The organism is Paenibacillus sp. L3-i20, from assembly GCF_022180385.2.
Classification (GTDB): domain Bacteria; phylum Bacillota; class Bacilli; order Paenibacillales; family Paenibacillaceae; genus Pristimantibacillus.
Genome location: NZ_BQME02000001.1, coordinates 1,417,989 through 1,475,659, shown reverse-complemented (window position 1 = coordinate 1,475,659; position 57,671 = coordinate 1,417,989). Strand labels below are relative to the sequence as shown.

The following is a 57,671-nucleotide window of genomic DNA, read 5'->3' as shown; positions in this document are numbered from 1 at the left end:
CAAGCCCGAATAAAATCGTGCTAATTCTCTTTTTCAATTGGTGAAACTCCTTCCAGTGCCGACGAGGTTAGCTGAGGGGTTCGGTTGAAGGTTCCCTATGATTTCTTTGGCGCCCATCTAGCCAGACGTCGAAATCAATTCACCCAAAGTGGTTCCCCCGTTTCCCGTTAGGGAATTAGGCGGTTCTATTTGTGTTTTCATTAATGACTATAATAAATGGAAATTGTTGCTTCGTGTTGAATGTGAGAAGATTTTAATAATGAAAAATGCAACTTTTTCGGAGATAGCATTTTTAGAAATACACGGTGAATAAGCGAATATCCGTATTTCATTAAGACAGATACTCCCTTTCCGAGTGTATTTTCATTGATTATTGTGTATTATATAGGGATAAATATTTTCTCGTGGGAAAGGTTGGTCGCGATGGAGAACGCAACAGAGAATAAGGCATCATCCTCAAACTTTATTAAAAATATTGTCGTAGAAGATTTGAAGAGCGGCCGTACGCAGCAACTTATTACGAGGTTCCCGCCGGAGCCTAATGGATACTTGCATATCGGTCATGCTAAATCGATCTGTCTGAACTTTGAACTTGCGAAGGAGTTTAGTGGCAAAACAAATCTACGTTTCGATGATACGAATCCTGCTAAAGAGGACACTGAATTCGTAGACGCGATTCAAGACGACATTCGCTGGCTTGGCTTTGAGTGGGATGGACTTCATTTCGCTTCTGATTATTTCGAAGAGCTGTATGATCGTGCTGTTCTTCTCATTAAAAAAGGCAAAGCCTATGTATGTGATTTGAGTGCTGAGCAGACCAGAGAGATGAGAGGAACTTTGACGCAACCGGGCAAAGAGAGCCCATATCGTGATCGCAGCGTTGAAGAGAATCTTGATCTATTCGCGCGTATGCGTGCTGGAGAGTTCCCAGACGGAGAACGTGTTCTACGTGCGAAGATCGATATGGCTTCACCTAATATTACTTTGCGTGATCCTATCCTCTATCGAATTTCGCATACACATCATCATCGTACAGGTGATGACTGGTGTATCTATCCGATGTATGACTACGCACATCCAATCAGCGATGCAATAGAAGGTATTACGCACTCAATCTGTACGCTGGAGTTTGAGGATCATCGTCCACTCTATGACTGGGCAATCGCTGAATGTGAGATGGCTGCTGTACCTCGCCAATATGAATTTGCTCGTCTTAATGTGACGAATACGATTATGAGTAAACGTTACTTAAAGCAATTGGTTGACGAGGGTGTTGTTGATGGCTGGGACGATCCTCGTATGCCAACTATTAGTGGAATGCGCCGTCGTGGATTTACAGCGGAAGCGATTCGCACATTCTGTCGTGAGATAGGTGTATCGAAGAGTAACAGCTTGGTTGACGAGCGCAACTTAGAACATTTTATCCGCGAAGACTTGAAGATGAAAGCACTTCGTACAATGGCAGTACTGCGTCCGCTTAAAGTGATCATTACGAACTACCCTGAAGGACAAACGGAGCTTCTTGATGCAGAAAACAATGCAGAGAACGAGGAAATGGGCACGCGTCAAATTCCGTTCTCACGTGAGATCTACATTGAAAGCGACGATTTCATGGAGAACCCGCCGAATAAGTATTTCCGCTTGTTCCCTGGCAATGAAGTAAGACTGAAGCATGCTTATTTCATTACTTGCCAAGAAGTGATCAAGGATGAGAACGGTGAAGTTATTGCCCTTCATTGTACGTACGATCCGAAGACAAAAAGCGGCAGCGGCTTTAATGAACGCAAAGTAAAAGGAACGATCCACTGGGTTGAAGCGTCACAAGCGATCCCTGCAGACTTCCGTTTATTCGAGCCACTTTTATTGGATGAGTCCAAAGAAGAAGATAAGTCCTTCTTGGATCGTATTAATCCTAGTTCATTACAAGTAGAGCAAGGCTTTGTGGAGCCTAATATGAAAGATGCGGTTGGTGGAGACAAGTTCCAATTTTTCCGTCACGGCTACTTCAATGTTGATCCGAAGGATTCGGCAGCGGAGAAATTTGTATTTAACCGTATCGTTTCTTTAAAGAGTTCCTTTGACCCTTCCAAAGCTTAATAATAGCTTCGGCAGCAGCCTGTCAAGCTTTCCGCTTGGCGGGCTGTTCTTTTGTTAGAAGATGGGGTGATCAAATGTATGAGAAGACGTTCCATAGCTTGATTATTGCGGGTGGATTGAGTAGTCGTATGGGAAGAGATAAGGCGTTGCTTCCTATTGAGGGCGAATCTTTACTTACCCGACTTGCAAAGCGACTACTTGATCTGTCGATATCTGTCACGGTTGCAGCGGGTACAGAGGAGCGAATGAAGCAATATTGCGCTCAATTAGGAGTGCTGTCGGAACAACTGCAATTTGTTGTCGACAACTACCCGGGAAGCGGACCGCTTGCTGGTCTACACGCAGGATTGTCAGCTATGCCAGATGGCTATACGTTTGTCATCGCTTGTGACATGCCCGACATCTCTGGAAAGCTGATTGATCAGCTTGTAAGGGAGCAAGTCAGCGGAGCGGACGTTATTCATTTGAAGGGCCAGCCCTTCCATGCATTCTATCATACGAGGGTAGCTAGACAAGTTGAGCTTGCACTTAAGCGGAAGCACTTCAGAGTCATGTCACTACTCGACGAATTAAATTCGAAGAGTTTGATGCAGGATCGGGTAGAAGCGGGCTATTTATTACTAAACTTAAATACGCCCGAAGATTACCGTAATTATATAGCGAGTAAGCGGAGAGGTGCGATTATGAACAATCAGTCCTTTGAAATTTTTGATGCTTTGCCGTCTGATCTAGTACATATCGTTGAGATTTATAACTCTACCATCGCTAGTCGAATGGTTACTGCTGATGTAGATCCAGTAACGGTTGAGAGCAAGCGTGCTTGGTTCGACGCTCATTCCTCTGAGAAACATCCTATCTGGGTTGTTCGCATGGAGGATGGGGAGATTGGAGCATGGCTGAGCTTCCAATCGTTCTACGGCAGACCTGCTTATCTGGCAACAGCTGAAATTAGTATCTATATCGCAGAAAAGTATCGTTCACAAGGACTTGGTTCTCTGCTTATCGAGAGAGCCATTGCGGAGTGTCCAAGGCTTGGGCTAACGACATTGTTAGGTTTTGTATTTGGTCATAACGAACCGAGTCTCGCTTTGCTCCATAAGTTCGGCTTTGAGCAATGGGGGTTATTGCCCAAAGTGGCTGTACTAGACGGCGAGGAACGTGATCTCGTAATTTCAGGCAAACGAGTAAGTTGCTAGAATCGGTAGTCGGAAGGTGAGGTGATAGAGGTTAACATGTTTCGAAAAGCGTATAGCAAACATCTCGGCTTTAATGTGATGGTTTCGATATTAGCAATACTGTACGGGCTTATTATGTTTAATCTTCTATTCCTTCGGGATCGCGACTTTTTGGACGGATACGCCTATAATTTTGTTCCGTTTGATACGATTTGGCGCTATATCGAGCACCGTGACCATTTCAATTTCGATATCTGGTTCAAAAACTTGTTCGGTAATTTGATCCTATTTATTCCGATAGGCATGTTTCTACCTCTGCTTAATAGAAAGTTTAAACGCAGTTTTTCTATGATCGTATCGTGCATTTTTCTAATCGCTATAGTAGAGGTATCACAAATGCTTTTTAAAGTAGGCAGTTTTGATGTTGACGATATCATTCTAAATACGACCGGCGCATGGTTAGGACTTTTATTAATCAAGCGGTTTATGAAGAGGGGAAGATCGAGCAATGAGTAAGTATTGGAGTCCGCTAACCGCATCACTAGTACCGTATGTACCAGGGGATCAGCCTAAAGACAAATCGTATATCAAATTAAATACAAACGAGAATCCGTACCCGCCATCATCAAAAGTGCTCACGGCAATCGCTGAGGCTGCAAATAGTGATCTGCGACTTTATCCCGATCCTACCTGTGATACCCTTGTACAAGAAGCTGCTCGCTACTATGGCTTATCACCTAAACAAACATTCGTAGGGAATGGCTCTGATGAAATATTGGCGTTTGCTTTCGCTGCTTTCTTCGACCCGGCGAAGCCCGTCTTATTCGCAGATATCACTTACAGCTTCTATAAAGTATATGCCCAAATGTATAGTCTGCGGCCGAAATTAATTCCACTTGATGAAGATTTTAATATTCCACTCCATCAATTCGAAGGCGATCATGGCGGTATCATTATTCCGAATCCCAATGCACCTACAGCTAAGTTATTGCCTCTTAGTGATATTGTGACTTTGTTGGAGCGCAATCAGGAGCGGGTTGTTATTATCGACGAAGCTTATATTGACTTCGGCGGTGAATCCGCTGTGAAGCTAATCGACCAATATCCGAACTTGCTTGTCGTTCAGACATTATCCAAGTCGAGGTCACTTGCGGGTCTTCGTGTGGGCTTTGCGTTTGGCTCCGAGGAACTAATTCAGGGACTAGATCGCATCAAAAACTCCTTCAATTCCTATACAATGGACAGACTTGCGCTACCGGGTGCTGTAGCTGCGCTTCAGGATGAAGAGCATTTCCAAGCGATTACCGAGAAGGTAATTCGTACGAGAGATCGAGTAACTGATCAACTGCTCGAATTAGGATTTAAGGTTACGGACTCTAAAGCTAATTTTGTGTTCATTACGCATCAAACTCTAGCTGCCAAGGAGATGTTCCTTCTGCTGCGTGAGAAGGGTGTGCTCGTACGTTATTTTGCTTCGCCTCGAATCGATAACTATTTGCGTGTTAGCATTGGCACGGATGAAGAAATGGACGTATTCATCGCTGCATTAAAAGAAGTTATTTGTGAGCTGACGAAATAACACTTTTTAAGTAGTCATTAAGTAATAAACTTGTAATTTGTTAGAACAAAAAGGGTGCGATTCGGTCAGTGTAGCTGACTAGTTCGCACCCTTTTTCTGTTTAAGCTTGCTGATGACTATGAATTTTACTTATCGACTAATCCTTATTTATTCGTAAACAACACCAACGTAGTACTCAATTAGATCACGAATAATCATAAAAAATTCCCCATTTGTAATAGCCGCTTGATCTGTAATAGCAGCTAAAGTTTCCGCTGTTATCCAGCCACGAGTTATCATTTCTTCACGGGTAAGAGATTCGGCCTCGGTATTGCTAATGGTATGGGCAATTGTTTTAACCGCTTGATCTACTGACAGCTGCTGTTCTCCAGGGTTTGCAATATCAGCGATAGCTACACTAGGATCACCCTTGAAAAATGCTTTATGTTGCTTCGCCACTCGATTCATACTGTAGACAACACGTTGCATATTGGACTTTCCATCCAAATCGAACAACTTATTTTCATCGCCACCACTAGTGATCAACATGCTTGTTGCAGCAACAAGGCCCTTGTAAGACTTATGCTCTTTATAATAAGGTGTTGCGAAAGTATTCATCTTCAGATCCATACCTTGTTCAGTAAGGTGCTCTCGAAGCTTGCTGATCAGCTCTTTCGACTTGGAAAGCTCTCTAAAGGTTATTCCATTGTCTGTTGTAAACTTAGCGGCAACACCTGCTGCTTCTGCTGTTGCCATGCCTAACGGCATTACCCTTGCACTCCCGTGTGGCAGAGAGTCGAAGCTGGAGGCTCTCCCGACGACGAGCAAGCCATCCACTTTAAGTGGGACAAGTGTGCGGAATGGAACACCATACTGCCTAGGATCATATAACACATACCCGGTGTCCGTTTTGCTTGCAGCCTGAATATCTACATCGTAAGAACCGTATGCAATGGCGTCCCAGAAGTCGCGGTTATCCATTAAATCAGCCATTGTCAGGCGGTATTCCCCTGTGAAATGCCTTGATTCTCTTACATACAATTCATCAAACGTATAATCAAACTCTAAATCTTTAAATTCTTTGAAAGTACTCGTTAAATAATCTACAATACGAGGCGCTTCTGCACGTCCGATCTCAAGGGCTTCCGCTAAACTAGCGGGATCAAGTGGATCGACGTTGAAAATATGCATCGCGTTGATGAGCATAGTGTCATCATTTTGCCGACCGATGTTAAGTCCACGCATCTTCACACGATCTGGATTACTAGATTCATAGTTTTTAGCATCTGAAAAGCCCCACGCACTCATTGTGTCAAAACCGGCTAAACCGGCATCGTCAAAAGATTCCCATACAGCTTGCGTAACACCTTTCATCGCGAATACGAGTGTAACAGCCATTTGTGCATCTGCATCACCGATATCCTCTCTTCCAAGTGTGTAAGGAGCACCAGCAATAGCTGCAATGTCCCCGTCTTGTGTAGCATCGATGAGGGAAGGGGATGTTACCTCAATAGCTGCTCCATCTTGTTTAACAATACGCAAGCCAGTTACTGTAACATGACCATCGTTTCCAGCTACTACAAGAGGCTCCATCGATTGTACTTTCATTAATAGGTCAATACGCGGCTCCGCTTCGACCATACGATAGAAAGCATTTGCTGCTGAGTTTGTATCAAAGGAAGTGCCTTCAATTTGATCGTACCATTGTTGGAATATTCCTTTATTCAAAAAGTTATGTTTGCCAGGTATCAATGATTTTTTAGGCGAGTAATTGAGATCAAGTGAATTGAGGCCAGCTACAGTCATTAACCCACCCAAGATTTCACGATTTCTGCCGTCTACGAGTAGAACGTTAAGCCCGTTGCGAGCTGCTGATATAGCTGCAGTTACGCCTTCAGGATCAGTTCCAGCGACGATAACATCGTACTGACTTTTCACCTCAGCAGCAGACTCTACCGCAAGCAACTCCTGTCTGTTGCTTGTATTTACTGTGTCCTCAGAACGAAGGTAAACGCCAGCAATACCAGCGAAGATGATAAGGAGCACTGCACTAGCAGATAGTATGATTTTGGACTTAGCAGATGTTGTTGATTTAGGTAGTTGTTCCTTAGAAAGCCCCTGTTTCGGCACATTACCGAACAGTATCCATGCAAATGGAATGAATCGCGAGAAAAGTGCGACCGTTACCCATGAAGCACCTAACATAACGACCCAACTGCCAAAGTAGGTTAAATGCTCAAGCCAAGCCGTTCCGAAGCTAGGCATGTTTTTTTCGTAAATAAGTAAAAATAACAGATGGACCAAGTAAATGCCGAATGATAATTGACCTAGTCGATATAGAAACCGAGATAACATGGAAGGCAGATGTCGGTAAATAAAGAAAGCTGCTCCGATAGCTACCAGTGCTGAGAAAAAGGTTTGAAAGTTCCACAAAAACTCATAAAGAAGAGGGTCATACAGCTTGTTGTACACGCGAGCGTTGAAATAAACAGTTACATTCGCAACTGCAAGTGCGAGCCAGCCTGCAATAAGAAAGACCCAGAACATACCACGAGTAAGGGATGCATTTTCCCGTGTCATGGCAAGCCAACCTCTTATTTTTGGGAAATAGATACCGAGAAACGCACCTGTGAAGAAGAAGGATAAGTAGGTGAGTGACCAGCTTCCTTTGTTAAGTTCCCATTCATAGTGCAGATTGGATATTACGAATATCCACTGGAGGACGAAGCCGATCGGGATGAACCAATAGGTGATTTTCGGCCAACGTTTTGATATCCATAAAATAATAGGAAACAAAAGATAGAATTGAATGCTTATAAATACGAAATAGAGATGGGAATAAACTTCACCGTTTATGAGCCTAGTCAGAAATTGCTGTAACGCTTCAGCTGTGAAGGCTGGTAAGTTGTTAGATACCTTTAAATATAAAAAATATATAATAGAGAACAAAATATAAGGGATTACAATATATAGAAGTCTCTTTTTGTAAAAGTTTGCGATCAACTTGCTGTCCAACGGACGAGTATAGTAGCTGTAAAATAAAACAAAACTGCTTAATAGAATGAAAGTGGGCGTTCCAAACCGCATAAAGATATTCAAAAAATTATAAAAGAAAAAGTACGCCGATTCCTTCATGTATACGGTTGCAGCGGCACTCGCATGAACAGTTAGTACACCGATAATCGCAATCGCACGAACGAGCTGAAGTTCTGGGATATGATCCTTCTTAGTTATGGAATGAGTTTTCATAATCCAACCTTTCTACTAACGATATTGGAATAGATTTGGTATAAATGGTAACATTACTGATAAGGGTTTGCAAGAAATGAGAGAGTCATAAGATGTATAAAAATGTAATAAAATCACTTCATTTGTAAGAAAAAGGCTAAGGGATTAATAGTGATGCCGGAACGATGAAAGGAAACTACGCTCAGTGGCGCTGAGAAAATTAGTTTCTAATGCAAGAGAGTTCATGCGAAAAGAACCTTTGCTTGGTTTCCTGTTTCTATCTATTCTAATTTGTTTACTAGTTATAATAACCTATCAATCGGGTTATCAGTTTGGACGAGTTATTGCGTGTCTTTCTAATGAATAAGATGGTGGGTAATGTCGACGCATAAGAGCCTGCCCAGCTCCATAACCTAAGTGGCGATGAACCTTCCCGATACTTGACAATATTAACTGTAACTGATAATATTACAGTATAACGCAGGGAGGCCCGCTTACAGTGAATAGTGAATTTACGATTGCCGTACACAGTCTCGTATATTTAGCTTATTTGCCTGAGAAAATGGCGAGCAGCGACATGATTGCCGACAATGTTGGTACACATTCAGCACGGGTTCGAAAAGTGATGAGTGGTTTACGCCGCAGCAGCTTCGTGGAGACACGAGAAGGATCAGGTGGTGGTTATCGATTAACTATCGATCCTGAATCTGTTACGCTTGCTGACATTTATCGCGTCATGGCACAGGGCTCACTTATTCCAAGTTGGTGCTCTGGCAACCCAAGCATGGATTGTTTAGTTGGGTCGAATATGAACCAAGTCATGTCTGGTATTTTTTGCACAGCGGAGAAGAAACTCGAGGAGCATCTGAGCGGAATAACGATTCAAGATGTACTGAAGCAAATTCACGCTTGTGAGTGATGATTAGTCAGCGGTGAGACGGGGTATCCCTATATCATACACATTGGATTCGAAAGGATGATTTATGATGGCAGTAGCATTGACGAAAGAAAACTTTGCACAAAGCATTGAGAACGGCGTATCCTTGGTTGATTTCTGGGCACCATGGTGCGGACCTTGCAAAATGCAACTTCCAATCGTGGAAGAGCTATCAACTGAGCTTGCAGGTCAAGCAACAATTGCAAAAATCAATGTGGATGAAGAGCCTGAACTTGCTTCGCAATTCGGCGTAATGAGCATTCCTACATTGATCTTGTTCAAAGACGGTCAACCAGTAGACAAAATGGTTGGTCTACAATCAAAAGATGCTCTTAAAGCAAAAATTTCGAACCAAATTTAATGATCAAGCGGCGCTTGCGCCGCAAGGTAACGAACCGTAGAATGTGCTGCTGCTTTAGCAGACAGATTCTACGGTTTTTTTGCGTGTAACGATATGGGCAAGTATATTTATTTCTTACCGCTTGATGCCGCAACCAAACAATTGCTACACTCGTCTAAAAAGTGAATATATTACCATTTTTTGAGGAGTGTGCTGAAGTGGGTAAAATAAAGCCAAACAAATTAGCACTTCTACTGGCAATCGCTATGTTGTCGAGTGCATTATCTGTGTCGGTTTCAGCTGATGATTCGAACAAATCACATCAGGAGATTCGCAGCAATTTAAAGGCAGAGCCAACTGCCTCAAGTTCACCGTCTAGCCCACTTACTAAAGAGGGTGAGGAAGCAAAGCAAGAGGTCAGCAAAGAAGATATTCCCAAAGAAGATGCAGAACGATTGTTTAGGCAATACGTTAGTATTCCGAAGGAATATGTGCTCCGAAGCGCAAGTTACGGATCATATAGACTAGTTGATGGTGTTCAGAATACATGGGGAATGGAATTCGTAAAAGTGGTTAATAACAAGCATGCTGGAAGTATTTCTGTAACAATGAACGCTTCTACAGGCCAGCTGCTTCGTTATTATTCTTATACAGATAACGCTAATGCAAAGCCATCCTACCCACTCAAGGTAGATCGGACAGAGGCACAGAAAATAGCAATAGCTTTCATTGATGAAGTTGCGAAAGAATATAGAGGGAGCGTTCAATATAACGAAAAAGTGGGTGCTGAGATACTTCCGCCTCTGAGTGGTGAGGTGAGGCATCGGCTTCGCTATGACCGGGTTGTAAATGGAATCCCATACTTAGATAATTACATTCAATTTGAAGTGAATAGTGAAGGTCATGTATTGAACTTCGAACTCATTTGGGATGATACAATTAAATTTCCTGTAGTAAGCGGTAAGTTAACATTAGATGAGGCTAAGCGGAAGATAGCTGAAATTGCGTCACCGGAGCTGAGATATATCGTTCCACACAACACACAAGATAAGAAATTAGAATTAAGTTACGATTTAAGTCCATTTGTTATTGAAGCTGTAACGGGTGAGAAGTTGACTGACCCGATGTACGGTTATGGTGTGAAGGTATCAGATAAGCCACTTACAGAGAAACCTCTGGGGGCAGAGCCGAAGGAAACTAAAATAACTGAAGCGCAAGCTCGCAAAATTGTTGAAGAGGTAATGTCCCTCCCCACGAATAAACATTTTAATGGCTCAAGCTTTAATGAGCACCGCGACGAAACAACAGGAAAGTTAACTTCCTATTGGTTATTAGACTGGGTTGTAAAAAAGGATGGCAAGGACTTTGGGAGTATAGCAGCGAGTGTCAACGGTTCAACGGGTGTGATTCAAAATTTCTACCAATACTATAATAATAGTGAAGACGTACCAGTGGGAAATCCGATTAGTGTAGACAAAGCGGTGGAGAAAGCAATTGGAATTGTGAAGAAGCAGTTGCCATGGCTTACTGGAGAGCTATATTTAATCAAACCGGACAAGGAAAATGATGAAAAAGTAAATCAAAATGAATCAAAGGAATATGGAATAGGGTTTTTGCATAAGGTTCATGGAGCAACCGTGGATTTTAATTATATTAAAATGTCCATTAATGCTACAAGCGGGGAAGTAAGACATTCCGATGCATCGGTATCGGGTCACATTTTCCCAGAGACAAAGCCTGTAACGATTGATAAGGAAGCAGCGATTAAGCAATGGATGTCATTCTATGACACAGAGCTAACATATCGTGTGATGAGTCAATATGAGTGGAAGGGTAAACCTGCTTCAAAAGAGATGTACGAAACACTCATGGCAACCGGTGAAGCAACGGAAGCGGACTTTGTTAATAAATCTGAGATAAAACTTGTATATCAATTAATTGCTAAGCCTAGAAATGAAGCAGTATTTCTTGATGCTATGACAGGTATTTGGCGAAATGGAGAAACGGGAGAAGTTACCCAACTAGCAATACCTGCGGCAAAGGATATTGCTGGCCACTGGGCGGAGCAATCACTTCAATTAATGGTAGCGTATCGAGCATTGGATCTTGAACATGGCAACGTTCTTCCTAATCAAGGTATTACACGCGGCGAAATTATAAAGATGCTTGTATTAGCAAGAGCTGGCGGCAGTCATTATGGCTATGAGCAACTTTCAGGAAGGGCTTTTGCAAAGCTTAATTCTTCTTTTAGCGATGTAGCTGCTGATTCCTCATACTTCGCGTACATCGAAAGTGCATTGGAACAAAACCTTATAGATTTGGGTGATGGTAAGTTCAATCCTGAAGGGAAAGTAACAAGGGATGAGTTGTCGGAGCTAATTGTAAGGGCGCTCGGATACAATACGCTTGCTGACTACGATCATATCTTTAAAGCAAATTTCAAAGATTCCGCACAAATTGAAAATAAAGGCCAGTCATCCATCGTTGTAGGGCTCAAAATTATGAGTTTATCCGATGGTAAGTTTCTTCCGAAAAAGCAAATTACACGCGCAGAAGCATCTGTAGCATTTCTCCGTTACTTGCAGAAACGGTCCGAGTTACAGGAGGCGCCATTACGAATGTAGGGGATTAGAAATTTATCCCTAATTTCAGAGAAAATTACCCCTCAATGTGATAGGAATATACCCCCTGAAATTAGAGGAATATCCCCCCGAAAAAGGCCTAAAGCCGTTGACGCAGCCTATGCTCATGCCATAACATTTTGAGTGTAGCATGATATCAGGACAGGGTCATGCGGTCATGCGCAATTATAAAAATTTTAAGGGGGATTTACAAAGTGAAGAAATCTGCATTTACTTTTCTAAGCTTGATACTTGTAATGTCGATGTTCCTTGCTGCTTGCGGCAACGGCGGCAACAAACCTGCAGCTTCTCCATCACCATCACCAAGTTCTGAAGCATCAAAAGCTCCAGAAGAATCAAAAGCTCCTGAAAACGTTAAACTTCGCGTATTCTCGACTTTTGGCGGTACTGACGCAGCTCGTGAGGCATTCCAAGCTACTCTTGATGCATTCACAAAAACTCATCCTCATGTAACAATCGAAAATGATACAATGTCTGCAAACGATGACAGCTTCAGAACTAAAGTTAACACTGATATGACATCTGGCAATGAGCCAGACTTGTTGTTCTACTTCGTTGGTTCTGACGCTAACGAAATTATTAGCTCCGGCAAAGTAGCTGCTTTGGATGATATCCTTGCAGCTGATCCAGAGTGGAAAAACGGCTTTATGCCAGCAGCGCTTGGTTTCACTAAGCACTCTGACGGCAAAACGTACGCTCTTCCTTTGACTGGTTTCTACGAAGGTCTATTCGTCAACAAACAACTATTTGCTGAGAATAACCTAGAACTTCCAACTGACTGGGAGAAATTGAAAACTGCAGTAGCAGCATTCAAAGCTAAAGGAATCATTCCTTTGTCCGGTCCATTTGACCAATCTCACTACCTAATTGAGCACTTTGTACTAAGTGCTGCTGGTCCTGAAGGTCAAGCTAAAGGTTTGGCTAACGGCATCGATCCTAACTGGGAAAAAGGTTTTGCAGCTGTGAAGGAACTTGCTGATCTTGGCGCATTCCCTACAGATGCAGGTACAATCGATCTTGGTATGGCGAGCAACTACTACTCACAAGGTAAAGCAGCTATGATCCTTGAAGGTAGCTGGGCTGTTGGCGGCTTTGTAAACACAGAAACTAAAGATGCTACAGTTCAAGACAACACAACTGTACTTCCTTTCCCTGCAATCCCTGGTGGTGCAGGAACTGGTAAAAACCTAGTTGGTGGTTTCGGAACTGGTTTCTACTTGGCTCAATCGACTTTTGAAGATGCAGCTAAAAAAGATGCAGCAGTAGCATTGCTTAAACATTTGACAACTGCTGAATCCGTTAAAACAATTGCAACAGCTAACGGCGGTATCCCAGCAGTTGCTGGCTTGGAAATTGACGGCTTGAAACAAGCTCAAAAAGACGGTCTTGCAATGATGGAAACAGCTGATTCTGTAACTAGTCCAGTTGACAGCAAAGTTTCTCCTGAAACGTTCTCTGAGCTTCGTGCTAACTTTAAAGATGTAGCATCTGGCAAAGTTTCGGCAGCTGACGCTCTGAAAAAAGCAGAAAAAGTTGAACTTGAGAACCAATAATAATCTAATTCCAAACGCATAATTCATTATGCATAACAGGAGTGATGGACGCCGCCCCTTAAATCGTTAGGGCGGCGTCATCATTTCAAATGCATATCATTGAAAATAAACATCAAAGGTGATAATGATGAAGGGTGATCGTAAGTATATCTTGATGTTTTTACTGCCGGCGGCAGCATTTATGTCCATTTTCTTGTATTATCCGTTCTTAAAAAGCTTGTACCTCAGCTTCTATCGAACCAAAGGATTCTTGAGTAAAAAGTTTGTTGGATTCGATAACTATGTAAGATTGTTTTCGGATGAAAAGCTTGGCGCTGCTACGCTTAATACACTTGAAATTATGTTTTTTGTCGTCGTATTTCAAGTTGGTATTGCATTGTTCCTTGCGGTTCTTGTAGACAACATTAAATGGGGTAAAGGCTTTTTCCGAATGGTATTCTTCTTCCCGGTCGTTATATCGGGTACAGCAATTTCATTATTGTTCGTTTTGTTATACAACTACGAATTTGGTTTGCTAAACAGCCTAATAGGTAATCTTGGTCTTGAGAAGATTTATTGGTTGAGTGAAAGTATGGCACTGAAGGCAGTAGCCATTCCTACTGTTTGGCACTATGTTGGATTCTATTTTGTACTATTTTTGACTGCAATGTCTAAGATTCCTTCAGACTTCTATGAAGCAGCGAAGCTCGAAGGTATTACAGGCGTTAAAAAAACGTTCTTACTTACAATTCCACTCATTATGAGCGACATTAAAGTTGTTATCACTCTAGCTATTACGGGTACACTTAAAGTGTTTGAGTTTGTATACGTATTGACGAGAGGCCAGAATGATACGGAAGTACTTGGAACGTATATGTTTAAAAAAGCTATTGTGGATCAGAACTTCGGCTATGGTTCAACCATTGCGTTGTACATCGTAGTGTTTGGCGTTATATTGGCTGTTCTTGCTAATCGCCTTCTGAAAAAGGAAGAAATCACATACTAAGCTGGTATTAGGGGTGTACGTATATGCAACAACTTGTTAAAGGAGAGCGTCAAGTCCAACCATCACAGAATATTTTCAGCAAAATTAAGATTAGCACTATTCTTATGTATACTGTGTTATTCTCATGGTCCTTGACGACGATCTATGCCCTGTTCTGGATTGTAAATAACTCGTTTAAGGGTTCTCAATCCGTTATGAACAATTCATTCAAAGTGGCATTAGAGCCTATATTTACGAACTATACGAATGCTTTCGATCGTATTAATATCGGAAGAGGATATGCGAATAGTTTGATCATGTCAGGCAGCGTTGTGTTTCTTGTGCTCTTGCTTGGCGGATTAGCAGCTTATGTGCTTTCTCGTTTCAACTTCAAAGGAAGAAAAGTAATTTATTCAATTCTATATGCGACATTGCTTATCCCTACGTTCGCTACAGTTGTACCGGTTTATGAACTGTTGATCGAATGGAAGTTTGCTAATAAGCATATTGGATTGATCTTCCCGCAAACTGCTGGTAACTTAACTTTTGCTATATTGGTATTGGCCGGCTATATGTCGACTATACCTAAAGAGCTTGAAGAAGCAGCGTTTATTGACGGTTGTAACCGTTGGACATTGTTTGTGAAAATATTGTTCCCGGTATCTAGACCTGCGTTTGCATCAGCGAGTATCTTTGTATTCCTATGGTCGTACAATGACTTGTTCTCAGCACTTATCTTCGTAAGTAAAGATAGTGTGCGTCCAATCGTGTCCCTACTGAGCGAAATAAGCTCCCAGTACGGTACAGATTACGGATTAATGGCAGCTGCGATATCATTAACCGTCGTACCTGTTTTAATTGTGTACTTGTTTGTACAGAAGTTTATTGAAAAAGGCTTGACGGAAGGTGCAGTTAAGGGTTAATTGCAGCCCTTGCTTCACTTGCCTAAACTTTATTTCTACTTATTTAACTCTACAGCCACGTTTTAATCGGTGTAAGCCGATTAAGCGTGGCTGTAGCGGTTTATAGCTGAGTAGAGTAATGGGAGCTAGTCCGTTTTTTTGTTGTTTGTTGAGAAGTTAGTTACAGATTTGGCATCTTCAACATTATCGTTGACGAATGCCATATCCTGATTTTTAGCTTTCATGTTTGTTGTGCCCTTGTAATTGCCCTTATGAGACTTATTTTCCATCTGCGAAATCACCCCCTGGTCTAAGTAGTATTTCCAGAGCCCGTAAGAGCATTCTACTTATGGCATATTGAGAAGCAGAAGGATGTAATTCCCGGAGAGGCGATTGAGCATAGTACTTTCATTGTCTATGCGGCTAGGGTATAATGACGAGAGTTGTTTACTATCGGAAAATAAGGAGTGTCTCATACATGGCTTTGAAGGCTGGTATCGTAGGATTGCCGAACGTTGGTAAGTCCACATTGTTTAATGCTATTACGCAAGCGGGTGCGGAATCTGCTAACTATCCATTCTGTACAATTGATCCAAACGTAGGTGTTGTTGAAGTTCCGGATGAGCGCCTTAATAAGCTTGTTGAACTGGTTGTACCAAAAAGCATCGTTCCAACAGCATTTGAATTTGTTGATATTGCTGGTCTTGTTGCAGGAGCAAGTAAAGGCGAAGGACTTGGCAACAAGTTTCTAGCCCACATCCGTGAAGTTGATGCGATTGTTCACGTTGTTCGCTGTTTCCAAGATGAGAACATTACGCATGTATCGGGTAAAGTAGATCCAATTAGCGACATTACGACAATTAATCTTGAGTTGATTCTCGCTGATGCAGATTCGGTTGAGAAGAAAATTGAGCGTTCCCGCAAAAACCTTAAGGGCGGAGACAAAAAGGTTGCCCAAGAAGTCGAATTGCTTGAGCGTATAAAGGAATCTCTATACAATGATATGCCTGTTCGAAGCATGGATCTAACGGATGATGAGAAGCTGCTAGTCCGTGACCTTCATCTTCTTACAATGAAGCCTGTTTTGTATGCTACAAACGTGAGTGAAGCAGAAGTTGCAAACTCAGACGGCAACGAGTACGTACAGCTAGTTCGTAAATTCGCTGCTGAGCAAGGCGCTGAAGTTGTTCCAATTAGTGCAAAAGTGGAATCCGAAATTGCTGAGCTTGAAGGCGAAGACAAAGAAATGTTCTTGCAAGAGCTAGGTATGACTGAGTCCGGATTGAACCGTTTGATCAATTCCGCATACAAGCTGCTTGGTCTTTACACCTACTTTACTGCTGGTGTACAAGAGGTTCGTGCGTGGACGATTCGTCAAGGTACAAAAGCTCCTCAAGCGGCAGGTGTTATTCACACTGATTTCGAACGCGGATTTATTCGTGCAGAAGTAGTATCCTTTAATGATCTAGCGGCTGGTGGTTCAATGGCAGCTGTTCGTGAAAAAGGTCAGCTTCGTCTAGAGGGTAAAGAATATGTTGTGCGTGACGGCGACGTTATGCATTTCCGATTCAACGTATAGATGTTTTGTATAAGGAGCGTTTGGAGTGATCCCCATGTTGTGGATGAGCTCTATAACGCTCCTTTTTTTGGAGTAAAAATGGATGATAAATCCGCTTTATTAGCATGTTGTGGACAAGATGTGCACAGCCTGTGGATGAATTTGTGGATAACTTTATCTCTATCTGTTAAAAAGCACATATCGATACAAAGTTCACGTTGTGATATACTATTGAATATCCTAAAGGAATAAAACAGAGGTGAATATTAGTGTTTGATCGATTACAAGCACTCGCCGACCGGTACGAAAAGCTAAGTGAGCTATTATGCGATCCGGACGTGTCCAGTGATCCAAAAAGGCTTAGAGAGCTATCTAAGGAACAGTCGGATTTACAAGACTCATTTGATGCTTATACGGAATATAAACAAGTGTCCGAGCAATTGGATGACGCTAAGCTCATGCAAGCTGAGAAGCTTGATGATGAAATGCGCGAAATGGTGAAGATGGAAATAGATGAGCTATCTACGCGCAAGAGCGAGCTTGACGAGAAAATTCGTGTCTTATTGCTTCCGAAAGATCCAAACGATAATAAAAACGTTATCGTTGAGATCCGTGGAGCAGCTGGCGGTGACGAAGCGGCGTTGTTCGCTTATGAGTTATACCGCATGTACACGAAGTTTGCAGATTCGCAAGGCTGGCGTGTAGAGCTGATGGACTTCAGCGAAAATGATGTTGGCGGGTTCAAAGAGGTTATTTTCATGGTAAATGGAAAAGGTGCATACAGCAAACTGAAATACGAGAGCGGAGCTCACCGTGTTCAGCGTATCCCAGTAACTGAATCTGGTGGACGTATTCATACGTCAACATCAACAGTTGCCGTTATGCCAGAGGTTGAAGACGTTGAAGTCGAGATTTTGGATAAAGATATTCGGATCGATACATTCTGCTCCAGTGGTGCAGGCGGTCAATCGGTTAATACAACAAAGTCCGCTGTACGGGTGCTTCATGTACCAACTGGTATTATGGCAACGTGTCAGGACGGCAAGTCACAGAATGAAAATAAAGCAAAAGCTTTGCAAGTACTTCGTGCACGTATCTCAGATATTCGCCGTCAAGAAGAAGAGGCTAAATATGCTGGCGAGCGGAAGAGTAAAGTCGGTACGGGTGATCGCAGTGAGCGTATTCGTACGTATAATTTCCCGCAAAGTCGTGTAACGGATCATCGTATTAACTTAACGCTTCATAAGCTTGATTCTGTTATGAACGGAGACATCGCGGAAATTGTTTCGTCGCTTACTATAGCGGAACAAGCTGACTTGATGGATCGTGAGATGATGGGTAATTCGTAAGATTACTCACCATTGAGGAGTTAAATAAGTAAGAACCGGATGTGACAACCTTTTGTCGCAACTGTTGTTTTGGGGATGCCGGATTGCCGCGCGTTTGCTTCTATAGAAACGTAATGGCAAGCCGGCTCTTTTCATTCGCTCGGCAATGGACAAGGATGGTGAGATTTTAGTGGTGATGAAGCAGAACGACGAGCAAGAGTCATGGTTTCAAATGCCGCTAACGTTGAGAGAGGCGCGCAAAAGAGCTGCCGACTGGCTGGAGGCGCAGTCGGTGGAGGAATCTAGCAGCAATGCGGAGCTTCTGCTCATGCATGTGCTGGACATCGACCGAGCGGCGCTGCTGATGGCTTGGAACGACCTCTTCCCTGAAGATAAGGGAGAGGAGTGGCAAGAACTGGTGCGGCGCAAGGCGCTTGGTGAGCCGATTCAATATATGATCGGCGAGCAATGGTTTTATGGCCGGCCATTCCTTGTGTCGCCGGCTGTTCTTATCCCGCGCCCCGAGACGGAGCTACTTGTCGAGGAGGTGCTCGCCGCTGTTGATCGGCTATGGCCGGCAGCGGGGGGAAGCGCAGATGCGTCGATGCAGGGAGCGAATGCGGAGCACGGGAGTACTGTCGTCCCGACGATAGTAGATGTCGGGACTGGCAGCGGCGCGATCGCCGTGACGCTTGCAGCGCAGCGTCCACGCTTATGCGTGTGCGCGTCCGATCTATCGCCGGACGCGCTTGAAGTCGCCCGCGCGAATGCGGCCCGCCAAGGGGTGGCGGCCCGAATTCGCTTCGCGCAGGGCGATCTGCTCGCGCCCTTCATAGCTTCAGGGCGCGGTGGATCTGCCATCGACGGCGGTACGCCCGTTGATGTGCTAGTATCCAATCCGCCGTATATACCGGCGGCGGATATGCTAGAGCTGCAGCGCGAAGTGCGCGATTATGAACCGCATCTCGCGCTTGCTGGCGGGGCGGACGGACTTGACCCGTACCGCCGCATGTTAGAGCAGCTTCCGCTGCTCCCTTCTATGCCTCGCATCGTCGCTTTCGAGCTCGGCATAGGTCAGCCTCGTATCGTTGCTGAACTTATGCGGCAGGCAGGCGCATGGGATGATATTCGTATCATTACTGATTACAACGGTATAGATCGCCACATCCTTGCAGTGAGAACGATTGAACAGTGAGATTGATTTGTTGTGATAGACATTTATGCTCCACTTTTAAGCGATTATAAGATTATTTGAAATGAAGCTGGCACGATCTATTACGTGTATAGAACATTTCTATGGCATAACCAAAGGAGGTCGGAGCAGATTAAATCTGCAACCGACCTCCTTTTTTGAAATATAAGAACATATAAGTTGCAGTTCTTATAATGGCTTGCTTCTATTCCTCCACAGCATGCTTGCTTAAGCTCCAACGAAAGGCATCTACCGTTTACACTTCAGCACCTTTACTCTGGCATTAACCCCGTTGATATTGCAAGGCGATTCCAACTATTAATTGTAATGATCGCTATGATCAATTCACCGAGTGCTTTCGTTTCGAAATGATTAGCGGCTTCATCATAGATGCTGTCAGGAACATGATTTTGTGAAATGAGCGTTATCGCTTCAGTAAGCGCAAGGGCAGCCATTTCTTTGTTTGTGAAATACGGCGTATCTCTCCATGCGCTTAACGCATAAATGCGCTTTTCTGTCTCCCCGTTTTTTCGTGCGTCCGCCGTATGCATATTAATGCAGTAAGCACAGCCGTTTATTTGAGAAGCGCGAATTTTGACGAGTTCAACTAAGCTTTTGTCTAAACTTGAAGCAACGACGAATTTCTCCATTCCCGCCATGGCCTCATAGCCTTTAGGGAGTTCCTTGTTTAATACCATTCTTGTTTTCATCTCTGAACAACTCCTTCTATATAATTGCTGCCGATGCTTGCTGCTACGGCTATATAGTTAAGACAAAATAGAGTTGCCGTTTGTGACATGATTTAGCTTATCGGGATTCATAATGAGAAAAATTTGTTCAATTCGTTCACCGCTGTTATCCCACTGGAAGGTCATCACTTTTCGTGGCTTGTCATCTTGCATGAGTAGTAACCCCGATTGTCCACTTACGTTAGCGGTTAGATAACCTTTACCAAGTGTGCCTTTCCGTGATAATCCAACAAAAAACGCAATAATTCGATCGCGGCCCAAAATGGGGTTTATTGCTGCCCTTACTTTGCCTCCGCCATCGGAGGACAAAATAGCATCTTCCGCTAGAAGATCGATAAGAATGGCAGTGTTTCCGGTTTCTGCTCCGTGAATAAAGGCTTGAGCAAGCTGGCTTGCCTTCTCACTATTAAAGGAAGGTGTGGTCAACGCATCACCAAGCTTGTCTTTTGCTCGGCTCATAATTTTGCGGCAATTTGCCTCTGACTTATTAACGATCAAGGCGATTTCAGCATAGTCGAACGCTAGTGATTCTCTTAATAGAACAATGGCCCGTTCAATACCGTTCAAACGCTCCAGCATAACGAGCATGGCGTAAGTGACGTTTTCATACCTCATCAATTGTTTTTCTGGATCATCATTTGTGAATAAGTCATATGTAACTACAGGTTCTGGGAGCCAGATTCCGACGTAAGCTTCCCGTCTCTTGAGCGCTGAGCCTTGCAGATTCAGGCATCGATTCGTTACCATTCGTGCGAGATAAGCTTTTTCATGCAAAATAGAATGGGATTCCAACTGATAGTAGTCCAAGAATACATCCTGAATGATATCCTCGGCATCGCTAACTGAGCCTAACATGCGATAAGCCAAACTAAATAGCAAGGGGCGGTAAGTTTCATAGGTCTGCGATATAGTCATTGTATTCAACTCCACTCAGAAATTTTATTTTGAACATTGCTAGTTTGATAGGTTTATAGAGAGGGTATGCCGGGCATAATGACGGATAGAGACGTTCCGGAACGCAAGCAGACACACCGGCGGGTGTGCGAGAGGAGCTTGTGTGTATGTCCCATTATCCTTCATCCTATTATTCCGCTCGACCTTATCGTTTCCCTTATCGTAAATCATATGGCTTTATTTTTATGGCACTTATTGTTCTTATAATGAGCTGGGAATCATCACAAATTGATGCTGCTGTTGTACAAAGTGATATACCTGAAGAAGCGATTCGTCTTCGTATTTTGGCTAATTCCGATAGTGCGGCAGATCAATTAGTTAAACGCTTAGTTCGCGATCAGATTGTAAAAACGATGAATGGTTGGGCGAGCAGCCCTGCAACAATAGAGGAAGCACGAGAAACAATTCAAAGCAATATGCCGGACATCGAACGTATTGTGTCGGAAGTGCTAAGGAGCAGAGGGTTCAACTACACGTTTAAGGCTGAGCTCGGTATGGTAGATTTTCCGACGAAAATGTACGGCAACAAGGTGTACCCAGCAGGGCAATACGAAGCATTGCTAGTGACGATTGGCGAAGGACTAGGACAAAACTGGTGGTGTGTATTGTTTCCTCCACTATGCTTTATTGATGCAACGACAGGGGAAGCTTCTGCGGCACCAGCTGAAAACTCAACTAAGGAAGCTGGAACGACTACGGTGAGTGTGGATTCAAGCGACAAGGAATCTCCAAAAAAGATCTCAGCAGAAAGCGAAACAAGTAACGGTGAAACACCGAAAGCAAAGTTTTTTATTTGGGAAATGATTAAATCAATTATAGACTGGTTTAAATCACTATTTTAAATGATGCTATCATATTATAATATTCTAATCCTAACATTTGGAAAATAAATAAATGACACGTCCTATTCGCTAATAACAAGCGGAAGGGCGTTTTTTATGCTGCTATATCTGTAGCAAAGGGCAGCCATGACAGAGCATCTCGATTGTGTTGCCATTGTGCTATAATAACGATGAAGAGTACATTACAGGCGATAGCAAGGATTGAATAACGGATATGACAAAGACAAAGACAACGATATGGCAAGCCAATAGTAAATATAACGAGAATCGTATAAATCCAAGTAATAACGAACAAAATTTTTTTGAACTTACTGAAGCAGCAGAAGTATTGCGTGAGGGCGGCTTAGTAGCTTTCCCAACAGAAACAGTCTATGGATTAGGCGCTGATGCAAGGAACAGTGAAGCAGTTGCTGGCATTTTTAAGGCAAAAGGTCGGCCGTCAGACAATCCTTTAATTGTTCATATTGCGGATATCAATCAGTTAGACGAGCTGGTACTACCCTATTCGCAGTTAGCCAAAAGTGTGATGGATCGTTTCTGGCCAGGACCGCTTACTATTGTACTTCCAGTGCAGCCGAATAAGCTCTCCTCTCTTGTAACTGCGACGCTCCCTACGGTAGGTATTCGTATACCGGATCATCCTGTCGCTTTAGCGTTATTAAGGTTATCCCAGTGTCCAGTAGCAGCACCCAGCGCAAATCGTTCTGGCAGACCAAGTCCTACATTAGCAAAGCATGTGCTAGACGACTTGGATGGGAGCATCGCTGGAATAATTGATGGTGGTCCTACTGGGGTCGGTTTGGAATCTACAGTTATAGAGCTTGAAGGAGAGCGAACAATCCGAATTTTAAGGCCAGGCGGTATTACGGAGGAACAATTGATTGAAGCGTTCCCTGAAGCAATCATTTTGAATGACCGAGAAAGCGACGATGGTATAGAACAGCCACGTTCACCTGGTATGAAGTATACGCATTATGCCCCCAAGGGCGATCTCGAGGTTGTACAGGGAACGGCAGATGATGTTATTTCTTTTATTCGCGCACAAGTGGTGTTAGTAGCCAAGGAGAATAAGAAAACAGGCGTACTCGCATTTAGTGAACGTATCGGCAAATATGAGGCGGATATGGTCATTGATTTAGGTAGCGAGAAACAGCTAGACGAAGCGGCCCAACGATTGTATGCTGCTCTGCGCCAGTTTGACGAAGCGGGAGTTCAATGTATTTGGGCAGAAGCTTGTTCGAAAGAAGGAATTGGCGGCGCTTTGATGAATCGAATAGTGAAAGCTGCAGGACAACGTATCACTTTAGTATAATATAGTTCGGAACAACATGATTATCTGAGAACTAGATGGATTGCTCATCAATCGCAAATGTATTTGGTTATATAATTGCAGTATGTTTGTCCCAACGCCCGCATATGTTTCATATAGAATGCAGGTGGACATGGGGGAGATTCGCTGTGATTGATGCTAGTGCAAATGCAGGACAGTTTTTTACGCTGCTCATCATTGCGATGGCGCTAGGGTTTGATGCTTTTTCACTCGGTCTAGGAATCGGGTTAAAGGGAATTCGGCTCCAAGATATTGTGAAGCTTGGTATCGTCATTGGGTTCTTCCATGTTCTCATGCCAATTGGAGGAATGATTACTGGTCAACTAGTTGGCGATTTACTGGGCAATGTAGCGACTACTGCTGCAGGAATCTTACTTGTGTTGCTTGGTGGACATATGTTATATAGCTCCCTCAGGGGAGAAGAAGTACAATCGTTTAATCATCGCACGTTATGGGGATTACTCGTCTTGGCGCTTAGTGTCAGTATCGATGCTTTTTCTGTCGGCATCACGCTCGGTATGTTTTCTGCGGATCTTTGGCTAACGATTTTATTGTTCGGCCTATCCGGAGCGCTTATGTCTATGCTAGGCCTGTTATTAGGAAGGAAAGTTAGTGCTAATCTCGGGGAATACGGCGAAGCTTGTGGTGGGGCAATACTGCTCATATTCGGAATTGTATTTATTATGTAACTCAATATTAGTCGTAGATGGGAGATGAAGGGTTGAAACGTATATTGTTCGTATGTACAGGAAACACTTGCCGATCTCCAATGGCGGAAGCAATGCTAAGACAATCAGCAATGCAAAGAGGCATAACGGTGGCGGTTCGATCAGCTGGTGTGTCGACGATAGACGGCTTGCCCATCTCTGCAAATGCGCAAGCAACGCTTCGCAATCGCGAAATCCAGCATACTGGAACTTCAAGAGCAATGACGGCAGAAGCAGTTAATTGGGCTGATTTGATTCTTACGATGACTTCGGGACATAAGAGGGACTTGCTTCACTGGCATCCTGAGGCTGTGGACAAGACATTTACATTAAAGGAATATGCCAATCAAGATGAGCGAGTGCTAAAGGATATTTCAGAGTTGGAAGGTTTATATACGGAAATGCAGATGAAACTTGCTCTTGGTGGGCAGCTAACTTCTGAAGAGCGCCAACGTCTACTGGAACTTGAACGTCGCATTCCGAGCTTCGACATTGCAGATCCATTCGGTGGAACGTTATCGGTATATGAAAGTTGTTCAAACGAAATCGGAGAAGCTGTAAAGGGATTGCTTGATAGGCTGTCAAAGCGCTAAACTCAGGACGTTTGCTGATTGATTATTATATCGTTTTGAGCTATGATAAAAACATAATTATTGGTATCCGGTGTAACTGGCGACGGAAGTGGGCTAACCACGGTGGAGCATCGGAACATACGGCCGGTCGCCTGGGCAAAGAGCAGCATGCTAATTAGCATGTCTTGCTCTTTTTTTCGTCTTTTTTTGCGGAACGAGGTATACTAGCAATACAAGGTTTGTAGCAGTTTATTATAGGTTTTTATTTCCTGATGCTACGCTCTCAAGGACGGCGACAGTCGTTTATGCTAACTATAACTCAAGCAGAAAGGGTGTTTCGTTTGAAAATTGCAATAGGTGCTGACCATGGAGGCTACCAACTAAAAAATCTGATTGTTCCTTTTATTCAATCGCTTGGTCATGAGGTTGAGGATGTAGGCTGTACATGTGAGCAATCCGTTGATTATCCGGATTACGCACTTCCTGTGGGTGAACTAGTAGCTGGTGGTAAGGTTGATCGGGGCATATTGATTTGCGGTACTGGAATCGGCATGTCGATTGCTGCTAACAAGGTTCCTGGGGTTCGATGTGCATTGGTTAATGACATGTTCTCCGCTCAAGCTACACGTGAGCATAATGATACGAATGTTCTAGCAATGGGAGAACGTGTAATTGGCCCAGGTGTTGCTCAAGAAATCGTGAGAATATGGCTCGAAACACCATTCTCGAACGGCGAACGTCATGTAGGACGTTTGAACAAAGTGAAGCAAATAGAGAAGCAATTCACCGTTTAACCTTAAGTTTTTGTTCTGGTAGTGGAAGGAGGATGTCATTGCATGAGCGAGCATCAGGAAGATCTACTTAAAGACATTGCGATTCAGGTAGAAACTATTGTGCGAGAGCTTGTGGAAGCTGGGAAGCTGAAGGATGGGCAATTGCTTGTCATAGGCGCCAGTACGAGCGAAGTTCTTGGACATCGAATCGGAACGGCGGGTGTGGTGGAAGCAGCAGCTTCTATTTATAAAGGGATTGAAGCTGTTCGCATCGTTACGCCTTTCATTCCAGTCTTTCAGTGCTGTGAGCATCTAAATCGAGCACTTGTTATTGAGGAATCTGCAGCAATGCGTTTCGGACTTCAGATTGTTCAAGCCATTCCGGTGCCAAAGGCAGGCGGATCAATGGCTGCATATGCCTATGGCAAATTAGCTGAACCGTGTTTAGTCGAAGCGATACAAGCGCATGCTGGCATTGACATTGGTGACACCTTTATTGGAATGCATCTGAGACCGGTTGCTGTTCCCGTTAGGCCGTCTATTCGAACGATTGGAGCAGCACATGTAACTATGGCGATTACTAGACCTAAGTTAATTGGCGGGGCAAGGGCTGTTTATGATGCTGAGCAAAGGTTAAACCCAGAGCAAGCTTCTTTTCATTGCGAATAGTTTATTCTGCAAGCCAAGCCGATTACATTTTCAATCGGCAGCTGCACTAACATACAAGGAGGAATTTGAGATGGAACATTTACGTAAGCAAGATCCCGAGGTATTAAAGGCATTAGGACTTGAGCTTGATCGTCAACGTGACAACATTGAGCTAATCGCTTCCGAAAATATCGTAAGCGAAGCAGTGCTGGAGGCAATGGGTTCGGTTTTGACGAACAAATATGCAGAAGGTTATCCTGGCAAACGTTATTATGGCGGTTGCGAGCATGTTGATATCGTAGAAGACATTGCGCGTGATCGTGCAAAAGAACTTTTCGGTGCTGAGCATGCCAATGTGCAACCACATTCCGGCGCTCAAGCCAACATGGCTGTATATCTCGCTGCGCTTAAGCCTGGTGATACTGTTCTTGGTATGAATCTTGCTCATGGCGGCCATTTAACTCACGGCAGCCCTGTTAATGCATCTGGTTTGTTGTACAACTTTGTAGCTTATGGCGTGCAAGAAGATTCTTTCACAATTGATTATGAAGAAGTTCGTAAGCTAGCATTCAAACACCGTCCTCGTATGATCGTTGCAGGGGCTAGTGCGTACCCGCGTGTTATCGATTTTGAAAAACTAGGCCAAATCGCAAATGAAATTGGAGCTCTATTCTTTGTTGACATGGCGCATATCGCAGGACTTGTTGCTGCTGGATTGCATCCAAGTCCGGTACCATATGCACATTTTGTTACTACGACTACTCATAAGACGCTTCGTGGTCCTCGCGGCGGTATGATTCTTTGTCGTAAAGCATGGGCTGCAGCTATCGATAAGGCAGTTTTCCCTGGTTCTCAGGGTGGACCGCTTATGCATATCATAGCGGCAAAAGCTGTTGCTTTTGGTGAGGCACTTCAACCAGAATTTAAGGAATATGCTCAAAATGTAGTGAAAAATGCAAAGGTTCTATCTGAAGAGTTAGTTGCTAGAGGTATTAACATCGTTTCTGGCGGTACGGATAACCACCTTATGTTGATAGATACTCGTAACTTGAACATTACAGGTAAAGTTGCTGAACATGTACTTGACCAGGTTGGTATTACAGTTAATAAAAATGCGATTCCGTTCGATCCTACGAGCCCGTTTGTCACTAGCGGTATTCGACTAGGTACTCCTGCGGCTACAGCACGTGGAATGAATGAAGAAGCTATGAAGGTTATTGCTGAGGTTATTGCTCTTGTATTGAAAAATCCCGAAGATACTGCCGTATTGGAAAAGGCAAATGGTATGGTTCGTAATTTGACATCGCAATTCCCTCTTTATCCGACTATGACTTATTAATCATTCTTAGTAGCGCCGCATTGGCATATTAGCCAATGCGGTGTTTTTTTATTTCATGTGAACATTTAAAAACTTTTATGGATTAATATTACATAATTGGCGCTGTGAATGTTCTGAAAATTGTCAAAATACAGTCGCTTTGAAGAGGGGATTGTTCTCATTTTTAAGGTACAGAAATAGTCTATTAGATAGAAGAAATAATATAACTTTTTTGGTTTAACACGTCACTCTGATCAAGGATTCCTTTTAGATTGGGGGTTAATTTTATCACAAGAATGAGGTGATACGAGCAAGTGGTAATGCTTATCCGTGTTAATGTAATAAAGTAAATAAGAATCAAAAATGATGGAAATGTAGTACATAAATTATAGCGAACGGGACAAAGTAAAACCGTTGGTTGGAAACATTTTCGGGCAACAATTCAGTTGACAATTGTTCAATTGAAGTTGTATATTGTTAATCGTCATATATATATAATTTTCATGTTAATTTTTGTTACATTGCGTTATAATATTTGTAAGGGTCTTATTACTGTTGGTTTTAACAAAATTATATAGAAAGTGGGAGTTGATGTTGGTGAAGAAAAATTTCAAAAAGCCAGTGCACTTCATGCTAGTCCTAGTAATCGCTTTCAGTATGTTGTTGTCCGCTTGTACGGGTAACAAAGAAAAAGAACCGGCTAAAGAAGGCGGAACTGCTACCGAGGAAGCGAACACGAAGCCTCAAGAATTCCGTTTCACACTTGCAAGTGAGCCGCCAAGTTTAGACCCAGCTTTGATGCAAGATGCTCAATCCAGTATTGTTGCTGAAGGTCTATATGAAGGTCTTACTCGCTTGAACACAAAAGGTGAGCCTGAAAATGCAATTGCAAAAGACATTAAAGTTTCCGAAGACGGCAAAACATACACATTTACACTTCGTGACGATGCTAAATGGAGCAACGGCGACGCTGTAACTGCAAAAGATTTTGAATATGCTTGGAAACGTGCTTTGAAACCAGAAACAGCTTCACCATATGCATACATGCTGTTCTACCTAGAGAACGGTGAGAAGTACAACTCTGGTAAAGGTACTGCTGACGAAGTTGGTGTTAAAGCAATCAACGACACTACTCTTGAAGTGAAATTGTACACGCCAGTAACTTACTTCCCAAGTCTTTTAGCTCATTACACATACTTGCCAGTTCATCCTGGTTCAGTTGAAGGTAAAGCTAACTGGGCTGCAGAAGCAGCAACAATCGTATCCAACGGTCCTTTCATCTTGAAAGAATGGTTGCATGCTGACAAATTGATTCTTGAGAAAAACCCTACTTACCATGGTGCAAAAGATATTCACTTTACTAAAGTAACAATTTCCCTTGTTGAAGAAGATTCAACGGTATACCAATTGTATGAAACGAACAAAATTGACTGGATCGGCGCTCAAGCTGGCCAAGTGCCTACAGATCTAACAAAGAAAGTTCTTGATGAGAAAACAGGTACAGTAACTGACATTGCTTCAACTTACTACTACTTGTTCAATACATCAAAAGAACCTTTCGACAATGCTAAGATCCGTAAAGCATTGGCAATGTCCATCGATCGTCAATCTTTGATCGATAATGTAACACAAGCGAAACAAAAACCTGCATTCGGTCTAGTACCTCCAAGCATCGCAGGTCCTGAAGGCAAGCTATTCCGTGATGTATTCCCTGATACAGACTACTTCAAAGAAGAAGTAGAACAAGCTAAAGTGCTTCTTAAAGAAGGTTTGGCTGAAAAAGGTCTAGCTGCATTCCCTGAAGTAACGCTTCTTTACAACACAAGTGAAGGCCATAAGAAATTGGCTGAAGCAGTAGTTGACATGTGGCGTAAAAATCTTGGTATCGAAATTAAACTTAACAACCAAGAGTGGGGTACTTTCCTAGAAACTAGAAATGCTGGTCAATTTGATATTTCACGTGCAGGTTGGGGCGCGGACATCAACCACCCAATTAACTTCACGTATGACTTGATTCACCCGAAATCTGGTAACAACGATGGTAATTACAACAACAAAAAAGTTGAAGAGCTTCTTGATGGCTCCCTTGTAGCTACTGATGCTGCAGCAAGCATTAAGATGATGGCTGATGCAGAGAAAATCGCTATCGCTGATGATATGGCTGTATTGCCAGTTTACTACTACACAACTGTAACAATGCTTAAACCAGGCTTCAAAAATGTTGGTTCCAACTATGCTGGTCACCTTGACTGGACACATGGAAGCAAAGAATAAGCCACTCCATTTTCATTTAAAGCGACTAACCTAGAGTAACGTAGTAACAAAAGGGTATATATAGTCACTCTATATATACCCTTTTCAAATGCAAATAAAGATTGTGAGAGAGTGGGTGATCGTGTGCTCCGCTACATTTTAGGCAAAATAGTTTTGATGTTAATTTCGTTGTTTCTGTTAGTGTCGGCGACGTTTGTACTCATGAATTCCGTTCCAGGAAGCCCGTTCCAAGGGGAGAAGGCGCTGAGTCCAGCCGTTCAGGCAAACTTGGAAGCATATTATGGGTTAGACAAGCCAAAGATTGTTCAATATGGAAATTATTTAAAGAACCTTCTTCAAGGTGACATGGGTGTTTCCATGAAGAAAAAGTTCCAATCTGTTGACAAAATGATCAGAGAATCATTTGGTCCATCCCTGAAGTTAGGTTTATCCGCAATTGTAACATCCGTCATTGTAGGATGTATTTTAGGTATACTGGCTGCTATGTATCATCGTAAAATGATTGACAACATTGCAATGAGTATCGCAGTAATTGGATTATCTATTCCGAGTATAGTCATGGCTCCTGTTTTGCAATATTTATTGTCGACAAAGTTAGGTTGGTTTGAAGTTGCAGGATTAAATGGTCCACTTGATTATGTATTACCTACAATTGCATTATCTGCTGGTCCTATCGCTTTTATTGCTAGACTATTAAGATCGACCATGATTGAAGTGCTAAGCGCTGATTTCATTAAAACTGCCAAATCCAAAGGTCTTTCCGGATACGTTATCGTAGTGAAACATGCTCTTCGAAATTCGATGCTTCCTGTTGTAACCTATTTAGGTTATATGACTGCAGGTATTATTACAGGGTCTGTTGTCGTTGAGAAAATTTTCTCTATTCCGGGTATCGGAAAGCACTTTGTTTCGAGTGTTATAGATCGTGATTATCCGTTAATTATGGGTATTACCATTTTTTACGCCATCATCCTAATGGTGACTCGATTGTTGGCGGACATTGCTTATGTGTTGGTAGATCCGCGCATGCGTACCGGCGGAAAGGTGGGGAAATAATCGATGTCTAACAAAGAAAAAGAACGTTCTGATTCATTATCCCCAGAGATGTTTCAGAAGCTTGATAGATCTAAACTGGATGTCGACGGAGCAAGTCGTGCAAGTTTGACTGCTTGGCAAGACATCCGCATACGATTACTGAGTAATAAGATGGCTATGGCCGGTTTCTGGATTATTGTAGCTATGATTCTTGTGGCAATTTTCATGCCGCTCATTTGGCCGTTTGATCATTTTACGAATGATTTGTCAAAAACAAATCTACCGCCAAGTTCTACACATTGGTTTGGTACAGATGATCTTGGACGTGATATGTTCGAAAGAGTATGGAAAGGTGCTCAAGTATCACTGTTTGTCGGTGTAGTTGCAGCACTAATTGACTTGATCATTGGTATTATTTACGGCGGTATTATGGGTTATTATGGCGGTAAAGTGGATGAGGTTATGAACCGCTTCTCTGAAATTCTTAACTCCATTCCTTACTTGCTTGTTGTTATTCTATTGCTTGTTGTTATGGAACCAAGTATAACGACTATTATTGTTGCGATGTCTATTACAGGCTGGATCAATATGGCTTGGATTGTACGTGGACAAGTTATGCAACTGAAAAATCAAGAGTACGCACTAGCATCAAAATCATTGGGTGCTGGCGCTATGCGCATTATTTTCCGCCATTTGATTCCAAATGCAATGGGTCCTATTCTTGTTACATTGACGCTAACGATTCCAAGTGCAATCTTTACAGAAGCATTCTTGAGCTTCCTTGGCCTTGGTGTTCAGTCACCAATCGCATCATGGGGTACGATGATTGATGATGGTGTGGCAGGTATTTTGGCTGACCATTGGTGGCGTTTGTTCTTCCCAGCGTTCTTCTTGAGCTTAACAATCTTTGCCTTTAACGTCTTCGGCGATGGACTGCGCGATGCATTCGATCCGAAGCTGAAAAAATAATAATCAGCCTAGCTGAGAGGAGGTCATTGCCAATGAAGACCTTACTGGAAGTAAAAAATTTAAGCGTGTCTTTTGACGTATACGGTGGAGAGGTACAAGCCATTCGTGATATCAGCTTTGATGTCAAGAAAGGTGAGTCAGTTGCGATTGTTGGTGAGTCAGGATCGGGTAAGAGTGTTACCGCTCAATCCATTATGCGATTAAACCCTTCACCACCGAGCAGAATCAAAAATGGTTCTGTAAAGTTTGACGGTCAGGAACTTCTCTCTTTGTCGGAGAAAGAGATGCAGAATGTTCGCGGAAACAAGATGGGCATGATCTTCCAAGATCCAATGACATCCTTGAACCCTACTCTTACAGTAGGTGCTCAAATTATAGAAGGTCTTATCAAGCATCAAAATGTAAGTAAATCAGATGCTATGGCCAGAGCAATTGAAATGTTGAATTTGGTAGGTATTCCAAACCCGGATCAACGTGTTAAGCAATACCCACATCAATTCTCAGGCGGTATGCGTCAGCGTGTTATGATCGCAATTGCCCTTGCTTGTAATCCTGCTCTATTGATTGCGGATGAGCCAACGACGGCACTTGACGTGACGATTCAAGCACAAATTATGCGTGTAATGAAAGATCTTCAAGAAAAGATGGGTACTTCAATTATTTTGATTACCCATGATCTTGGGGTTGTAGCAGATGCATGTGATCGAGTTATTGTTATGTACGCAGGCCGTATCGTTGAAACAGGTACAAAGTGGGAGATTTTCAAAAACCCGCAGCATCCTTATACACGTGGTCTACTACGCTCTTTACCGCGTCTTGACCAGAAGAAGGATGAGCCGCTTATACCGATTCCTGGTACACCGCCAGACTTAATTAAGCCGCCAACTGGTTGCAGCTTCTGTGCGCGTTGTGACGAGGCAATGAAAGTTTGTGTCGATAATGATCCTAATCTTCATGCAATTAAAGACAGCGATTCTCATGCAGCTGCTTGCTGGATGTTGCATCCTTATGCTAAACGGGAGGTGCCGGTATGAGCTCCCCATTAGTTCAAGTCAATGACTTGCGCAAGTTTTTTAACTTGGGCAAAGGCAATATACTAAAAGCTGTCAACGAAATATCTTTTGATATTGGTCGTGGTGAAACGGTTGGTGTCGTAGGGGAATCTGGTTGTGGTAAATCGACAGCTGGACGTACGATTCTACGTTTATATGAGCCAACTAGCGGTGGCGTTACGTTTGATGGAAAAGATATTTACAAGTTGAAAGGTGCAGAGCTTAAAGGTTTGCGCCGCAACATGCAAATGATTTTCCAAGATCCATACGCATCACTTAACCCGCGTATGACAGTAACCGATATTATCGGAGAATCACTAGATATTCATAATTTGGCAGGAAGTCGTGCTGAGCGCAAGCGCAAGGTAGAAGACTTGCTAGATCTTGTTAACTTGAATCCAGAGCATGCTACTCGTTATCCGCATGAATTTTCTGGCGGTCAACGTCAACGTATCGGTATTGCCCGTGCGCTTGCAGTTGATCCGAAGTTCATCATTGCCGATGAGCCGATCTCTGCACTAGACGTGTCCATCCAAGCACAAGTTGTAAACTTGATGAAGGACTTGCAGAAACGTATGGGTTTAACTTACCTGTTCATTGCGCATGACCTTTCGATGGTTAAGCATATAAGTGATCGCGTTGCGGTTATGTACTTGGGTAAAATTGTTGAGCTAGCTGAGAGCAGTGAGCTTTATGACAATCCGCGTCATCCGTATACACGAGCTCTTCTGTCCGCAATTCCAATTCCGGATCCAGAAGTTGAAGCAACGCGCGAGCGTATCGTTCTGAAGGGTGATCTACCAAGCCCAATCAACCCGCCGAAGGGTTGTCAGTTCCACACTCGTTGTCCGATCGCAACAGATAAGTGCAAGACCGATGAGCCTAAGCTAGTTGATATTGGCAGAGGTCACTTGGCTGCTTGTCATTACGCATAATTATTAGAAGAGCTTTCTCCCACAAATCTTGTGAGAGAAAGCTCTTTTTTTGATTGTGCCCGGCGAGACATGTTTTGTTTGTTCTAACATTGAACACTAACTTGATGTTCATTTATTTATATATTGCTGAAATTATAGAGCACTAGTAATGAGATATTCAGAATTAAAACAAGGGATGTACGGTTATAAGACCCGTACATCCCTTAGGTTGATTGCTATTTTATTTTACAGTAACGCGTAAGGAGACACTTCTTCCCTCGAAAGTAGCTTTGATTGTCGCTGTTCCTTTGCCGACTGCAGTGATTCTGCCATCAGTAACGGTCGCAACGGTTGTTTTAGAGGAGCTCCATTCTGCGATGTTCGTTTGATCTACAGGACTACCCGTATAATAGTATGCTTTCAAAGTAGTAACGTAGGTACCCTTTACTGGCAATACAATTGACTTAGTAGATAGTTGTAATGATTTCAACTTTGGTGTCACTTCGACAAACACTTCAATCGATTTACCTTGGTAGGTACCGATAAGCTTTGTTAATCCTACATTAAGCGCTTTTACAGTAGAGGATCCGCTTACCGATGCAATGGCTGTATTACCGACTACCCAAGTCATTTTTGAACCGACGGAAATTGTCTTACCATTTTTATAATGACCAGTTACCTTAATAGTCTTCGAACGTCCAGGATTAAGCTGAATGTTTGTTGGCTCTGCGACAAGCTTCACGATCTCTTCTTCGACTTTAATTCTTACGGATACTGACTTCGTTAAATATGTACCAGTAAGAGCTACAGAGGAGGCTTCTAGCCCCTTCATCGTTTTCTCTAAGAGAATGATATTATCAGAAGTTGTTTTCCATTTGACAGACTCCGAGACGTCAACCTCTTCGCCGTCTTCATTTACTACTGTTACTTTTGGTAGTGCGGTTGCTTTGCCAATGACGATACTCATATCTTTTGCTTCGGCAATTAGTTTTACTGGTTTTGTATGAACAATTGCTTTAACGTCGACTTTAACGCCTTGTACGTTAGCTGTAAGTGTTGTTTGGCCTAGTTTTTTTGCTACCCATTTATTATTTTCGATGTCAGCAATACTACCATCTGCTGTCGTCCATTTTGTGAGCTTCGTAACGTCTACAGTGGAGCCATCGAATGTAGTAGCTGTAATCTTCGGAAGTTCACCACTAATACCTTTAAAACCGTCTAGTGTGTCTTCCTCCGCTTTAAGTTTTGTAATGCTAGGGTACACTGTGATATCGATACTGCGGCTAACCCCTTTGTGTGAAACGGTAATTTTTGCTGTGCCGACAGATCTTGGTTTTATTACGCCTTTATCGACAGTTACAATAGTAACGTCTGATGAAGACCATTCTGCTTTATCTGTGATTGGTTCAATGCTGTTATTGATGTTGAGAACTTCTGCTGTAATCTGAAATTGTGCATCTTGAAGCTGCATATGATACTCTTTCTCCGGAAGGAGCTTGATCGATTGATAAGGTGTCCTTACTACCGCTTCAAGAGTAGTAGTTACTCCTAGATGAGAAACCGTAATCGTTGCTTTTCCGGCTGCCAAAGGAGTCAAAACACCCTTCTCTACAGTAAGCACTTTGGTGTTGCTGCTCGTCCAAGTTGCAACATCAGTTACTGTTGATGTTGGTTCGCCTGTCTTATTTTCAGTTGTAGCATGAAGATTATATTTCGGAGCATCCACTTCAAGCTCAAGTAATTCGTTTGGAGGTGCTGGCCCTATGATAATTTTTTTGTAAGGCGATGAAGTTGTAATTTTGATCGAATCTGATTTCCCTTTATACTTGGCTGTTATAGTTGTAGTACCTACTCCTACCAATGTAACTTTTCCTTCTTCCACTGTTGCAACGGATGTGTTTGAGGAGGTCCATAAAGCTTCAGTAGTAATTGTTTTTGGTGTACTTCCCTTGAAACCGTTAAGAGAGAAGGATAATGGATTACCAAGTTTTATATCCTCAATAATAGCAGGTGCTTCTATATTACCTTGCATGAGAGTTACTTTGTCATATTCAAAATCGGAACTTGCCTTAATAGAAGTTGTAAATCCTTTATAAGAAACGCTAATGGTTGATGTGCCTTTTCCAAGTCCAGTCAGTACACCATTCTCTACTTTGATGATTGAACTGTTGGATGATTTCCATGTGGCTTCTGCTGTAACATTTTTGTTCTGCGATGATCCTACTGTGGATGCATAGACAGTTACATTAACTTTATCATCATCGACTAACATCTCAAGAGATTGCGTATTGGTGTTGTAATCTAAAGAACTGTAACCGAGTTCAATGCCTGTGACAGCAGGTTCAGCTGCGTGTGCTACTCCAGATATAGACGACATGAAGATCGCAAATATGATTGCGGCAGCAGTCCATTTACGAGCCCCCTTCAACGACATGTTCCAACCTAAATTTGAGTTCACTACATCCCTTTCCTTTCTCCTTGAAACTATTTATCTTACTACTAATAACGGCATATTGACGCTCAAAATGAAGACTGTATGCTTATTTCTCATTTTCGAATTACTAGGGAGCTGTGTTAAAATGAAACTTTATGAAATGGGATTGGTGGTCTGATGGTATACAGTTGTCAAGTTTACAACGATTGCGGAAGGAGATTTAAATATGATACTAGACTGGTTTATTGAACTTGAAAATTCGCTGCGGCTGGTGCCACTTGGTATAGCTATTGGAATATTTCTGTTGTTCTTATTATTTCGAAAGTTATTCGTTAAGTACTTATTTTCATTTCTTATGAGGAGGATGGAACGCTCAGACATCGCTGTTAAGGTGCTTGAAGCGTTTCACAAGCCTTTGCGTGCTGTATTTGTACTGTTAGGTGCATATCTGGCCATTGTTTATTACGCACAGGAGCACTGGATGATCCTCTCGGTAATTCATCGGTTGTTCCGAAGTGGTATTGTCATAGCGGTAGGTGTGGGACTATACAACATGTCTGCTTCTTCGTCCGCTCTATTGGAGCGAGTAGGCAAAAGGTTTGGGGTCGATGAAGCCAGCATGCTCATCCCGTTTCTCTCCAAGGCTGTTAGGTTCGTCATTATTGTTCTTGCCGCAACAGTCGTTATTTCCGAGTGGGGTTTCAGCATTAACGGTGTCGTTGCCGGAATGGGTCTTGGAAGCTTGGCCATTGCATTGGCGGCAAAGGATACTTTAGGCAATATATTGGGCGGAATTATTATTATTTTGGAAAAGCCTTTTTCTAAGGGAGATTGGATTCTGACACCTAGTGTAGAAGGAGTTGTGGAGGATATTACATTCCGAAGCTCGAAAATCCGTACGTTCGCAGATGCGGTCGTTACTGTACCAAACTCAACACTAGCAGATCAACCTATTACGAACTGGAGCCGCATGGGGAAAAGAAGAATTACATTCACACTTAATGTGGCAGTCGACACAGAGCCGAATAATCTTCGGTCCGCTATTGAACGAATTGAACAATACTTAATGGAAGATCCAGCGATTGACCCTGGAACGATTATGGTGCGCTTCAATGAAATAAAGGAAAGCAGTCTTGGCATTTTCCTTTATTATTTCTCAAAAACAGTAGCCTGGAAGGATCATCTGACCGTTCGCCAGGATACACAGCTTGAGATGATGCGTATTTTGGCTGAAGAGGGAGTCAAGCTTGCGTATCCTGTTCAAAGAATATTGTTAGAAAATGATCATGCAATAGAGAAATCTGATTCAATGATTTAAGCAACTGGCAAACAAGTATATGAGAGTACAAAAAAGTCTGCATTCCGGTGCAGACTTTTTTATTTTTGCGTCCCAGATGCAACGCTGAAACGAGAGTGCTATAATGTATGGGATTGTGTCCATGCCATAGGCATGGTATTCGAAAAGGATATTGGGAGGAATTACGCTCCATGAGCAAATTAGTAATCTGTGACCATCCATTAATTCAGCACAAGCTGACGTTCATTCGGAACAAAGAAACGAATACAAAAGATTTCCGTGAATTAGTGGACGAGGTTGCAACTTTAATGGCTTACGAAATTACACGCGACATTCCACTGGAAACAATTACAGTAGAAACACCTGTTACTCTAACTGAAGCAAAAGTAGTTTCGGGCAGAATGCTCGGCTTGATCCCTATTTTGCGTGCCGGACTTGGTATGGTTGAAGGTATCCTTAAGTTGATCCCATCAGCAAAAGTAGGACATATTGGTCTTGCGAGAGATCATGAGACACTCCAGCCAAAAGAGTATTATATTAACCTACCTACGGATGCCCCGAATCGACTACTAATTGTAATCGATCCAATGCTTGCAACTGGCGGTTCTGCGAACGCAGCTATCGCTTCTTTGAAGAAGCGCAACTGTGAGCACATCAAGTTAATGTGCCTTATCGCTGCACCTGAAGGTGTCAAAGCAGTTCAGGATGCACATCCGGATGTCGAAATTTATATCGCAGCTCTTGATGAGAAGTTGAATGAAAAAGGCTATATCGTACCTGGTCTCGGAGATGCTGGAGATCGTATGTTTGGCACAAACTAGACAGTTGGCTTGAACTAAGATGTAGGAGTGGAAACTTTTGCCCAAATTAAAGGTAATGACTATATTCGGCACAAGACCAGAGGCAGTTAAGATGGCCCCGCTTGTTCTTGAATTGCAGAGACGTGAAAATGATATTGAATCTATCGTATGTGTAACCGCACAGCACAGACAGATGCTAGATCAGGTGCTTGATTTTTTTGAAATCAAACCAAATTACGATCTGAACGTGATGAAGGAGCGCCAGACCTTAACAGAAACTACGGTTAGGGTATTGGAGGGGCTTGAGCCCGTTCTAGATGAAACCAAACCAGATATTGTACTGGTACATGGTGATACTCAAACAACTTTCCTTGCGAGCTATGCTTCGTTTCTAAAGCAGATCAAGGTAGGACATGTCGAAGCTGGACTACGTACTTGGAACAAGATGTCGCCATATCCGGAAGAGATGAACCGTCAGCTAGCAGGTGTGCTCTCTGATATTCATTTTGCTCCGACGGATTGGTCAGCGAACAATCTTCGCAAGGAGAACAAGTCGGAAGAGTCCATTTATATTACAGGAAATACAGCTACTGACGTATTCCAATATACGGTGGACGAATCGTTTGCACACCCAGTCATTGAGTGGGCGAAGGGTAAACGGATGATCCTAATGACTGCACATCGCAGGGAAGCACTTGGCGAACCACATCGTAACATATTCAGAGCTGTTAAGCGCATTGCTGATGAGCATGAGGATGTTGTTGTCGTTTATGCAGTTCACCCAAATCCTGCGGTAAGAGAACCTGCTAATGAAATATTAGGAGATCATCCACGGGTCCGCTTGATTGAGCCGTTAGATGTGTTTGAATTCCATAATTTCTTCCCTCATGCCTATATGATCATGTCGGATTCTGGCGGCTTGCAAGAAGAAGCTCCATCGTTTGGAGTGCCTACGCTTGTGCTACGCGATACGACAGAACGCCCAGAGGGAATTGAGGCAGGAACGTTAGAGCTAGTTGGTACGGATGAAGAGCAAGTGTATGCTCGTGCTAAGGCATTGTTGACCGATTCTGCCCTCTATTGCCGTATGAGCCAAGCGGCTAATCCTTACGGTGATGGCAAAGCTTCGGAACGAATTGTCGATGCTATACTGCATCATTTTGGCAGACTAAAAGAACGCCCTGATTCGTTCACACAACGTTCATAGTTATTGCAACATAGACGGTGTGAAGGCTGAATGCACAGCATACAGTGGTACTGTACGGTTTTGGCTGTTCGGAAACCTTGTATTATAAGGGTTTTACCCCTTTTGTTCACGGAATGTTTGCTGTTATTTCAATTGACAAACCTTGCGCCGCTTCGATAAAATAAATGAGGATTGATAGGGGTACAAGCCATGAATAAAAGAAGCAAAAGGAATAATCCATGGATAGCTGCTGGTTTGGTAGGTATGATTGGAATTGATATAGCCTTTTGTATTTTTTTGGGATATTGGATCGGTACTGTTCTGGATAGCCGTTCAGGCAGCGGGAACAACTGGACCATTGGCGGCGTACTGGTCGGTCTAACAATCGGATTAGTTTCAGCCATTCTGATTGTGAAGAAGGTTTTGGAGGATTCCGATGGATAAAATGATGAAGTCGGCAACACGTATAATGCTATTGTTAATGTCGGCTTGTCTCATTTTGTGGGCTGTCATTCCCGCGTGGAAACCAGTCATGTTAGGACTTCTCGTCGGTCTTGCAGCAAGTGCTATGAATGCGTTTTTATTAAAGCGCAGAGTGGACATGATCAGTATGGCCGCTATGGAAAAAGGTTCACGAAAGAAAGGGCTGGGATTCGGCAATCGAATCGCAACCGTACTGTTGGTAGCGATGCTTGCCTATCGATTCCCAGAGGATTTGAACATGCCTGCCGGATTAATAGGCAGTATGGTAATGCCGTTTATTCTTTTAGCGGTGGCAATGGTACAGACAATGAAAGAGAATAACAACGGAAAGGGGTGAAATTGAAACATGCATGAATTTCCCAAGGTAGAGTGGCTGGGTATGACCTTTGACATCGCGGCGATACTTGCGATTCTCGTTTCCGTTGTTATTACAATTTTAGTCGCACGGTTGTGCACTCGGAACTTGTCGGTAGAGAATCCTACGAAGGCGCAGAACTTTATGGAATGGGTCGTAGAATTTATGCACGGAACCATCGCGAGCTCGATGCCGGTGCACAAAGTTAGACAGCATTTGTCCCTAGCGATGACTTTAATATTATTTATTCTAATCTCCAACTTGCTTGGTTTGCCATTCATAATTGGGACAGAAGTGGTTGAGCCTCAGCCGTGGTTGGTTGGGATGACAGCAGAATATCTGGCTGATCATGGCGGTGTAGCTCATTTGACTTGGTGGAAATCGCCGACGGCTGATTTGTCTGTAACTGCTGGTCTTGCGCTGATTGTGTTCGTTCTTGTTCATTACCTTGGATTGAAGCAGAACAGAAAGCACTACCTGAAGCATTATGTGGAGCCGTATCCGATTTTCTTCCCAATTAACTTGCTTGAGACGATCGCTAAACCGGTTACTCTTGCTCTGCGTCTATTCGCTAACATTTATGCGGGTGAAGTTCTAATCTCCACTATTCTAAAGTTGAGTTGGATCGGTATTCCTTTCTTGGTTGCGTGGCAAGGCTTCAGTATATTTATCGGTTTAATACAGGCGTTCTTGTTCACGGTTCTAACAATGGTGTACATTGCACAAGCCACCGTTCATGATGAAGCTCATTAAAAAATAGGGTTTTGTATCAACTCTGGTTCAGTCTATGTGACGGGGCTCGGGATGCACTAAATACAGCACAACAAATACAATTATTTTTAGAGGAGGATTTTTCAAATGGAAGTATTGGCAGCAGCTATTGCAGTAGGTTTGGGCGCGATTGGCGCAGGTATTGGTAACGGTATGATCGTAAGTAAAACTGTAGAGGGTATCGCTCGTCAACCTGAGCAAAAAGGCGCTCTTCAAACAACTATGTTTATCGGTGCGGGTATCGTCGAAGTTGTACCTATCATCGGCGTTGTAATCGGTTTCTTGGCGCTATTCAGTAAATAAGCAGTATATTCGATTGGCGGGGAAGGCCTAGCCCTCTTCGCCTTTGTTTTGATTATTTGTTCATTAATTGGATTAAGAAAGGAGTCAGCTATGATGAATTTTGAACCGACATCGATGGTTATTGCGATTATTTCGTTCTTGATTTTGTACTGGGCTTTGAACAAATGGGCTTTTGGTCCGTTGTTCAATGTAATGGAGAAGCGCAGACAGCTAATTATTGAGCAGATGAATTCAGTAGATTCCAGCCGTAAACAAGCTGAGGAGTCTATGGCTGAGCAAAAGGCTGCGCTCGAGCAAGCACGTAAGGAAGCATACGGTATTATTGAGCAAGCAAGAACAACTAGCGTGAAACAAGCTGATGAAATCGTTCAATCTGCGAAATCGGAGGCAACTCGTCTGAAGGACGACGCGTTGAAAGATATAGTAAGCGAAAAGAACAAAGCAATCGCGGCGCTACGTACGGAAGTGGGCGGCATCTCCGTGAAGATCGCATCCAAAATTATCGAGCAGCAAGTGGACGAGAAGTCCCAAGAACAGCTTGTTGATAAATACCTGAAAGAAGTAGGCAGCAAATGAGCCGGGACACGGTTGTAGCGAAGCGCTACGCAAAAGCGTTGTTCGAGCTTGCTTCCGCCGCAGGTAAAGTTTCAGAAGTGGAAGATCAGCTTAAGCTGGTTGCTGACGTTCTGAATGAGGATGTAGAAATCATTAAATTCCTTTCCTTGCCAAACATAGCCCCAGAGAACAAAATTGCTCTTCTGAAATCGGCTTTCGGAGACAAGGTGTCCGAGCTTGTGTTTAACACGCTGCAGGTTCTTGTGACTCGCAGACGCCAAGCTATTACCGGAGATGTATATGAAGCATATACAAAAATTGCTGGTGAAGCATTGGGACAGGCACATGCAACGGTATATTCGGCTAAACAGCTTACGGATTCAGAACTTGCAGATGTTGCAGTACAATTCGGAAGCATTACCGGAAAGAAAATTATTGCTCAGCAAATAGTCGAGCCGGCATTGCTGGGTGGACTGCAAGTTCGTATTGGCGATCGCCTCTATGATGGCAGCTTGTCAGGTAAGCTGGATCGTTTACAAAAATCTTTGAATTCTAAAGCACTGTAGATAGGGGTGAACGAATTGAGTATCAGACCTGATGAAATCAGCACGCTGATTAAACAACAGATCGAACAATATAAATCCGAGATTCAAGTCGTGGACGTCGGCACTGTCATCAATGTCGGTGACGGTATTGCGCGTGTACACGGTTTGGAAAATGCGATGCAGGGCGAATTGCTCGAATTTTCAAACGGTGTTGTTGGTATGGCCTTGAACCTTGAGGAAAGCAATGTGGGTGTCGTTATTCTTGGACCTTATACAGACATTCGTGAAGGCGATCAAGTAAAACGTACAGGACGCATTATGGAAGTACCAGTTGGCGACGAGCTTCTTGGACGCGTCGTTAACCCGCTTGGTTTGCCGCTAGACGGCAAAGGACCTGTTAACACAACGCAAACTCGTGCGATTGAATCCCCAGCACCAGGCGTTATCGACCGTAAATCGGTTCATGAGCCAATGCAAACGGGTATTAAAGCAATCGATGCGATGGTACCAGTTGGCCGTGGGCAACGTGAGCTTATTATCGGTGACCGTCAAACAGGAAAAACAACGATTGCAATCGATGCAATCATTAACCAAAAAGGTACAGGCGTTAAATGTATTTACGTTGCAGTAGGACAGAAGCAATCCACAGTAGCAAACGTTGTAGAAACATTGCGTCGTCACGGTGCTTTGGAATACACAATCGTAGTTACAGCGGGCGCTTCCGAGCCAGCTCCATTGTTGTTCTTGGCTCCATACGCAGGTATTTCCATGGCTGAGTACTTCATGTACAAAGGCGAGCATGTATTGATTGTTTATGATGACTTGTCGAAGCAAGCTGCGGCATACCGTGAGCTTTCCCTATTGCTTCGCCGTCCACCGGGTCGGGAAGCTTACCCTGGTGACGTTTTCTACCTGCATTCCCGTTTGCTAGAGCGTGCAGCTAAACTTAGCGACAAACTTGGCGGCGGTTCCATTACAGCTTTGCCATTTATCGAAACACAAGCATCTGACGTATCGGCTTACATTCCAACGAACGTAATTTCGATCACAGATGGACAAATCTTCCTTGAAGCTGACCTATTCTACTCGGGCCAACGCCCGGCAGTAAACGTAGGTATCTCCGTATCCCGTGTTGGCGGATCTGCGCAGATTAAAGCGATGAAGAAGGTTGCTGGTACACTTCGTCTTGACCTTGCGGCTTACCGCGAACTTCAAGCGTTCTCCCAGTTTGGTTCTGATCTTGATAAAGGTACTCTTGCTCGTCTTAACCGTGGTGCTCGTACGATGGAAATTCTTAAACAGGGCGCTAACCAACCGATGCCTGTTGAGAAACAAGTTATGTCCATCTACACAGCGGTTAAAGGTCATCTTGATGATATCGCTATTGACAAAATCTCTCGTTTTGAGAAAGAATTCCTTGCATTCTTGGAATCCAATCATCCAGAGATCGGCGCATCGATCCGCGATACAAAAGATCTTGTAGCGGACAACGAAAAGGCGCTTGTTGATGCAATTAACAAATTTAAGAAAAGCTTTGCCTAATAGGCTCTGAAATATATGCCTACGTCCGTCCGTAAGAACAGGCGTAGGCCCCTTACTACGCTCGGGAAACATTTCTCAAGCAAACGAAGGCGGGTGAAAATGAATGGCTAAAGGCATGCGTGATATAAAACGTGAGATCAAGAGTAAACAAAATACGAAGCAAATTACGAAAGCGATGGAGATGGTAGCAGCATCCAAGCTCAGAAGAGCGCAGGAGGCAGCAGTTGCAGCAAGACCTTATGCAGATAAGCTTAAGGAGGTAGTTGCAAGCATCGCCGCAGGCACTAAGGATGTGAAACATCCGATGCTTGAATCGCGTCCTATCAAAAAGACAGGATACCTCGTTATTACTTCGGATCGTGGTCTTGCGGGCGGTTACAACGCCAACATCTTGCGTAAAGTAACGCAAACGATCCAAGAAAAGCATAAGTCAACAGATGAATACGCCCTGTTCGTCATCGGACGTAAGGGTCGTGATTTCTTCCGTCGTCGTAATATGCCAATCGTGGAAGAAGTAATCGGTTTGGTAGATTCTCCGACATTCGCAGACATCAAAGCGGTAGCAGCGACTGCAGTTAAGATGTTCGCAGAAGGTTCGTATGATGAACTAAATCTCTATTACAACCAATTCGTAAATGCAATTACGCAAATCCCTACTGAAACTCGTCTGTTGCCGCTAGATGAAATTAGCGGAGGAACAGCAGTATCTGCTTATGAGTATGAGCCATCACCGGAAGGCGTATTGGAAGTACTGTTGCCTAAGTATGCGGAGACGCTTATTTACAGTGCAGTTCTGGACGGAAAAGCCAGTGAATTCGGTGCTCGTATGACAGCAATGGGCAGCGCAACGAAAAACGCAACGAAGATGATTAACGGACTGACGCTTACCTACAACCGGGCACGTCAAGCTGCTATCACTCAAGAGATCTCCGAGATCGTTGCTGGAGCAAACGCACAATCATAATTTTATATAAGATGGACCAGGAGGGAAAACAATGAAAAAAGGACGCGTTGTATCCGTCATGGGACCGGTTGTCGACCTTGAGTTCGAACGCGGCAACCTGCCGGAAATTTTGAACGCTGTCAAGATCGAGGAGAAGGGCCAAGCGGGCGGAGTAGATATTAACCTAACGCTTGAAGTTGCCGTTCACCTCGGTGACAATAAGGTTCGTGCGGTTGCTATGAGCACAACTGACGGTCTAGTTCGCGGCATGGTAGCAGTTGATACTGGTGCAGCAATTACGATTCCAGTTGGCGAACCAACACTTGGCCGTGTATTTAACGTACTTGGTCAACCAATCGACGAAGCTGGCGATGTGACTTCCAAAGTGAATCTTCCGATTCACCGTGCAGCACCTGCATTTGATGAGTTGTCCACGCAAGCTGAAATTTTGGAAACTGGAATTAAAGTTATCGACTTGCTTGCACCATACGCTAAGGGCGGTAAAATCGGCCTCTTCGGCGGCGCGGGCGTAGGTAAAACGGTAACAATCCAAGAACTTATCAACAACATTGCACAAGAGCATGGCGGTATTTCGGTATTCGCTGGTGTAGGTGAGCGTACTCGTGAGGGTAACGACTTGTACCATGAGATGAAGGATTCCGGCGTACTTAGCAAAACAGCGATGGTATTCGGACAAATGAACGAGCCTCCAGGCGCACGTCAACGTGTTGCACTTACAGGTTTGACTATGGCTGAATACTTCCGAGATGAAGAAGGTAAAGACGTTCTATTGTTCGTCGATAACATCTTCCGCTTCACGCAAGCAGGTTCCGAGGTTTCGGCCCTACTTGGCCGTATGCCTTCCGCGGTAGGTTACCAGCCAACGCTGGCAACTGAAATGGGTCAATTGCAAGAGCGTATTACATCCACGAAAAAAGGTTCGGTTACATCGATCCAAGCGATCTACGTACCTGCCGATGACTACACGGATCCAGCTCCTGCAACAACATTCGCTCACTTGGACGCAACGACGAACCTTGAGCGTAAAATTTCGGAGATGGGTATCTTCCCAGCGGTTGATCCACTGGCGTCGTCTTCCCGTATCCTTAGTGCAGATGTTCTAGGTGAAGAGCATTACAATGTTGCTCAAGGCGTGAAGAAAATTCTTCAGCGTTACAAAGAGCTTCAAGATATTATCGCGATTCTGGGTATGGATGAGCTTAGCGAAGAAGATAAAATCACGGTTTCCCGCGCTCGTAGAATCCAATTGTTCCTATCCCAACCGTTCCACGTTGCCGAGCCGTTCACAGGAACGCCAGGTAAATACGTACCGGTTAAAGAATCCGTTCGTAGCTTCAAAGAAATTCTCGAGGGCAAATATGACTACCTGCCGGAAGAAGCTTTCCGTTATGTAGGTGTCATTGAAGAAGCCGTGGAGAAAGCCAAAACGCTTTAATAGCGAGGGGCGGGAGGAATCCACATGAGTACCTTTTTGGTAGAAATCGTAACGCCAGAGCGCAAAGTTTACGAAGAGACTGCGAACATGGTTAGTGTAGTAGGTGTAGAAGGTGAGCTAGGTATTTTGCCTAACCACATTCCGCTTGTTACTCCACTTCGCATCGCTCCAGTAAAGATTAAGCGCGATGGAGTCGTAGATATCGTTGCCGTTAATGGTGGCTTTATCGAAGTTCGCAAAGATAAAATTGTTATTCTTGCTGAAAGCGCTGAGCTTGCAAATGACATTAACATCGAACGCGCAGAGGCTGCTAAGCAGCGTGCTGAACAACGTCTTGCTGCTAAGCAACAAGACCAAGTTGACTTCCGCAGAGCGGAGCTCTCCCTTCAACGGGCGATGAACCGTCTAAATGTGAAGCAGCGTTAGTTGATTAAAGCATGATGTAACGGAAGAACCGTCGATCTCTAATGAGATCGACGGTTTTTTGTGTTTTCTATGGCGATGTCGGAAATAAGGGATGTGATGTCGTTTAGGCTAAGGGAAGTCAACGATTAAATCGCTAACGAATCGTATAACTCTTTTTTCATCGAAAAGTAGCCATTTTATGTTATAACGAACCTCAGATTCGCTATTTGATTAAAATGTGCTCCGTATCGGCTGTAGAATCAGCAATAACGTCATATGGATTCGCTAGAAAAAATATAATGAGATTCTTTGTAGGATAAGCAATAGTAGGTTCGCTAGAACAAAAAAAGCGAGTTTTTTGTATGGTTGGTAATATAAGATTTGTTTGAGGTGTTGTTAATTTCAAGTTTTATTTATGCTTTGATTTGGTTTTGAATCTTTTCTATTTTAGGCACATATGGGCAGTGAAAAATGAATAGGATAGACGATCCCTCAAAAAGTACCCTCCAACTCCATCATAGACGGCTGTGGAAGCATTTGTTATAATTGTGAGGAAAAATTGACCAAGATTAGACATCCTGCATTCCATTCCACGACGGAGGCGATTGTTTGGAAAACTACATCAATAACTACGTTGTCGTCGCTATATTCGCTGTGCTTGGTATTCTGCTCCCTGTTGTTGCATTAACAGTTGGCAAGCTTCTTAGGCCTAAGAAACCTACAGAAATTAAACAAAGCACATACGAAAGCGGCAACGAGCCGGTAGGTGAAGGTCAGGTTAGATTTAACATTCGTTATTATTTATTTGCATTAATGTTTGTCATTTTTGATGTGGAAACCGTTTTCTTATACCCTTGGGCCGTCGCGTATAATAAGCTCGGTCTATTTGTTTTTATCGAAATGATTATTTTTGCGGGAATGCTACTCATTGGACTTCTATATGCATGGAAGAAGAGGGTGCTGAAATGGAATTGAACCTAGAATCGATTACATTGGAAGAACGCAAAGAGCTGGAACGCAACGTTTTTATGGGAACTTTAGAGCAATTGAAGGCTTGGGCGCGAAGTAATTCCTTATGGCCACTCACCTTTGGCCTTGCATGTTGTGCTATCGAGATGATGGGAACAGGAGCGTCGCATTATGATTTGGACCGATTTGGCGTTATGTTCCGTACATCGCCCCGTCAGTCCGATGTGATGATTGTATCAGGCACGGTTACGAAAAAGATGGGACCATTGCTTCGTCGATTGTATGATCAGATGCCAGAGCCGAAATGGGTCATTGCTATGGGTTCCTGCGCTACGGCAGGAGGACCATATATTAAATCTTACGCAGTCATTAAAGGTGTCGATCAGATTGTACCGGTTGACGTATACATACCGGGCTGTCCGCCCAATCCTGCAGCACTTATTTATGGAATAAACAAGCTTCAAGAGAAAATACGTTATGAGGCGAAGACCGGGAAGAGGGTGACCGGTCGATGAGTGACGAGGAGAAGAAGCAAGACTTGGAGACAGAAGGAACCTCACAAGCAAGTGAGTCGGAGAAGGTAGAAGCAGCAGTAAGTGAGCCGCTGAAGGCAGAAGCATCAACGAGTCAACTGCAGAAGGTAGAAGCATCAAGTGAGCTACTAGAGGCTGTACCAGCATCTGCACCAGCGGTAGATCCGGAGCATGAAGCTAAGTTAAAGGCAGCAGCTGAAGCCAAAGCTGCTAGACTAGCAGCGAAAGCTAAGGTTGAAGCTGAGGCGGCAGAAGCAGAACCTGAGCAGCCGAAGCCTCCATCGGCAAGACTGCCTGATCTTGAGCTTATCGTGCGAATATTGGGTAATGAGGTTGCAAGTGACGCTGTGCTTGAGTCTTATGTTAATGAATTAAATGCGGATATGCCGACAATCGTTTTAAGCGGAACTCACTGGACTAAGGCAGCAAACGTGCTGCGAGATCATAATGAGTTGGGCTTCAATTATTTGCGCAACGTATCGGGGGTAGATTACGAAACACATTTGGAAGTGGTCTATCATTTATTATCGATCCATAGCAAAAAGGATGTAGCTATCAAGCTAAAAACAGACCACGAAACAGCATCTGTACCTTCGGCCACGCCGATATGGTCAACCGCTAATTGGAACGAAAGAGAAATTTATGATTTATTAGGTATCGATTTTCCCGGTCACCCCGATCTGCGCAGAATTATGATGCCGGATGATTGGGTAGGCCACCCGCTTCGCAAAGATTATGAACCACTCGACTCGGAGGTGTAAACAACCGGTGATTCGAACAGAAGAACTGCTACTAAACGTAGGTCCGCAGCATCCTAGTACGCACGGCGTATTTCGGATTGTAGTCAAGCTCGATGGAGAAGTCATAACGGAAGCCACGCCGGTAATGGGTTATTTGCACAGGGGAACGGAGAAAATTGCGGAAAATCTTAATTTCACACAAATCATTCCTTATACAGATCGTATGGACTATGTGTCCGCTATGACGAATAATTATGTACTTGTACACGCAGTAGAAACAATGATAGGTCTGGAAATACCGCTTCGTGCGGAATTTCTGCGGCTGATTGTTATGGAGCTTCAACGTGTGGCAAGCCATCTCGTATGGTGGGGAACTTACCTTTTGGATATTGGGGCGATGAGCCCATTCCTATATGCTTTCCGAGATCGAGAGATTATCATTAATCTATTCAACGAGCTAACTGGAGCAAGACTAACCTATAACTACATGCGGGTAGGTGGAGTGAAGTGGGATGCTCCTCCGGGTTGGATGGATAAGGTAAAACAATTTATTCCGTATATGGAGCAAAAGCTCCAAGAATATGACAGACTTGTAACAGGCAATGAAATTTTTCTGGCAAGGATCAAAGGTATAGGAAAATACGATGCTGCTACTGCGATAGATTACGGTTTATCTGGTGCGAATCTTAGATGTACAGGCGTGAACTGGGATTTGCGTAAAGCGGAGCCTTATAGCCTCTACGAACGGTTCGATTTCGATGTACCGGTTGGTCAGAATGGTGATTGCTACGATCGATATCGAGTTAGACTGGAAGAAATACGCCAAAGCCTGCGTATATTGAAGCAAGCGGTAGCACAATTCCCGAATGATGGTGAAACAATGGGTAAAGTGCCAAGAGCCATTCGTCCGCCTGCTGGTGAAACGTATGTACGGATCGAATCTCCTAGAGGAGAGATAGGCTGCCATATCGTTTCGAAGGGAAAGGCAGAGCCTTACCGTCTGAAATTTCGACGACCCTCCTTCGTTAATCTTCAAATACTGCCTAAATTGTTAGTTGGAGAGTCGATGACCAACCTTATTACGATACTGGGAGGCATTGATATCGTTGTTGGAGAGGTGGACTGCTGATGGGAGCTTGGCTAAATGAACCACTTACGTGGGGCAATGCGCTAATTATGTTTCTATGGGTCGTCTTATTTTTACTTATTGTGCTTGGTTTCGTTACTTATGCCATTTATTTCGAACGTAAAGTGATCGGTTGGATGCAATTACGGATTGGACCGAATCGTGTAGGACCTTTAGGTTTGCTGCAGTCGGTTGCAGATATTTTCAAGCTATTGATCAAGGAAGATACAATACCGAGCAAGGCAGATCGCCTATTGTTTATTATCGCTCCGCCATTAGCCTTTATACCGGCATTTATGGTATTAGCCGTCATACCATATACTCAGAACTTATATTTTGCTGATTTAAATGTTGGCTTGCTCTATTATGTGGCATTGTCTGGCGTGTCCACATTAGCTATTGTGCTCGGTGGCTGGGCATCTAACAATAAGTATGCGCTTATTGGAGGCATACGTTCTGCTGCTCAGATGATTAGTTATGAGGTTCCGCTAGTTATTTCTATTGTTGGTGTTATTCTGCTTAGCGGAAGCCTCAATTTGCGGGATATTGTTGCTGCTCAGTCTGGTGGTTGGTTCTGGGATTGGAATATCCTCCCTCAAATCGTCGGATTTGCTGTATTCTATATAGCAGCGTTATCTGAATTAAATCGTACACCTTTCGATCTGCCAGAGGCGGAATCGGAGTTAGTTGCAGGATATCATGTCGAATATAGCGGCTTCCGCTTTGCGTTTTTTATGTTAGCTGAATACGTGTATGTGTATGCGATTGCGGCGCTAACTACGGTACTGTTTTTGGGTGGATGGCATGCGCCGGCACCTTTCCTTGATTTTGTACCGGGCATTATCTGGTTTCTGCTGAAGTTTGCTTTTATCGTATTTTCATTATTTTGGATAAGAGCATCATTCCCTCGTATTCGTGTAGATCAATTGATGAGCTTAGGTTGGAAAGTACTTCTGCCTGTAGCGTTACTTAACGTATTTTTGACAGCGCTCTACTTGGAATTGTTCGTTAAATGAGGATAAGGGAGAGAAGAACATGAACGGATTGTTGCAAGGACTCGGTGTGACGCTTAAATCGTTGACGGCGCCTAAAGTGACGACCTCATACCCCGATGAACCAATCCTAATGCCAGACCGATTTCGTGGCATTCAGCACTTCATACCCGATTTGTGTATCGTATGTAATCAATGCGCCCGTATTTGTCCTACAGATTGTATAACGCTTACTGGTAAGCCGAATCCCGATCCAGAGAAACGGGGCAAGGTTATCGATACGTTCGATATTAATTTTGAAATTTGTATTCTATGCGACCTATGTACAGAGGTATGTCCTACCGAGGCGATTGTGATGACGAATCACTTCGAGCTTGCTACTTACAGCAGAGATGATCTGTATAAGGATGCAGGTTGGCTTACAGATAACAACACACTTGTACGCGAAGATAATAACAATATCGGAGCACCAGCCAAAGGGGGCGCCAAATAATTGTTTAACGTCGAAATAACGGGAGAATTTATTGCCTTCTTCGTATTCGCGGCGATTATGATTGGGGGAGCCGTCCTCGTGATCAGTTTAGAAAAAGTCGTGCATATGGTCATATCGATGGCGGCTGTCTTTCTAGGATTAGCAGGACTATATGTACTGTTAGAGGCTGAATTCGTCGCATTTGTACAGGTGCTGATCTATGCAGGGGCGGTATCCGTTCTTATGATCTTCGGTATCATGATGACGAAGCATCATGGAGAGAGTGCTGAGCCAGCAAGACCGTTACATGAGGTGCTTGTTGCGGTAGGGGCACTTAGTCTTTTCGGTTTATTATTTTATGCCATACGCACATCTACCTTCCCAGATGCTGCACCGATCCAAGGTGGGGAGGACAATACGATGGCGATTGGTCAGCTATTATTTTCTGGATATATCGTACCGTTTGAGTTGTTGTCGATTCTGCTGACAGTTGCTTTTATCGGCGCGATAGTGATCGCTAAGAAGGAGGCTGATTAAATGCTAGCTTCCTATCTTACAATGGCGGCAATATTGTTCTGTATAGGTCTGTACGGTGCGCTAGCGAAGCGAAATGCAATCATTATATTGCTATCACTGGAACTCATGCTGAATGCAGTGAACTTAAATCTCGTCGCATTTTCTAAATATGGGGTTGTGCCTTCCTTAACAGGCCAAATCTTCTCTATTTTTTCTATCACGGTCGCAGCAGCTGAAGCTGCAATTGCTGTAGCAATAATTATCGCATTGTTCCGTGCACGCGGAACGATTAACATCGAAGCATTCAATCGAATGAGGAGGTAAGGCTGGTAATGGACATGTACACAAAAGCTGCTTGGATCATACCGCTGTTACCATTTGTATCTTTTCTCGTATTGACTGCGCTTGGCAGGAGCTATCGCACAGCTGGTGTTTGGATTGGCTCACTCGCTTCACTCAGTGCGTTCGTAATGTCATTGCTTGTATTGCTCGAACGACTTAAGCCCAATGCTGTGGACTATAACTACACCCTTGATTGGATAACAATCAATCGGTATACCTTTAACATTGGATACGAGGTCACTAACCTAACTGCGATGATGCTTGTTGTTGTGACGTTGGTAGGTTTTCTCGTCAATGTATATTCCGCTGGCTATATGAAGAATGATGAACGCATAACGGTATTTTATGGATACATCTCATTATTTACTTTTTCTATGTTAGGCCTTGTTTTATCTGATAATATGTTGTCCTTATATATTTTTTGGGAGCTTGTTGGCGTTTGCTCGTTCTTACTTGTTGGCTTCTGGTGCTCTAAGCCATCAGCTCGCGCTGCAGCCAAAAAAGCATTCATCGTCACACGTATTGGTGATGCAGGCTTGTTAATCGGCATTTTGCTGCTCTTCTGGTATATGCCAGACCATTCACTAGGCTTTACGATGATCGAAAGTGTATTTGATGGTCAAGGTGGATCGATTACGACAGGAATAACGACAGTCATAGCATTATTAATCTTTCTTGGTGCGGTAGGTAAGTCAGGTCAATTCCCCCTACATATTTGGTTGCCCGATGCGATGGAAGGTCCAACACCCATTAGCGCATTAATCCATGCTGCAACGATGGTAGCTGCAGGCGTATTCCTCATTGCTCGTACCTTCGATATCTTTGAAGCATCAGCAATCGCCATGAACACAGTCGCTTATGTGGGTGGATTTACAGCTATTTTCGCCGCAACAATTGCTCTTGCCCAAAACGATATAAAAAGAATACTCGCCTATTCTACTGTTAGCCAGCTTGGCTATATGATGATGGCGCTGGGGCTTGGTTCGCTGACAGGTGGCATTTTTCATCTGTTCACACATGCGTTCTTTAAAGCACTTTTGTTCCTAGGGGCAGGGAGCATTATTCATGCTGTACATACGCAGAACATTAATGAAATGGGCGGTCTAGGCAAGCCAATGCGATTAACTGCTTGGACATTCGCAATAGGTGCATTAGCACTTGCTGGTATTCCGCCATTTGCCGGCTTTTGGTCGAAAGATCTTATTTTGACAGTGGCGCTTGAGGAGAATCCATTATTGTTCGCCCTTGGTCTAGGAGCAGCCTTCTGTACAGCGCTGTATATGACAAGATTATATGTTCTTGTCTTCTTGGGTAAATCGAGATCACCTCAGGGAGGAAGCGCTCTTGGTAAAGTGAAGGAATCTCCTTGGGTCATGACGCTGCCGCTAGTTGTACTTGCTGCCCTCTCTTTGGTTGCAGGGTTTGTAGAGACACCGTGGAATGGCTGGTTAGGGACATGGCTGAGCGATGAAAGAGTGGCACCTCATGGCAGCGCTGTAGCGATTGCTAGTTCTATTGCAGTTGGCTTATTAGGTTTAGTAATAGGATGGCTTATCTACGGCAAAGGCAGAATAAGTCGCACTATCATTACAGATCGAATGCCTTGGCTGACAAAGCTGTTGGAAAATAAATATTATGTAGACGAATGTTATGAAGCAGTTATTATAAAACCTCTTCGTGCATTCGGTACTGGCTTGATGGCTTTTGATACATACGTTATTGGAGGGGCAGTTAAGCTTGCAGGGTCTGCTGCAAGCGGTGCGAGTAAGCTAGCGCTTAAGCTTCAGAATGGACACGTACAAACGTATAGCGTCGCAGCTGTCATTGGTTTCATCGTGATTATCATCGCGATTATCGGAAGGAGGATTCTCTCATGAGTATTCTGCATGATATTCCGATCTTATCGATCATTTTAATGTCACCGTTGCTTGGATTTCTAATTATTCAACTACTTCCCAAACATCAAGGGGGATGGTTGAAAACAGCAGCGATTAGTATTACTTTAATACCGCTAGCACTTTCATTGTGGCTGTTTGTCGATTATGACAAGCAACTAGGAGGAAGTGCATACGATGAATCTCTTAACTGGATCCAAGCACCAATTGCGCTGTTCCAGGGTGATGCAGAGTGGCTATTTTCATTCCAGTATGCTCTAGGCATCGACGGATTATCTTTGCCGCTTTTGTTACTGACAACGTTAGTTACTGCTATGGCTGCTATGGCTGCTATTCATGTGAAGAAACGCTGGAAAGCTTTTTTCAGCTGGTTTTTCTTGCTCGAGTTTGGTATGTTGGGCGTCTTTATGGCACGTGATGTTTTCTTGTTTTTTGTCTTCTTTGAGATTACGTTAATTGCCATGTACTTCTTAATCGGAATATGGGGTTACTATAATCGGGAGCGAACCGCTAACCAATTTTTAATATACAACGGTATTGGTTCTGCCATTATGCTGATAGCTTTCGTCCTGTTGGTTAATACAGCGGGCTTTCGAATGGAAGAGACGACACAAGGTATTCAATATATCTATAGCGGTAGCTATTCGGATATTTGGAGTAATTTAGCTGATCCGAACGCATATGTCAATCTGCCAGAGGATGCTATACAAGGAGGCAATCCCTTTAACATAAGCGATACGATGCAATGGTCGTTGTTCATTATGCTGCTGATCGCTTTTGGCATCAAACTACCGATATTCCCTTTCCATACGTGGATGCTCAAGGTGCATAAGGAAGCACCGCCGGCAATCGTCATGATTCATTCAGGTATTTTGCTCAAGATGGGCGCATATGGACTTATACGATTTGGGTTTTTCCTTTTTCCCCAGCAAGTCCGTGAGTGGGCTGTAGTACTTGCAACACTTGGAGTCATCAATTTGTTGTATGGGGCAATACTGGCTTTCCGGCAAGTGGAATTCAAGCTTGTACTTGCGTACTCTTCAATTAGTCATATGGGGATTGTTTTGATTGGTCTTGCGTCTCTCAATGAAATTGGAGTGCAAGGTGCGTTGTTCCAACTCGTGTCTCATGGATTAATCTCTGCTCTATTGTTTTTAATTGTTGGAAGTCTCTATGAGCGCACAGGCACGACTGAACTTGATCAACTTGGTGGACTGGCACGCTCAATGCCATTCATGAGCGGTGTTTTACTGACTGCAGGTCTGGCCTCACTAGGTTTACCGGGATTGTCCGGCTTTGTAGGCGAATTTCTGTCTATTTTGGGACTATTCGAATCGATGAGATGGCTTGCAGCAGCAGCAGTACTAGGAGTCATTTTAACAGCAGTTTACGTACTTAGAAGCGTACTTAAGATAACGTTTGGTCCACAAAAAGAAAGCTTCAGAGCACTTCGTGATGCAAGATTTATTGAGGCGCTTCCGATGATTGTATTGCTTGCATTTATTATTATGCTGGGCTGCTACCCCTCACTTTTAACGGATACAGTGGAACTTAGTATTAGCAGCTTTATGGACGTATTAAACGCAGCAAAGGCAGGGGGATAAGCGATGCCGGGGGAAACGTTATTTAAACCGCTAACATGGTCGGATATGCTTGTAATGGCTCCTGAGCTGGCGCTTGGTGCGTGGTTTGTGTTACTTGTTGTACTTGAAATGCTGTTGCCACAAACAATAAGACGTACGTGGATTGGTGGATTGACCCTGGTGGGGTTGATGGGGGCATTCACTTTGGTGCTGCTACGTATGGTTGATATGGGCAATAGTGAAGCTACTGGACTAATTTCACTTCTGGGTGACAGTTATCGCATCGATGATTTTGCAAATGTGATGAAGCTGCTATTCCTTGGTGGAACGGCACTTATAACGCTGATCGGCATTGGCTCTGTAGGGGAAGATCGTACGATAACAGAAAAGGGCGAATATTTCTATCTGCTTATACCTGCTGTTATCGGTGCAATGATTATGGCGTCGTCTGGCAATTTGGTGACCCTGTACATTGGGCTTGAGTTGTTAAGTATAGCGAGTTATGTGTTGGTAGCCATGCGGAGGAAATCTTCCTTGTCAGCGGAAGCCGCATTTAAATATGTTGTAACTGGCGGTATATCATCTGCATTTATTTTATTCGGTATGTCATATTTGTACGGTGTGACAGGATCCGTAGATTTTACGGGTATCCGTGCTGCGATACCAGCGGCAATTGAGAGTTATGAAGCTCTTTTATATGTGGGCTTCGCCTTTATGCTTGTGGGCCTGGTGATTAAAATCGCAGCAGCACCATTCCATGCATGGTCGCTGGACGTTTATCAAGGAGCACCTACACCAATTGCTGCATGGTTATCCGTAGTTTCCAAAGGCGCTACATTAGCCATTATTATTCGCATTATGTTTGAGATTGTATTGTTTGCGGAGTTGCCTTCTGCTGAAGCGGGCGGTGCAATTAGTGTTAGCGATGATATATTTTTCGCCGTGTTATTAGTTGCGGCGGCTGCTATGCTGGTAGGAACGATTGCGGCACTGCGACAGATGAATGTAAAACGATTGTTAGCTCTCTCAGGGGTAGCTAATGGCGGATACCTCCTAGTTCCAGTAGGTATTTCGTTTACTTTTGGGCATATCAATAATATTTCTGAAATATTATTTTATCTCGTTGCTTATCTGCTCATGACGATTGGTGCATTTGCTATCCATACAGTTGTTAGCAGAGCTGTTGGCCATGATGAGCTGCAAGGATTTGCTGGCATGTATTATCGTGCGCCTTGGACAGCAATTGCTATGGTTATCTTTGTATTATCGCTTGCGGGACTTCCCGTCTCAGCTGGATTTTTTGGCAAGCTCTTCATTTTACTAGGTGCTGCGCAGGCGGAAGCGTACTGGATCGTCGTCATCATGGTTGTTAGCAGTGTTATTTCGTATTATTTCTACTTTGGTCTTATTCGCCAAATGTTTATGAGAAGCAGCAATGGAGTGTCCTTATCCCCTTCGTTAAGAAAGGACTTAAAGGAAGAAGCCGCTTCTGTTGAGGTTGAAGATATTCATACAGGAACAATCCGAATTCCTTTGACGATTGGTATAGTCATTTGGTTATGTGCCTTAGCAACTTTAGCTTTTGGAATATTCCCAGAGATTCTTTCTAATCTAATTGACTCTTTATTTTCCATACAATCTTTCCTGACGAATATGCAGTAGACAGAGCGAGCAACTCTATAGAACTAGTCTAATAGTTAAGTGGGATATGTGATAATTATAAAACTCAAAATGTGGAGTCGGCAAAGCCAGCAAGTATCGAGAAGGATACATTGCTTGTGATTATCGACTTCTTTTTTTATTTCTGCATTTAGATC

At 43.4% G+C, this 57,671-nt stretch carries 55 protein-coding genes, 1 pseudogene and 2 riboswitches (1 of these 58 only partly in view); of the genes and pseudogenes, 50 read left to right on the top strand and 6 right to left on the bottom strand.

The genetic code is table 11. The annotated features are described in order from the left end of the window. On the bottom strand, positions 1–37 hold the beginning of the coding sequence (locus MFF31_RS07065; RefSeq protein ID WP_238187353.1) for a C40 family peptidase. It extends 449 nt beyond the left edge of the window; the window shows 37 of its 486 coding nt (coding positions 1–37); its start codon is at positions 35–37; its stop codon lies beyond the left edge, outside the window. Between the two features lie 4 nt (positions 38–41). Next, positions 42–192: riboswitch (cyclic di-AMP (ydaO/yuaA leader) on the bottom strand. 231 nt (positions 193–423) lie between these two features. Between MFF31_RS07065 and MFF31_RS07060 the strand changes: the two genes are divergently transcribed. The 5 genes and pseudogenes from MFF31_RS07060 to hisC all read left to right on the top strand — a co-directional run bounded on the left by MFF31_RS07060 (position 424) and on the right by hisC (position 4,851). Continuing rightward, complete coding sequence (locus MFF31_RS07060) at positions 424–2,097, top strand: glutamine--tRNA ligase/YqeY domain fusion protein (RefSeq protein ID WP_238187352.1); 1,674 nt, start codon at positions 424–426, stop codon at positions 2,095–2,097. A 74-nt stretch (positions 2,098–2,171) separates the two neighbouring features. Beyond that, positions 2,172–2,624 (top strand): annotated as a pseudogene (gene mobA, locus MFF31_RS07055) (molybdenum cofactor guanylyltransferase); the annotation flags it as partial. Between the two features lie 156 nt (positions 2,625–2,780). Continuing rightward, positions 2,781–3,293 (top strand): GNAT family N-acetyltransferase, encoded by a 513-nt coding sequence (locus MFF31_RS07050; protein WP_238188516.1) that lies wholly within the window; start codon positions 2,781–2,783, stop codon positions 3,291–3,293. A gap of 36 nt (positions 3,294–3,329) precedes the next feature. Beyond that, entirely contained in the window at positions 3,330–3,788 is a 459-nt protein-coding gene (locus tag MFF31_RS07045) for a VanZ family protein (protein ID WP_238187351.1), read from the top strand. Continuing rightward, entirely contained in the window at positions 3,781–4,851 is a 1,071-nt protein-coding gene (gene hisC, locus MFF31_RS07040) for a histidinol-phosphate transaminase (protein WP_238187350.1), read from the top strand. The genes MFF31_RS07045 and hisC overlap by 8 nt, the downstream gene beginning before the upstream one ends. A gap of 147 nt (positions 4,852–4,998) precedes the next feature. Here the strand turns inward: hisC and MFF31_RS07035 are convergent, their stop codons facing one another. Beyond that, positions 4,999–8,079 carry an FAD-dependent oxidoreductase gene (locus MFF31_RS07035; RefSeq protein ID WP_238187349.1) on the bottom strand — a complete coding sequence of 1,027 codons (3,081 nt, stop codon included), beginning with the start codon at positions 8,077–8,079 and terminating at the stop codon, positions 4,999–5,001. 478 nt (positions 8,080–8,557) lie between these two features. Between MFF31_RS07035 and MFF31_RS07030 the strand changes: the two genes are divergently transcribed. The 6 genes from MFF31_RS07030 to MFF31_RS07005 all read left to right on the top strand — a co-directional run bounded on the left by MFF31_RS07030 (position 8,558) and on the right by MFF31_RS07005 (position 15,417). Further along, positions 8,558–8,977 carry an RrF2 family transcriptional regulator gene (locus MFF31_RS07030; RefSeq protein ID WP_238187348.1) on the top strand — a complete coding sequence of 140 codons (420 nt, stop codon included), beginning with the start codon at positions 8,558–8,560 and terminating at the stop codon, positions 8,975–8,977. Between the two features lie 67 nt (positions 8,978–9,044). Then, positions 9,045–9,356, top strand: coding sequence for a thioredoxin (trxA, locus tag MFF31_RS07025; protein WP_375541304.1), 312 nt, complete (start codon positions 9,045–9,047; stop codon positions 9,354–9,356). 197 nt (positions 9,357–9,553) lie between these two features. Next, positions 9,554–11,959, top strand: a complete 2,406-nt coding sequence (locus tag MFF31_RS07020) for an S-layer homology domain-containing protein (protein ID WP_238187346.1) — start codon at positions 9,554–9,556, stop codon at positions 11,957–11,959. Positions 11,960–12,171: 212 nt separating this feature from the next. Continuing rightward, the gene (locus tag MFF31_RS07015; RefSeq protein WP_238187345.1) at positions 12,172–13,530 is read left to right on the top strand and encodes an ABC transporter substrate-binding protein; all 1,359 of its coding nucleotides are present in this window, start codon (positions 12,172–12,174) and stop codon (positions 13,528–13,530) included. Between the two features lie 250 nt (positions 13,531–13,780). Then, positions 13,781–14,515: a carbohydrate ABC transporter permease gene (locus MFF31_RS07010; protein ID WP_248565417.1), complete on the top strand. Its 735-nt coding sequence runs from the start codon at positions 13,781–13,783 to the stop codon at positions 14,513–14,515. Positions 14,516–14,538: 23 nt separating this feature from the next. Then, positions 14,539–15,417 (top strand): carbohydrate ABC transporter permease, encoded by an 879-nt coding sequence (locus MFF31_RS07005; protein ID WP_238187343.1) that lies wholly within the window; start codon positions 14,539–14,541, stop codon positions 15,415–15,417. 125 nt (positions 15,418–15,542) lie between these two features. On the opposite strand, the gene MFF31_RS07000 is transcribed toward MFF31_RS07005, so the two are convergent. Further along, positions 15,543–15,686 carry a hypothetical protein gene (locus tag MFF31_RS07000; protein ID WP_238187342.1) on the bottom strand — a complete coding sequence of 48 codons (144 nt, stop codon included), beginning with the start codon at positions 15,684–15,686 and terminating at the stop codon, positions 15,543–15,545. A gap of 188 nt (positions 15,687–15,874) precedes the next feature. Between MFF31_RS07000 and ychF the strand changes: the two genes are divergently transcribed. From ychF to prmC, 3 genes are all read left to right on the top strand, one after another. Next, entirely contained in the window at positions 15,875–16,975 is a 1,101-nt protein-coding gene (gene ychF, locus MFF31_RS06995) for a redox-regulated ATPase YchF (protein ID WP_238187341.1), read from the top strand. 248 nt (positions 16,976–17,223) lie between these two features. Next, positions 17,224–18,303: a peptide chain release factor 1 gene (prfA, locus tag MFF31_RS06990; RefSeq protein ID WP_238187340.1), complete on the top strand. Its 1,080-nt coding sequence runs from the start codon at positions 17,224–17,226 to the stop codon at positions 18,301–18,303. A gap of 145 nt (positions 18,304–18,448) precedes the next feature. After that, entirely contained in the window at positions 18,449–19,477 is a 1,029-nt protein-coding gene (prmC, locus tag MFF31_RS06985) for a peptide chain release factor N(5)-glutamine methyltransferase (protein ID WP_248565416.1), read from the top strand. Positions 19,478–19,746: 269 nt separating this feature from the next. On the opposite strand, the gene MFF31_RS06980 is transcribed toward prmC, so the two are convergent. Both MFF31_RS06980 and MFF31_RS06975 read right to left on the bottom strand, forming a co-directional pair. Then, positions 19,747–20,184 (bottom strand): carboxymuconolactone decarboxylase family protein, encoded by a 438-nt coding sequence (locus tag MFF31_RS06980; RefSeq protein ID WP_238187339.1) that lies wholly within the window; start codon positions 20,182–20,184, stop codon positions 19,747–19,749. Between the two features lie 57 nt (positions 20,185–20,241). Further along, positions 20,242–21,138, bottom strand: coding sequence for an RNA polymerase sigma-70 factor (locus MFF31_RS06975; protein WP_238187338.1), 897 nt, complete (start codon positions 21,136–21,138; stop codon positions 20,242–20,244). 146 nt (positions 21,139–21,284) lie between these two features. Between MFF31_RS06975 and spoIIR the strand changes: the two genes are divergently transcribed. The 12 genes from spoIIR (at position 21,285) to MFF31_RS06915 (ending at position 33,632) form a co-directional block, all read left to right on the top strand. After that, the gene (gene spoIIR, locus MFF31_RS06970) at positions 21,285–22,019 is read left to right on the top strand and encodes a stage II sporulation protein R (protein ID WP_238187337.1); all 735 of its coding nucleotides are present in this window, start codon (positions 21,285–21,287) and stop codon (positions 22,017–22,019) included. 214 nt (positions 22,020–22,233) lie between these two features. Continuing rightward, positions 22,234–23,331 carry an L-threonylcarbamoyladenylate synthase gene (locus MFF31_RS06965; RefSeq protein WP_238187336.1) on the top strand — a complete coding sequence of 366 codons (1,098 nt, stop codon included), beginning with the start codon at positions 22,234–22,236 and terminating at the stop codon, positions 23,329–23,331. Positions 23,332–23,477: 146 nt separating this feature from the next. Next, entirely contained in the window at positions 23,478–24,038 is a 561-nt protein-coding gene (locus MFF31_RS06960) for a manganese efflux pump MntP (RefSeq protein WP_238187335.1), read from the top strand. A 32-nt stretch (positions 24,039–24,070) separates the two neighbouring features. After that, positions 24,071–24,649, top strand: coding sequence for a low molecular weight protein arginine phosphatase (locus tag MFF31_RS06955; RefSeq protein ID WP_282570432.1), 579 nt, complete (start codon positions 24,071–24,073; stop codon positions 24,647–24,649). Positions 24,650–24,711: 62 nt separating this feature from the next. Further along, positions 24,712–24,793, top strand: a riboswitch (ZMP/ZTP riboswitch). A gap of 176 nt (positions 24,794–24,969) precedes the next feature. Then, positions 24,970–25,422: a ribose 5-phosphate isomerase B gene (gene rpiB / locus MFF31_RS06950; RefSeq protein WP_238187333.1), complete on the top strand. Its 453-nt coding sequence runs from the start codon at positions 24,970–24,972 to the stop codon at positions 25,420–25,422. A 42-nt stretch (positions 25,423–25,464) separates the two neighbouring features. Further along, positions 25,465–26,070, top strand: a complete 606-nt coding sequence (locus tag MFF31_RS06945) for a TIGR01440 family protein (protein WP_238187332.1) — start codon at positions 25,465–25,467, stop codon at positions 26,068–26,070. Positions 26,071–26,140: 70 nt separating this feature from the next. Further along, positions 26,141–27,388 (top strand): serine hydroxymethyltransferase, encoded by a 1,248-nt coding sequence (locus MFF31_RS06940; RefSeq protein WP_238187331.1) that lies wholly within the window; start codon positions 26,141–26,143, stop codon positions 27,386–27,388. Between the two features lie 576 nt (positions 27,389–27,964). Next, positions 27,965–29,641 carry a peptide ABC transporter substrate-binding protein gene (locus MFF31_RS06935; protein ID WP_238187330.1) on the top strand — a complete coding sequence of 559 codons (1,677 nt, stop codon included), beginning with the start codon at positions 27,965–27,967 and terminating at the stop codon, positions 29,639–29,641. A 123-nt stretch (positions 29,642–29,764) separates the two neighbouring features. Next, positions 29,765–30,697, top strand: a complete 933-nt coding sequence (locus MFF31_RS06930) for an ABC transporter permease (protein ID WP_238188514.1) — start codon at positions 29,765–29,767, stop codon at positions 30,695–30,697. 3 nt (positions 30,698–30,700) lie between these two features. Continuing rightward, entirely contained in the window at positions 30,701–31,645 is a 945-nt protein-coding gene (locus MFF31_RS06925; RefSeq protein WP_375541276.1) for an ABC transporter permease, read from the top strand. A 32-nt stretch (positions 31,646–31,677) separates the two neighbouring features. After that, positions 31,678–32,679: an ABC transporter ATP-binding protein gene (locus MFF31_RS06920; protein ID WP_238187329.1), complete on the top strand. Its 1,002-nt coding sequence runs from the start codon at positions 31,678–31,680 to the stop codon at positions 32,677–32,679. Beyond that, a complete protein-coding gene (locus MFF31_RS06915) occupies positions 32,676–33,632 on the top strand; it encodes an ABC transporter ATP-binding protein (protein ID WP_238187328.1) in 957 nt (318 codons plus the stop codon). The genes MFF31_RS06920 and MFF31_RS06915 overlap by 4 nt, the downstream gene beginning before the upstream one ends. 220 nt (positions 33,633–33,852) lie before the next feature. On the opposite strand, the gene MFF31_RS06910 is transcribed toward MFF31_RS06915, so the two are convergent. Next, a complete protein-coding gene (locus MFF31_RS06910) occupies positions 33,853–36,069 on the bottom strand; it encodes a hypothetical protein (protein ID WP_238187327.1) in 2,217 nt (738 codons plus the stop codon). 202 nt (positions 36,070–36,271) lie between these two features. Between MFF31_RS06910 and MFF31_RS06905 the strand changes: the two genes are divergently transcribed. The 24 genes from MFF31_RS06905 to MFF31_RS06790 all read left to right on the top strand — a co-directional run bounded on the left by MFF31_RS06905 (position 36,272) and on the right by MFF31_RS06790 (position 57,516). Then, a complete protein-coding gene (locus tag MFF31_RS06905) occupies positions 36,272–37,363 on the top strand; it encodes a mechanosensitive ion channel family protein (protein ID WP_238187326.1) in 1,092 nt (363 codons plus the stop codon). Between the two features lie 170 nt (positions 37,364–37,533). Next, positions 37,534–38,163: a uracil phosphoribosyltransferase gene (upp, locus tag MFF31_RS06900; protein WP_238187325.1), complete on the top strand. Its 630-nt coding sequence runs from the start codon at positions 37,534–37,536 to the stop codon at positions 38,161–38,163. Positions 38,164–38,200: 37 nt separating this feature from the next. Continuing rightward, positions 38,201–39,349, top strand: coding sequence for a non-hydrolyzing UDP-N-acetylglucosamine 2-epimerase (wecB, locus tag MFF31_RS06895; protein ID WP_282570431.1), 1,149 nt, complete (start codon positions 38,201–38,203; stop codon positions 39,347–39,349). A 189-nt stretch (positions 39,350–39,538) separates the two neighbouring features. Continuing rightward, positions 39,539–39,772, top strand: a complete 234-nt coding sequence (locus MFF31_RS06890; protein ID WP_238187324.1) for an AtpZ/AtpI family protein — start codon at positions 39,539–39,541, stop codon at positions 39,770–39,772. Then, positions 39,765–40,148 (top strand): ATP synthase subunit I, encoded by a 384-nt coding sequence (locus MFF31_RS06885; RefSeq protein ID WP_238187323.1) that lies wholly within the window; start codon positions 39,765–39,767, stop codon positions 40,146–40,148. The genes MFF31_RS06890 and MFF31_RS06885 overlap by 8 nt, the downstream gene beginning before the upstream one ends. A 9-nt stretch (positions 40,149–40,157) precedes the next feature. Then, the gene (gene atpB / locus MFF31_RS06880) at positions 40,158–40,919 is read left to right on the top strand and encodes a F0F1 ATP synthase subunit A (RefSeq protein ID WP_238187322.1); all 762 of its coding nucleotides are present in this window, start codon (positions 40,158–40,160) and stop codon (positions 40,917–40,919) included. 105 nt (positions 40,920–41,024) lie between these two features. Then, positions 41,025–41,240: a F0F1 ATP synthase subunit C gene (atpE, locus tag MFF31_RS06875; RefSeq protein WP_238187321.1), complete on the top strand. Its 216-nt coding sequence runs from the start codon at positions 41,025–41,027 to the stop codon at positions 41,238–41,240. A gap of 93 nt (positions 41,241–41,333) precedes the next feature. Next, the gene (atpF, locus tag MFF31_RS06870) at positions 41,334–41,816 is read left to right on the top strand and encodes a F0F1 ATP synthase subunit B (protein WP_238188511.1); all 483 of its coding nucleotides are present in this window, start codon (positions 41,334–41,336) and stop codon (positions 41,814–41,816) included. Continuing rightward, the gene (locus MFF31_RS06865) at positions 41,813–42,361 is read left to right on the top strand and encodes a F0F1 ATP synthase subunit delta (RefSeq protein ID WP_238187320.1); all 549 of its coding nucleotides are present in this window, start codon (positions 41,813–41,815) and stop codon (positions 42,359–42,361) included. Before atpF ends, MFF31_RS06865 begins: the two co-directional genes overlap by 4 nt. Positions 42,362–42,376: 15 nt before the next feature. Beyond that, positions 42,377–43,882: a F0F1 ATP synthase subunit alpha gene (atpA, locus tag MFF31_RS06860; RefSeq protein ID WP_238187319.1), complete on the top strand. Its 1,506-nt coding sequence runs from the start codon at positions 42,377–42,379 to the stop codon at positions 43,880–43,882. A 103-nt stretch (positions 43,883–43,985) separates the two neighbouring features. Next, complete coding sequence (atpG, locus tag MFF31_RS06855) at positions 43,986–44,846, top strand: ATP synthase F1 subunit gamma (protein WP_238187318.1); 861 nt, start codon at positions 43,986–43,988, stop codon at positions 44,844–44,846. Between the two features lie 31 nt (positions 44,847–44,877). After that, positions 44,878–46,281 (top strand): F0F1 ATP synthase subunit beta, encoded by a 1,404-nt coding sequence (atpD, locus tag MFF31_RS06850; protein ID WP_238187317.1) that lies wholly within the window; start codon positions 44,878–44,880, stop codon positions 46,279–46,281. 24 nt (positions 46,282–46,305) lie between these two features. Then, positions 46,306–46,707, top strand: coding sequence for a F0F1 ATP synthase subunit epsilon (locus tag MFF31_RS06845; RefSeq protein ID WP_238187316.1), 402 nt, complete (start codon positions 46,306–46,308; stop codon positions 46,705–46,707). Between the two features lie 588 nt (positions 46,708–47,295). Continuing rightward, a complete protein-coding gene (locus tag MFF31_RS06840; protein WP_238187315.1) occupies positions 47,296–47,661 on the top strand; it encodes an NADH-quinone oxidoreductase subunit A in 366 nt (121 codons plus the stop codon). Continuing rightward, positions 47,652–48,170 (top strand): NuoB/complex I 20 kDa subunit family protein, encoded by a 519-nt coding sequence (locus MFF31_RS06835; RefSeq protein ID WP_197937993.1) that lies wholly within the window; start codon positions 47,652–47,654, stop codon positions 48,168–48,170. Before MFF31_RS06840 ends, MFF31_RS06835 begins: the two co-directional genes overlap by 10 nt. After that, entirely contained in the window at positions 48,167–48,949 is a 783-nt protein-coding gene (locus MFF31_RS25185) for an NADH-quinone oxidoreductase subunit C (RefSeq protein WP_282570430.1), read from the top strand. The genes MFF31_RS06835 and MFF31_RS25185 overlap by 4 nt, the downstream gene beginning before the upstream one ends. Positions 48,950–48,956: 7 nt before the next feature. Further along, entirely contained in the window at positions 48,957–50,057 is a 1,101-nt protein-coding gene (locus MFF31_RS06825; protein WP_238187314.1) for an NADH-quinone oxidoreductase subunit D, read from the top strand. Continuing rightward, positions 50,057–51,070: an NADH-quinone oxidoreductase subunit NuoH gene (gene nuoH, locus MFF31_RS06820; RefSeq protein ID WP_282570429.1), complete on the top strand. Its 1,014-nt coding sequence runs from the start codon at positions 50,057–50,059 to the stop codon at positions 51,068–51,070. Before MFF31_RS06825 ends, nuoH begins: the two co-directional genes overlap by 1 nt. 19 nt (positions 51,071–51,089) lie before the next feature. Further along, the gene (gene nuoI / locus MFF31_RS06815; RefSeq protein WP_238187313.1) at positions 51,090–51,539 is read left to right on the top strand and encodes an NADH-quinone oxidoreductase subunit NuoI; all 450 of its coding nucleotides are present in this window, start codon (positions 51,090–51,092) and stop codon (positions 51,537–51,539) included. Next, on the top strand, positions 51,540–52,055 hold the full coding sequence (locus tag MFF31_RS06810; protein WP_238187312.1) for an NADH-quinone oxidoreductase subunit J: 516 nt from the start codon (positions 51,540–51,542) through the stop codon (positions 52,053–52,055). It begins immediately after the preceding gene. Beyond that, a complete protein-coding gene (nuoK, locus tag MFF31_RS06805; RefSeq protein WP_238187311.1) occupies positions 52,056–52,358 on the top strand; it encodes an NADH-quinone oxidoreductase subunit NuoK in 303 nt (100 codons plus the stop codon). 8 nt (positions 52,359–52,366) lie between these two features. Then, positions 52,367–54,253 carry an NADH-quinone oxidoreductase subunit L gene (gene nuoL, locus MFF31_RS06800; RefSeq protein WP_238187310.1) on the top strand — a complete coding sequence of 629 codons (1,887 nt, stop codon included), beginning with the start codon at positions 52,367–52,369 and terminating at the stop codon, positions 54,251–54,253. Then, entirely contained in the window at positions 54,250–55,875 is a 1,626-nt protein-coding gene (locus tag MFF31_RS06795; RefSeq protein WP_238187309.1) for a complex I subunit 4 family protein, read from the top strand. The genes nuoL and MFF31_RS06795 overlap by 4 nt, the downstream gene beginning before the upstream one ends. Positions 55,876–55,878: 3 nt before the next feature. Next, on the top strand, positions 55,879–57,516 hold the full coding sequence (locus MFF31_RS06790; protein WP_238187308.1) for an NADH-quinone oxidoreductase subunit N: 1,638 nt from the start codon (positions 55,879–55,881) through the stop codon (positions 57,514–57,516). The last annotated feature ends 155 nt before the right edge of the window (positions 57,517–57,671 follow it).

What these genes read in the sequence shown, in the direction of transcription:
- MFF31_RS07060 (WP_238187352.1), top strand. Translation starts at nt 424, where the DNA reads ATGGAGAACGCAACAGAGAATAAGGCATCATCCTCAAACTTTATTAAA.
- MFF31_RS07050 (WP_238188516.1), top strand. Translation starts at nt 2,781, where the DNA reads ATGAACAATCAGTCCTTTGAAATTTTTGATGCTTTGCCGTCTGATCTA.
- MFF31_RS07045 (WP_238187351.1), top strand. Translation starts at nt 3,330, where the DNA reads ATGTTTCGAAAAGCGTATAGCAAACATCTCGGCTTTAATGTGATGGTT.
- hisC (WP_238187350.1), top strand. Translation starts at nt 3,781, where the DNA reads ATGAGTAAGTATTGGAGTCCGCTAACCGCATCACTAGTACCGTATGTA.
- MFF31_RS07035 (WP_238187349.1), bottom strand. Translation starts at nt 8,079, where the DNA reads ATGAAAACTCATTCCATAACTAAGAAGGATCATATCCCAGAACTTCAG.
- trxA (WP_375541304.1), top strand. Translation starts at nt 9,045, where the DNA reads ATGGCAGTAGCATTGACGAAAGAAAACTTTGCACAAAGCATTGAGAAC.
- MFF31_RS07005 (WP_238187343.1), top strand. Translation starts at nt 14,539, where the DNA reads ATGCAACAACTTGTTAAAGGAGAGCGTCAAGTCCAACCATCACAGAAT.
- MFF31_RS07000 (WP_238187342.1), bottom strand. Translation starts at nt 15,686, where the DNA reads ATGGAAAATAAGTCTCATAAGGGCAATTACAAGGGCACAACAAACATG.
- ychF (WP_238187341.1), top strand. Translation starts at nt 15,875, where the DNA reads ATGGCTTTGAAGGCTGGTATCGTAGGATTGCCGAACGTTGGTAAGTCC.
- prmC (WP_248565416.1), top strand. Translation starts at nt 18,449, where the DNA reads ATGGACAAGGATGGTGAGATTTTAGTGGTGATGAAGCAGAACGACGAG.
- MFF31_RS06980 (WP_238187339.1), bottom strand. Translation starts at nt 20,184, where the DNA reads ATGAAAACAAGAATGGTATTAAACAAGGAACTCCCTAAAGGCTATGAG.
- MFF31_RS06975 (WP_238187338.1), bottom strand. Translation starts at nt 21,138, where the DNA reads ATGACTATATCGCAGACCTATGAAACTTACCGCCCCTTGCTATTTAGT.
- spoIIR (WP_238187337.1), top strand. Translation starts at nt 21,285, where the DNA reads ATGTCCCATTATCCTTCATCCTATTATTCCGCTCGACCTTATCGTTTC.
- MFF31_RS06965 (WP_238187336.1), top strand. Translation starts at nt 22,234, where the DNA reads ATGACAAAGACAAAGACAACGATATGGCAAGCCAATAGTAAATATAAC.
- MFF31_RS06945 (WP_238187332.1), top strand. Translation starts at nt 25,465, where the DNA reads ATGAGCGAGCATCAGGAAGATCTACTTAAAGACATTGCGATTCAGGTA.
- MFF31_RS06940 (WP_238187331.1), top strand. Translation starts at nt 26,141, where the DNA reads ATGGAACATTTACGTAAGCAAGATCCCGAGGTATTAAAGGCATTAGGA.
- MFF31_RS06925 (WP_375541276.1), top strand. Translation starts at nt 30,701, where the DNA reads ATGTCTAACAAAGAAAAAGAACGTTCTGATTCATTATCCCCAGAGATG.
- MFF31_RS06920 (WP_238187329.1), top strand. Translation starts at nt 31,678, where the DNA reads ATGAAGACCTTACTGGAAGTAAAAAATTTAAGCGTGTCTTTTGACGTA.
- MFF31_RS06915 (WP_238187328.1), top strand. Translation starts at nt 32,676, where the DNA reads ATGAGCTCCCCATTAGTTCAAGTCAATGACTTGCGCAAGTTTTTTAAC.
- MFF31_RS06905 (WP_238187326.1), top strand. Translation starts at nt 36,272, where the DNA reads ATGATACTAGACTGGTTTATTGAACTTGAAAATTCGCTGCGGCTGGTG.
- upp (WP_238187325.1), top strand. Translation starts at nt 37,534, where the DNA reads ATGAGCAAATTAGTAATCTGTGACCATCCATTAATTCAGCACAAGCTG.
- MFF31_RS06890 (WP_238187324.1), top strand. Translation starts at nt 39,539, where the DNA reads ATGAATAAAAGAAGCAAAAGGAATAATCCATGGATAGCTGCTGGTTTG.
- MFF31_RS06885 (WP_238187323.1), top strand. Translation starts at nt 39,765, where the DNA reads ATGGATAAAATGATGAAGTCGGCAACACGTATAATGCTATTGTTAATG.
- atpB (WP_238187322.1), top strand. Translation starts at nt 40,158, where the DNA reads ATGCATGAATTTCCCAAGGTAGAGTGGCTGGGTATGACCTTTGACATC.
- atpE (WP_238187321.1), top strand. Translation starts at nt 41,025, where the DNA reads ATGGAAGTATTGGCAGCAGCTATTGCAGTAGGTTTGGGCGCGATTGGC.
- atpF (WP_238188511.1), top strand. Translation starts at nt 41,334, where the DNA reads ATGAATTTTGAACCGACATCGATGGTTATTGCGATTATTTCGTTCTTG.
- MFF31_RS06865 (WP_238187320.1), top strand. Translation starts at nt 41,813, where the DNA reads ATGAGCCGGGACACGGTTGTAGCGAAGCGCTACGCAAAAGCGTTGTTC.
- atpG (WP_238187318.1), top strand. Translation starts at nt 43,986, where the DNA reads ATGGCTAAAGGCATGCGTGATATAAAACGTGAGATCAAGAGTAAACAA.
- atpD (WP_238187317.1), top strand. Translation starts at nt 44,878, where the DNA reads ATGAAAAAAGGACGCGTTGTATCCGTCATGGGACCGGTTGTCGACCTT.
- MFF31_RS06845 (WP_238187316.1), top strand. Translation starts at nt 46,306, where the DNA reads ATGAGTACCTTTTTGGTAGAAATCGTAACGCCAGAGCGCAAAGTTTAC.
- MFF31_RS06835 (WP_197937993.1), top strand. Translation starts at nt 47,652, where the DNA reads ATGGAATTGAACCTAGAATCGATTACATTGGAAGAACGCAAAGAGCTG.
- MFF31_RS25185 (WP_282570430.1), top strand. Translation starts at nt 48,167, where the DNA reads ATGAGTGACGAGGAGAAGAAGCAAGACTTGGAGACAGAAGGAACCTCA.
- nuoH (WP_282570429.1), top strand. Translation starts at nt 50,057, where the DNA reads ATGGGAGCTTGGCTAAATGAACCACTTACGTGGGGCAATGCGCTAATT.
- nuoI (WP_238187313.1), top strand. Translation starts at nt 51,090, where the DNA reads ATGAACGGATTGTTGCAAGGACTCGGTGTGACGCTTAAATCGTTGACG.
- nuoK (WP_238187311.1), top strand. Translation starts at nt 52,056, where the DNA reads ATGCTAGCTTCCTATCTTACAATGGCGGCAATATTGTTCTGTATAGGT.
- nuoL (WP_238187310.1), top strand. Translation starts at nt 52,367, where the DNA reads ATGGACATGTACACAAAAGCTGCTTGGATCATACCGCTGTTACCATTT.
- MFF31_RS06795 (WP_238187309.1), top strand. Translation starts at nt 54,250, where the DNA reads ATGAGTATTCTGCATGATATTCCGATCTTATCGATCATTTTAATGTCA.
- MFF31_RS06790 (WP_238187308.1), top strand. Translation starts at nt 55,879, where the DNA reads ATGCCGGGGGAAACGTTATTTAAACCGCTAACATGGTCGGATATGCTT.